This is a genomic window from Brucella daejeonensis, assembly GCF_014199265.1.
Lineage (GTDB): Bacteria > Pseudomonadota > Alphaproteobacteria > Rhizobiales > Rhizobiaceae > Brucella > Brucella daejeonensis.
In genome coordinates, this window is the sequence record NZ_JACIJG010000004.1 from 277,263 (window position 1) to 324,305 (window position 47,043).

Below are 47,043 nucleotides of genomic sequence, written 5' to 3' on the forward strand. Positions count from 1 at the left end.
GGCGAGGCGCTCGGATACATGGATTTTGAGCGTGCCGCCAAGCTCGCCGGTGCTCGTTTCACGGTCCTGAAGGGGCCGCTTGCACGGCTTGAACGTGCGCTGGGCCAGTTCATGCTCGACCTGCACACGGTAGAACACGGTTTTACCGAGACGATGCCGCCGCTGATGGTGCGCGACGAGGCGGTTTACGGGACCGGTCAGTTGCCCAAGTTTTCTGAAGACCTGTTCCGCACGACGGATGGGCGTTGGCTCATCCCGACGGCGGAAGTTCCGCTGACGAATCTGGTCGCGGACGAGATCGTCGATGCAAAGACGCTTCCGCAACGCTACACGGCCCTGACCCCGTGCTTCCGCTCGGAAGCCGGTTCGGCCGGTCGCGATACGCGCGGTATGCTGCGCCAGCACCAGTTCCTCAAGGTCGAAATGGTGTCCATCACCGATGCCGAAAGCGCAATCGAAGAGCATGAGCGCATGACGGCTTGCGCGGAAGAAGTGCTGAAGCGCCTCGGCTTGCCGTTCCGCACCGTGGTTCTGTGCGCCGGCGACATGGGCTTCGGCGCGCAGAAAACTTACGATATCGAGGTCTGGCTGCCGGGCCAGAATAGCTATCGCGAAATCTCGAGCTGCTCGGTCTGCGGCGATTTCCAGGGGCGCCGCATGAATGCCCGCTACCGGCCCGAGGGCGAAAAATCGACCCGCTTCGTGCATACGCTGAACGGTTCCGGTGTTGCGGTTGGCCGTGCGCTCATCGCTGTCATGGAGAATTATCAGGAAGAAGATGGCAGCATTCATATTCCTGAAGCATTGCAGCCATACATGGGCGGCCTCACGCGGATCGAGAAGTCCGCGTGAATCGAAACAGACAATAGCCCGATGAAGGAGTGATGACGTGCGAATTCTGCTGACGAACGATGACGGTATCCATGCTGAAGGCCTCGCAGTTCTGGAGCGGATCGCACGCAAGCTCTCCGATGACGTCTGGGTGGTGGCGCCGGAAACGGACCAGAGTGGCCTTGCGCATTCGCTGACCTTGTCCGAACCGCTTCGTCTTCGCCAGATTGACGACCGCCATTTTGCACTGCGTGGCACACCGACCGATTGCGTGATCATGGGCGTGCGCCATGTGCTGCCGGGTGCTCCCGATCTGGTTCTGTCCGGGGTCAATTCCGGTGCCAATATCGCCGACGACGTCACCTATTCGGGCACGGTCGCCGGGGCCATGGAAGGCACGCTTCTCGGCGTTCCTTCCATCGCGCTTTCGCAGGAATATGAATATGAAGGCGACCGCCGCATCGTTCCCTGGGAGACGGCGGAAACCCATGCGCCTGACCTGATCCGCAAGCTGATCGATGCCGGATGGCCGGAAGGCGTTCTCCTGAACCTCAATTTTCCCAACTGCGGAGTGGATGAAGTCAAGGGAACACGCGTCACCGCGCAGGGCAAGCTCAGCCATGATGCCCGCCTCGATGAGCGCCGCGACGGGCGCGGATTTCCTTATTTCTGGCTTCATTTCGGTCGTGGGAAGGCTCCTGTGGCGGACGACAGCGACATCGCTGCAATTCGTTCCGACTGCATTTCGGTAACGCCGCTGCATCTTGACCTGACCGCGCATAAGGTTCGCGCGGAATTGAGTGCTGCAATCGGGGTTGAAGCATGAGGCAGGCACTGTCTGAGCGCCCAAGGCTTTCGGACAAGGAAGGCTTCGCTTCCTTCGTTTTGCGGATGCGTGGATACGGGATTGACGATCCGCGCCTGTTCGCCGCCATCGAATCCACGCCGCGCCAGAACTTTCTGGCGTCGTCCTGGTCCCATCTTGCCTATAGTTCCCGTACCGTTCCGCTCGACTGCGGGGAGTATATGGAGGGGATCGACGATCAGGCCCGGGCTATCGCGGCGCTCAGACTGGAGCCGGGGCATCGCGTACTTGAGATCGGGACGGGTTCCGGCTTCACCGCTGCGGTAATGTCGTCGCTTGCCGGACGCATCACCACAGTCGAACGTTATCGCAAGCTCTGCGACCGTGCATTGCAGCAGTTCGTCTCGCTGAAACGCGAAAACATCGTGCTCAAACATACGGACGGTCGTCACGGTATGCCGGGAGGCCCTTTCGATCGTATCCTGGTCTGGCTTGCCTTTGAGGAGGTACCGCGCCAATTTGTCGAGTTGCTGGCGACCAACGGGGTACTGATCGCGCCGATAGGGCCGGGTGACGGGCCGCAGGTCATGACCCGGATTGGCAAGATCGGCAGCCGCTTCGAACAGGAGGACCTCATGACGGTCCGCTACCAGCCTTTTATCGAAGGCGTCTCGTCCGTTCTGTGAAATCCCCGCCAGTCATACGGGCGAAATCATGGGTTTCCGGCAGAACCGGGGTCGCAATCATTCGCTTATGGTATTTAATTGGTGAATCTTTTTTCGCGAATCGACCGTTCTTAACCAGAGAGTAACATTAACGCGTTTTAATCAGTCCTACTGAGTTTTTCGAGTATGGGCGAGTTGAACATGCGTTTACAGATTTTGCAGCACACGTCTGAACGTCTCCTGCGGAATGTCGCGATCGTTCTGATCGCCGGTTTTGGCGCCGGGTGCAGTGCCGATACGATGCGCTTCACGGACGGTATCAGCACGGGCTCTACGTCCAGTCAGCGTGTTATGCAGCAACCGGCAGGCGATCTTTATGCTTCAGCAGCACCTGTTGCTTCAGCGCCTCCGGTTTCCAGCGGTTCCGTTCAGCGCAATTCTTTGCCGCCGGTGTCTTCCGCGCCGATGGCCGCGCCGGTAGCAGCGGCCTCCAATCAGGTGCAGAACCAGGTAGGGCAGGCGCAGGATATGGCTGCGGCGCGTGTAAACAGCACAGTCAATACTGCCCAGACCAAGGTAGCGAGCGCGGCGACCGTTACGCGCAACACCGTCAACGGCGCACAGGAAAAGGTTCTCGGACAGATTCCGGCGCCGACGACGCCGCGCGCGGCTGGCAACAATGTTGCCGTCGTCCCGCAGGCTCCCGCCGTCAACGGACAGAAATCTTCGCCAACCGTTGCGGCGTCAGCGGGAACGAGCGCGGCAATGCCGCCTGCATCCAGCGGCGCCTACACGGTGAAGAGCGGCGATTCGCTGTATTCCATCGCGCAGAAGCACAGCATCCCGGTCGAACAGTTGAAAAAGGCCAATGGCCTGAGCAATGGCGTTATCCGCGTCGGACAGTCGCTCGTCATTCCTTCCGCGTCAGCTCCGGTCGCGACGAAAGTTGCCGCCGTCTCGCAGACACCTGAAAATCCGGCCAAGACGGCGACCGCGCCGGCCGCAAACGCCAATGTAAAGCCTTACACGCCGCCGCAGGCGAGCAACAAGGTGATTGAGGAAGCCGAGAAGGATCAGGCAGCAGCACCTTCTTCCACCGGTATTTCCCAGATGCGCTGGCCGGTCAGGGGTCGCATTCTGGCAAGCTTTGGTCAGCGTGAAGGTACATCTGTAAGTGATGGTATCGACATCATGGTCCCGGAAGGGACTTCGGTGAAAGCGGCTGAAAATGGCGTTGTCATCTATGCGGGCGACGGCCTGAAGGAATTCGGACAAACGGTTCTGATCCGTCACGACAACGGCCTTGTCACCGTCTATGGCCATAACAGCAAGATCATGGTTCAGCGTGGACAGAAGGTTCGCCGTGGCGAGGAAATCGCAAAGTCGGGCATGAGCGGCAATGCGAAGTCTCCCAAGCTGCACTTCGAGGTGCGCAAGAACTCCGCGCCGGTCAATCCTTCCAAATATCTGGAAGCCTGATCGAGAACAGGACGAATGAGTTAAAGGCGGGCCTGGTGCCCGCCTTTTTAAGCTGGTGTTACATGGCGACGCCGAGGCGACCCGCCAAATCCTGAATGTATTGCCAGGCGACACGACCGGAGCGATTGCCGCGCGTGGTCGACCACTCCAGTGCCTCGGCGTGCATTTTTTCAGGATCGTAAGCCAATTTGAAATGCGCCGCATAGCCGTCGACCATGGCGAGATAATCGTCCTGACTGCACTTGTGGAAACCGAGCCAAAGCCCGAAACGGTCGGAAAGCGAGACTTTTTCCTCGATGGCCTCGGACGGATTGATCGCGGTCGAGCGTTCATTGTCGATCATGTCGCGTGGCATGAGATGCCTGCGGTTGGACGTGGCATAGAAGATCACGTTACCCGGTCGGCCTTCGACGCCACCTTCAAGTGCTGCCTTCAGCGACTTGTAGGACGTGTCGTCATGATCGAATGAAAGGTCGTCGCAGAAGAGGATGAAGCGATAGGACGCTTCCTTTATCAGATTCATGAGCGTCGGGAGACTGTCGATATCTTCGCGGTGAATCTCGACCAGCTTGATCGGATTGCGATCCGCCAGTTCCGCATTCACGCTGGCCTGAACCGCCTTCACGAGCGAGGACTTGCCCATGCCGCGCGCGCCCCAGAGCAGCACATTGTTCGCCGGAAAGCCCTTTGCGAAACGCCGGGTGTTGTCCACAAGCTGGTCGCGCACCAGATCCACGCCGCGGATCAGCGTGATGTCCACTCGGTTTACACGCCTGACCGGATCAAGCGTCAGGCGCTCGGGAGCCCAGACAAAGCAGTCTGCGGCATCGAGGTCGGGTGTTTTGGCTTCCGGCGGCGCGATGCGCTCCAGTGCGGCGATCAAACGGTCCAGTTTCTGGCTGAGTATGTCTTCGGTCGTCATTTCATGCCCTTGATGATGGGGTAACACGCTTAACATGTCACAGCGGAAGCGAAAAGTGTGCGAGCTTGGCGCAGGCGGGGTCATCGCGGTTGCAATTGGCGCGCCAACCATTGTAATGCCGTTAATAATTTGTCTTTGAGACTTCAGAGGAGTTCCTAATGTTCGCAACACCGGCTTTCGCTCAAGCACCTGGCGGCGCTGTAGGACCAGATATGCTCATGAGCATTCTGCCGTTCATCCTGATCTTCGTGATCATGTATTTCCTGATCATCCGCCCGCAGCGGACCCAGATGAAGAAGCGTCAGGAAATGCTGGGCCAGGTACGTCGCGGCGACACGGTCGTCACCGGCGGCGGTATCGTCGGCAAGGTCCAGAAAGTGGTTGATGACAACGAACTCGAAGTCGAAATCGCCGATGGTGTCCGTATTCGCGTTCTGCGCAGCAGCCTCATGGATGTGCGCGTGAAAGGCGAACCTGTCGCCGACAACAAGAACAAGTAGGTCTCTTCAGGACCGAACAGGCCCCGGTAAGCTTTTCATAACCGGGGCCTGCACATTATTCGGCAGGCGCTGAAAGCGGGCGCCCGACCATGGGCCGGAGAGCGGTTCACGACAGGTGAGCTCCGGCGTGCTCTATCCAAGCTGATACGGAATTGCTGCTCTATGCTCTATTTTTCACGCTGGAAATCTGCCCTGATCTGGCTCGCGGTTCTCGTCAGCTTCGTCATCGCATCCCCCAATTTTTTCTCGCGTGAAACGCTGGCAAACCTGCCTGGCTTTTTGCCGAAGCAGCAGATCGCCCTCGGGCTGGATCTTTCCGGCGGTTCGCGTCTCATCCTGCAAGTGCAGAATCCGGGGGCGGACGGCCTCAAACGCACGGCCGATATCATGCGGCAGCGCCTTGAAGAGCTTGGCTATGGCAAGCCTCTCGTGGAAGAGGAACATCGCAACCAGATTCGCGTTGAGGTTCCCGGCGTCTATGATGCTCAGCTTCTGAAGGACATTCTCAGCGTCCGAGGTGATTTCTCGTTCCGAACGGTCGATAGCTCCATGTCGCCGGACGATGCCATTCGCGGCGCTCCGCCGGCCGATAGCGAGGTCATCTATTCCTATGACGATCCGCCGGTTGGCTACCTCGTCAAGAAGACCCCGATTCTGGTCGGCGCCAATGTCACCGATGCCAAGGCGACGCTTTCGGCGGATGATAACGAACCTGTCATCACCCTCACGCTTGACGATGCCGGTCGCCGGAAACTTGCCGAGGCGACTTCGAATCTCATCGGCGGCAGTTTCGCAATCGTCGTGGACAATCAGATCGTTTCGGCTCCCGCCGTGGACGAAAAGCTCGATACGAACGAATTGGAGATTTCCGGCGCATTCGACCTGCAAGCCGCCAACAATATGGCTGTCGTGCTGCGTTCAGGTGCGTTGCCGCAAGGCGTATCGGTTCTCGAAGAGCGAACCATTGCTTCGGCCCTTGGCGAGGATTACGCCAGCGCGGCGGCAATGGCTGCCTTGCTGGCAGCGCTGCTGGTCGGTCTCTTCATGATTCTGTCCTACGGTCTCCTCGGCGTGATCGCCATGGTTGCGCTTGCGGTCGACGTCATCGTTCTGATGGCTGTGCTGTCGTTGGTCGGTGGTTCCATAAGTCTCGCCAGCATTGCGGGTCTGGTCCTGACCATCGGTCTGGTCGTCGACGCTCATATCCTCATCTACGAACGTGTGCGCGAAGATCGCCGCAAAGGCTATTCGGTCGTGCAGGCGATGGAGTCCGGCTTCTATCGTGCGCTGTCGACCATCGTCGATGCGAACCTGACGACGCTTATCGCGGCGCTCGTTCTGTTCCTGCTCGGGTCGGGGACTGTGCACGGTTTTGCGCTGACGGTGGCGGTCGGCATCGGCACGACACTCTTCACCACGCTCACGTTTACACGATTGCTGATCGCGCAATGGGTGCGAACCGCCCGGCCGAAAGAGATTCCGAAGCGCCGCCTGAAGCTTGTGCCGACGGTGACGCATATCCCGTTCATGCGTCTGCAATTCGTGACGCTCGGCATTTCGGTGCTGGCATGTGCCATCGTGGTCGCGCTTTTTGTCAATATAGGCTTGAATTACGGCATTGATTTCCGCGGCGGGTCGATGGTCGAATTGCAGGCCCGCAGCGGCGACGCCAATCTGGAGGACATCAATGAGCGGCTTTCGGAGTTGAATATCGACAGCGCGCATGTCCTGCCTGCGAAATCGCCCCGCTCCGCCCTTGTCATCATCGGCAGCCAGGAAGTCGGCGACGACGCGGAGCAGACTGTTGCGGTGAAGCTTCGCGGAGAATTCGAACAGGATTATTCCTTCCAGCGGGTGGAAGTCGTCGGCCCCACGGTTTCCGAGCAGCTTTCACGCGCAGGCATTCTGGCCGTCATATTGTCGCTGATCGGCATCTTCATCTATGTCTGGGTCCGTTTCCGCTGGCAGCTCGCGCTCGGCGCAGTGCTTTCGACCCTGCACGACGTCATCATCCTCGCGGGCATGTTCATCATCTTCCGCATGGAATTCAATCTCTGGAGCGTTGCGGCCATTTTGACGATCATCGGCTATTCGCTGAACGATACGGTGGTCATTTACGACCGCGTGCGCGAAAATCTGCGCCGCTACAAGAGCGCACCGCTACCGGCGATCATCGATGCTTCGATCAATCAGACGCTGTCCCGCACCTTGCCGACATCTTTTGTGACTTTTCTGGCGCATATCCCGCTTTATGCTTTCGGGGGCACGGAAATTCGCATGTTTGCGCTGGCGCTCAGTGTCGGTATCGTCGTCGCGACCTATTCGTCGATTTTCATCGCCGCGCCGTTGCTGGTGCTGTTCGGGCTGAAGCCTCGCGATGCCGGGCATGACGATGCCATGGGTGACGAACTCGCTCAGTCGCTCAATCTGGAGAACTGAGAATGGCCAAGGGAATAGAAATACGCGATGCCCATTTTCCGGGGCGCGCACCCATCGACGCCTATGGTGACGGCGGGTTTCGTTTCGCCGAAATGTCGCATCGCGGCTCAATCTTGTGTCTGCCATCCGGCATTCACGGCTGGCAGCCTTCGACGCCGCCCATTCTGTCGCGCGCCGATCTCGGGCTTATCCTTGAACAGGCTTCCGATATCGAGATACTCCTGGTCGGAACGGGTATGGATCTGCGCCGCATCCCCGACGATGTCCGCGCAATTTTGCGCGAGCACCGGATTTTGTCCGACCCGATGAGCACGGGAGCGGCCGTGCGCACCTATAATGTGCTTCTGGCTGAGGATCGCGCGGTTGCGGCGGCGCTGATTGCTGTAGACTGACATCATGAATGAGAATGATGCACACTGCCTGGCGTTGCTTCGCGAAGCCGACCGGGATCGTTATCTGACGGTGCTCTATGCGCCGCAGGACAAGCGCGGCGCTCTTGCCGCGCTCTATGCTTTCAACGCCGAGGTCTCGCGTATCCGGGAACTGGTTCACGAACCGCTTCCGGGCGAGGTGAGGCTGCAATGGTGGCGTGACCTCCTCAACGGGGACGCGCGGGGCAGCGCTGAAGCTCATCCGGTAGCCGCGGCATTGATCGGAGCGATCGAGAAGTATGAACTTCCGCGCACTGCCTTCGATAATTATTGCGAAGCCCGCATTTTCGACCTCTATGACGATCCGATGCCGAGCCGTAACGATTTCGAAGGCTATTGCGGAGAAACCGCATCGGCAATCATTCAACTGGCGGGCTTGATACTGGACCGCGATGCTGCGCAGAACTTTGCGGAACTGGCCGGTCACGCCGGTGTGGCGCAAGCGGTTACGGGTCTGTTGCGTCTCTTGCCGATCCATCGCAGGCGAGGGCAGCTTTATGTTCCGGCCGATATGTTGCAGGCCGTCGGCGTTAGCCGCGACGTGTTTTTGAAAGGCGAAGACAAGGCGGCTGTCGAGCGTGTTATCAGCATCATGCTTGCCCTTGCGCGCGAACATCTGGCGGCTTTTGAACGAAGCAGGACGGAACTGCCCAAAAGCCTGACCCCGGCCTTCCTGCCGCTGGCGCTTGTACCTGCCTATCTCAAGGCAATAGAGCGTCTGGGTGCGCAGGCTGTGGACAGGGTGGCCGATATTTCGGCCATCCGTAAACAATGGCTCATGTTGAGAGCGAATTTCTGAAACAGTTTGACTGGCTCCAGTTCATCTATTGAAGCCAGTCAGAATATTATTCCGGCAGGCCGAGCCATGTCCGGCAATCGGCAAGCGCGCGTGCGGAAAGTGCACGTTTCTTGGCGACGGTCTTTTCCTTGCCGCGCAGGCGCTTGCCCTCGGGTTTCGGGACTTCGACCGGCGGGAACAGCCCGAAATTGACATTCATCGGCTGGAACGAACGCTTGCCCGGCTCATCGTCCGCCACAATATGTCCGCCCGTGATGTGACCGAGCAACGCCCCGAAAGCCGTTGTCGGTGGCGGGGGAACGGCGGTATTGCCCAGCATTTCCGCAGCGGTGAAGCGACCGGCAAGTAGGCCGATAGCCGATGATTCGACATAACCTTCGCAGCCTGTCACCTGTCCGGCGAAGCGCAGGGTTTGACGCGATTTCAGGCGCAGCACATCGTCGAGAAGCACCGGAGAATTGAGATAGGTGTTGCGGTGCAAGCCGCCGAGGCGGGCAAATTCCGCATTCTCAAGGCCCGGAATCATCTTGAAAATGCCGGTCTGCGAACCGTATTTCAGCTTCGTCTGGAAGCCGACCATATTGTAGAGCGTGCCGAGCGCATTGTCCTGACGCAACTGCACGACCGCATAGGGCTTGACGGTCGGGTTATGCGCGTTGGTCAGTCCCATCGGCTTCATGGGGCCGTGCCGCAGCGTTTCCGGTCCGCGTTCGGCCATGACTTCGATCGGCAGGCAGCCGTCGAAATAGGGCGTGCCTTCCCATTCCTTGAAATCGGTCTTGTCGCCTTCGACAAGTGCGGCGACGAAGGCCTCATACTGCTCCTTCGACATCGGGCAGTTGATGTAATCCTTGCCGGTGCCGCCGGGGCCGACCTTGTCGTAGCGCGACTGGAACCAGCAGACATCCATATTGATCGAATCGAAATGAACAATGGGAGCGATTGCATCGAAAAAGGCGAGCGCATCGGCATCCGTTTCCGTTGCGATGGCCTCGGCCAACGACGGTGCGGTCAATGGGCCGGTAGCGACGATCGTGGTTCCCCACTCCGCAGGCGGCAGGCCGGTGATTTCCCCGCGCTCGATGGTGATAAGCGGATGTGCTTCAAGTTTCGCTGTCACGGCCTGCGAAAAACCTTCGCGGTCCACGGCAAGCGCACCGCCAGCCGGAACCTGATGTGCATCGGCGCAGGCCATGATCAGCGAACCGGCAAGGCGCATCTCGGCATGAAGGACGCCAACGGCGTTGGTTTCGGCATCGTCTGAACGGAACGAATTGGAGCACACGAGTTCGGCGAGCTGTTCGGTCTTGTGCGCGTCGGTGCCGCGCACCGGGCGCATTTCGTGGAGAACGACAGCTACGCCAGCCTGTGCGATCTGCCAGGCGGCTTCCGAGCCGGCGAGACCGCCGCCGACGACGTGTACGGGAGAAATATCGGGTGTGTTTGACATGGCATTCCCTTACCGCCTTTGCCGGGCGCCTTCAATGGAGAAGCGGAGCGAAGAGAAGGAATGAACCCATAAAAAATGGCATCCGTCGCGGGAGGAGGAGCGACGGATGCCATTATGAAAAGACCGGTATTTGGGAGGAGGAGAACCGGTCTTGTTGCCGCAAAGCCTGGGAGGAGGAGAGCTTTGCGACGATCCAGGTCTGATGGGAGGATGAGCCAGACCTGAAAAACTGTCAGACGCGCTGATTAGCGAGCCTTGGCCTGGCGAGCAACGTACGGGATGTCCGCGCGGGAGATGCCAAGATCGTTCAGCTCACGGGTGGAGAGCTGGCTGAGTTCGTTGACGGTGTCGCGATAACGGCGCCAGTTGTTGTAAGAGCGAAAGAGGTTCATCGTGCTATTCCTTCATCGTTGAGGAACTGAGGTTCTGTTCAATTCATCTCGTTTGTTGCCCATGATATAAGCTATTGTTTTCGCAGGTTGCAGACCCGAGTTTGCATAGCTGCCTTGCGGATGCTGCACGACGATATAAATCGATTGAACTGGCAGGGCACAAATTTGCCGTAAAGCGATTTGGTATCTATCTTTGCCGGCAGCGCGGTTTCCTATATGTTCTCAGCCGCTTACGAATGCGTTGGCGACAACGGACAAAATGAGCAGGAGCAAATTTGTCATTTTCCATATCTGTTGAACGCCTGATCGAGAGATGGCGGCGGGACGGCTTGATCGATGCTGAAACAGCGTCGAAACTGAATGCCGACCTTGAAAAGCGCGCTTCGGCCTTCAGTCTCGGTTCTGTCCTGGCCACGCTCGGCGGACTGCTGCTTGGCGCGGCGGTTATCATGCTGGTTGCCGCAAACTGGCAGGAAATGCCGCGCCTCGTGCGTATCGGCCTCATATTCGTCCTGATATGGGCGAGCTATCTCGGCGGGGCCTGGCGACAGGCGCGCGGCGATACGGTGTTCCCGGCCGCACTTTACGTCGTCGGAGCCGCTTCGTTCGGCGCGGGGCTGGCGCTTGTAGGGCAAATGTATCACCTGTCAGGCGATGTTCATTCGGCGGCGATCTACTGGTCACTCGGCGTCCTTGCATCCGCTTTTCTGGTTCGGGCACCGGTGCTGGCCGCGTTCGGGGCCGGTGTCGCCTGCTTTTACCTGTCGACCTACGTGTTTGCCGATGGATTATATGACGACGCGACATATCGCTGGGTCGGGCCGATCCTGTTCCTTGTCGGTGTCGGTGCGGCGCTTTTCACTCGCTCGCGTCACGCTGCCCATCTGTGGGCCTTTTTCTCTATCGGCTGGACCATACTCATCTATGCGGAGCAGGAGAACAATGCGGTGCTGATCGCCATGATCGCGGTCGGCGTCGGTCTGGTGGCGGCCGATGGCTTCGGCCATGTCGCACTGCAAAGGCTGACCCGCTTCGCTCATCCGTTGGCCGCTTATGGGCTACTGATGGCTTTGCTGGCGCTCGCCATCCTGCAACTCAACCAGATGTTCTCCTATTCCGGTCTGGCCATGAGCATCGAGCGGGAGGCCTTTTACGGAATTCTGATACTGGCGCTCTCCATCGGAGCGATAGCCATATGCGGCCGCAACAATGGCGGATTGCGCTCCATCGCTTATGCGGCGTTTTCTATAGAGGTCCTTTATCTGGCGTTCCAGACGGTGGGCTCAATGATCGGTACGTCAGGCTTCTTTCTCACGGCAGGTATTCTCGTTCTGTTGCTTGCCGCCTTCGTGCGGCGCATGGAGAACCGTTTCGGACGCAAGCGCAATCTGGTGGAGGCGGGATCATGAACCGCAAGTGGCTTTATGCCGGGGCCGTCGTCGCCGCTCTGCTGCAAACCGGTATCCTTTATGCCGGAATAGAAAAGCGGGCGTCGATATTGCGTTCGGGCTCGGAAGTGGTGCTTCAGACCGAACCCTTTGATCCGCGTGATTTGATGCGCGGCGATTACGTCGTCCTCCGTTACGAGATATCCAGTCTGGCAAGAAAGGATATCGCGGGTACCCACCCGGACGGTTCGCGCATCGTATATGTGGCGGTCAAGCCGGATGCGGAAGGTGTCGCGCGGTTCTCGCGAGCGTCTTTTGTTCCGTTCAAGGACTTGGCGCCGGAAGAGGTGCAGATTCGGGGCGAGGCCTACTATTCGATAACCGACGACCGGGAGGCGAACATACGCCTTAATTTCGGCATCGAACGCTATTATGTTCCTGAAGGGCAGGGGCGTGCCATCGAGGACAGTCAGCGGGAACGACGGATTACCGCCGTTGTCGCGGTCGATGTGAGCGGATCGCCGGTCATCAAGGCATTGCGCGATGACGGGCGGCAACTCTACAAGGAGCCACTTTATTGAGAGCGGTTCGGCCTCGATCCTGGCATTATGGACAGGGGCTGTATATGGAGGCGCGAAGGGCAGGAAGCGCTGGCCTTGCAAAACTGGGCAAAACCGGGCAAATCATTGCCGGGAAGGCGGCTTTTTTCCTTTGAACCGGAAAAATTGGATGATATAGAGACGCGCGCTTTTGAGGGCGGTTCAATATCTGAGGCGAATTTGGTGCGTTCTGCGGAATGCGCTTCGCTTCAGAAGCGGATGTGGCGAAATTGGTAGACGCACCAGATTTAGGTTCTGGCGGGAGACCGTGGGGGTTCGAGTCCCTCCATCCGCACCAATGACCGTCATAAGGCAACGGAATTTCTCTCCCGCGACTTGAGGCAAAATGCCGGAAACGGCGGGATAATGACAAGAAGTGAAGGTTTGAACATGCAGGTTACCGAAACGCTCAATGAAGGGCTGAAGCGCGAGATTAAAGTCGTGGTTCCGGCCGGAGATCTCGAAGCCAAGCTCGCAGAGCGGCTCGAAACCGCGCGTGGCCGCGCTCGCATCAACGGTTTCCGTCCGGGTAAGGTGCCTGCCGGTCATCTACGCAAGATGTACGGCAAGTCCTTCATGGCCGAGATCGTCAACGAAATCCTCAATGATTCGTCGCGTTCGATCCTCGCCGACCGCAACGAAAAGTCGGCGACCCAGCCTGAAGTCATCATGTCGGAAGACGAAAAAGAGGCCGAAAAGGTTCTCGACGGCAAGGCTGATTTCGTTTTCTCGCTGAACTACGAAGTTCTGCCGGCCATCGAAGTCAAGGATTTCTCCAAGATCGCAGTGACCCGTGAAGTCGTCGATATTTCCGATGAGGAAGTCGATGAGCAGGTCAAGCGTGTCGCCGCGTCCACTCGCACCTTCGAAACCAAGAAGGGTAAGGCCGAAAACGAAGATCGCGTCACGATCGACTATCTGGGCAAGCTCGACGGCGAACCGTTCGAAGGCGGCGCGGACAACGACGCGCAGCTCGTTCTCGGTTCCGGCCAGTTCATTCCGGGCTTTGAAGAGCAGCTCGTCGGCGCCAAGGCTGGCGACGAAAAGGTCATCAACGTGACCTTCCCGGAAGAATATGGCGCAGCGCATCTCGCGGGCAAGGAAGCAACCTTCGACATCAAGGTCAAGGAAGTCGCCAAGCCGAACGAACTTGAATTGAACGACGAAACCGCCAAGAAGCTTGGTATCGAAACGCTGGAACGCCTGCGTCAGGTCGTTCGCGAGCAGATCGAAAGCCAGTATGGCCAGATCACCCGTCAGAAGGTGAAGCGTCAGATTCTCGACGCTCTGGACGGCGACTATCAGTTCGAAACCCCGCAGAAGCTGGTTGACGCCGAGTTCAACAACATCTGGCAGCAGATCAATTTCGATCTCCAGCAGGCTGGCCGCACCTTCGAAGACGAAGAAACCACGGAAGAAGCTGCTCGCGAAGAATATCGCAAGCTTGCTGAGCGTCGCGTGCGCCTCGGCCTGGTTCTCTCCGAAATCGGTGAAAAGGCCGGCGTTGAGGTTTCTGAGGAAGAACTCCAGCGCGCCGTTTACGATCAGGTTCGCCGCTATCCGGGTCAGGAAAAGGAAATCTACGAATTCCTGCGCAAGACGCCGGATGCCGTGGCTAACCTCCGTGCTCCGATCTTTGAAGAAAAGGTCGTTGACCACCTGCTCGCCAATATCAGCGTGACCGACAAGAAGGTCTCCAAGGAAGAACTGACGGCAGAAGAAGACGACGCAGCGGAAGCAAAGCCTGCAAAGAAGGCCGCGCCGAAGAAGAAGGCTGCACCGAAGAAGAAGGCCGATGAGGGTAAGTCTGAAGAGGCTTGATCTTCCCTTCTCCGCGAATGAGGATTGGCCGCGCTTGCGAAGCGCGGCCTTTTCCGTTCCAGAACCTTCTATGTGGCTGAAAAGCTTGCATCGAGGGGGGCTTTGCTCTAGCCAGTAATCAATCCGTTTTTCAGCTTAATCCAGATAATTCGCGAGCCAGCATGTCCATTATTGATACGCGCACGCCAGAACCGAAACGCTTCATTTCCGGCGCCACGGGCGACTGGGAAGTCGTCATCGGCATGGAAGTTCACGCACAGGTCACATCCGAATCGAAGCTGTTTTCAGGCGCTTCCACCTCCTTCGGTGCGGAGCCGAACGCCAATGTGTCTCTGGTCGATGCGGCCATGCCCGGTATGCTGCCGGTCATCAATCTGGAATGCGTGAAGCAGGCGGTCCGCACCGGCATTGGCCTCAAGGCGCAGATCAATTTGAAGTCGGTTTTCGACCGCAAGAATTATTTCTATCCCGATCTGCCGCAGGGCTACCAGATTTCGCAGTTCAAGCAGCCGATCGTCGGCGAAGGCCAGATCACCATTTCTGTCGGCCCCGACAATAAGGGCCAGTTCGAAGATGTCGAGATCGGCATCGAGCGACTGCATCTGGAGCAGGATGCGGGCAAATCGATGCACGACCAGCATCCGACCATGTCCTATGTCGATCTGAACCGTTCCGGCGTGGCGTTGATGGAAATCGTTTCCAAGCCGGATATGCGCTCGTCGGATGAGGCGCGCGCCTATCTGACCAAGCTGCGCACGATCGTCCGTTATCTGGGTACTTGCGACGGCAATATGGATGAAGGCTCCATGCGCGCTGACGTGAACGTTTCCGTGCGCCGTCCGGGCGGCGCGTTCGGTACACGCTGCGAAATCAAGAATGTGAACTCGATCCGCTTCGTCGGTCAGGCGATTGAATATGAGGCCCGCCGCCAGATCGCCATTCTGGAGGATGGCGGTGAAATCGATCAGGAAACGCGCCTGTTCGATCCGGTGAAAGGCGAAACGCGTTCGATGCGTTCCAAGGAAGAAGCGCATGATTATCGCTATTTCCCTGATCCTGATTTGCTGCCGCTTGAATTTGATCAGGCATTTGTGGATGCGCTGGCCGTCGATCTGCCGGAGCTACCGGATGAAAAGAAGCAGCGTCTGGTTGAGAAGCAGGGCATTTCGATCTATGACGCCTCGATTCTGGTCACCGAAAAGGCCATTGCGGACTATTACGAATCCGTGGCTGCAAACCGCGACGGCAAGGCTGCCGCAAACTGGGTCATCAACGATTTGCTCGGCGCGCTGAACAAGGCTGGCAAGACCATCGAGGAATCGCCCGTCAGCCCGGAGCAGCTTGGCGCGGTGATCGACCTGATCCGGGACGGCACCATTTCCGGCAAGATCGCCAAGGATCTGTTCGATATCGTCTGGAATGAGGGCGGCAACCCGAAAAAGCTCGTTGAAGAACGCGGCATGAAGCAGGTCACCGACACCGGTGCCATCGAAAAGGCCGTGGACGACATCATTTCCGCCAACCCGGACAAGGTCGAACAGGCCAAGGCCAAGCCCACGCTGGCAGGCTGGTTCGTCGGTCAGGTGATGAAAGCCACCGGTGGCAAGGCCAATCCGCAAGCTGTCAACGGACTGGTCAAGGCCAAGCTCGGGATCGAAGAATAATGTGGGTTCGCAGTGCGACAGAGGCCGATCTTAAAGCAGTTCATGAACTGCTCGTTTCGACCTGGCACGCGACGTTCGACGATATTCTGGGTCGGGAGACGGTGAATGCCGTCACCGACCGCTGGCATAGTGTTGCCGCGCTGAAAGCCAATCTGAAAAAGCCTTATTCGGAATTCGTTGTTGCCGATAATGGCGAGGGCGGCATTGACGGCATGGCTTTCGCAAGCCAGTCCGAAGAAGGCAAGGCATCGCTGCATCAGCTTTACGTGCGACCCGATGCGCAGGTTCAGGGCATCGGCACGATGCTTCTGGCCGAAATAGAGATGGCATTCCCCGATGTGCGGGCGATCAAACTTGAAGTGATCGAAAAGAACGCGAAAGCCGTGAAATTCTATGAGCGCAAGGGTTATGCGATTGTCGGGCGCAGTGAGGACTGGGGCGATCCGAACTGCAAGGAGCCGGTTCTGGTTATGGAAAAATCGCTCGAAGGCTGGAGCATGTAAGGCTCTTCATACTGTTGTGAGAGCGGCAACTTGGCTCTTGCCTTGGATGGGCGATAGGGCCATAAGCTTTCAATAAAGCGGCGGTTTTAATCGTCTGCAACGATGATGGATCTGGAAAAGGCCATGATGAAATTTCTTACGCAAGTCTTCACCTGGTGGAACGGCCAGACACTCGGCACGCGTTTCCATACCTGGCGCAAGGGCGAGCGGGTTGGCGAAGACGAATTCGGCAATGTCTATTATCAGGGCGGCAAGGATTCTGAAGGGCGTACGCGCCGTTGGGTCATTTTCAATGGCTATGCGGAAGCAAGCGCCATTCCTGCCGGCTGGCATGGCTGGATGCATCATCGTGTCGACACGCCTCCGAGCAAGGAAGACTATCGCCCGCGCGATTGGCAGAAGCCGCATCTTCAGAACCTGACCGGTACGTCATTGGCCTATCGCCCGAAGGGTTCGATCGCCCGTCCGGGTACGGAACCTGCGGAACGTCCGCGCGTTACCGGCGAGTATGACGCCTGGACACCGGGTAACTGAGATCGGGGTTATCCGGCGTGAAACACGCCGGATTTTGATGCTTTTGGCTCGCTTCGAGCCGAAATTGAATGAAAAACCGGGATAGTCGCGTGACAATCGGGTCCGTGCTTTATTGCAACTTGCAGTCGGGCAACGAATCGTCACATTTCGTTACTAGGAATAGTCCCAGTTTTTTTAACATTATGGTGCGGATTTCGTTTTGACGAAGCATTTCCCCGGCGTAACCGATAGCAGAAGAAACAGCATCAAAAGGGCGGCTATGGTCGCCTTGATTTCGGTCTTTGCGAGCGCAAGCGGCTTTCATGGCGCCAAGGCGGAACGCATTACCAACCCGGTTGCAGAGTTTTCCGGGCTGGACAAGGTGACGGGACGCATCACCACATTCGATGTCTACATCAACGAGACCGTCCAGTTTGGCGCCCTGCAGGTAACGCCAAAAGTCTGTTATTCCCGCACCGAAAATGAAGCGCCTCGCACGGATGGTTTCGTCGAAGTCGATGAGATCACCCTGGACCGTAAGATACGACGCATTTTCACTGGCTGGATGTTTGCTGACAGTCCGGGTCTGAATGCCGTCGAGCATCCAATTTACGATGTCTGGCTGAAGGATTGCAAGCAGACCTCAGACGTTCCACCGCCGGATCAGCGCAAGTAGTTTTTACAGAGCGTGTCGTCAGAACCGCGCAATACCTTCGAGCGCGCCTTCCAGCAGCTTCTCGTATTTCTTTCGCGGCACTTCTATTGCGCCAAATCTCTCAAGATGCGGGGTGGTGAACTGGGTGTCGAGCAGGACGAATCCCTGTTTGATCAGATGCTGCACCAGATAGGCCAGACACACTTTTGAAGCGTCGCGCTTGCGCGTGAACATGCTCTCACCGAAAAAGGCGCGCCCGAGAGTGACGCCGTAAAGCCCACCGACGAGATGATTGTCATGCCAGGCTTCGACGGTGTGGCAATGTCCTATTTCGAACAGTTTCTTGTAGGCTTCCCGGATCGGTTCATTGATCCATGTGCGCGCGCGCTCGCCTGTTCCGCTGGCACAGCCGTCTATGACACCATCGAAATCGCTATCGAGCCTTATATCAAATATGCCCTGTCGAATGGTTTTTCGCAGGCTCTTCGGCATATGAAAACTGTCGAGGGGGATTACGCCGCGGCGTTCAGGACGAACCCAGAAAACTTCGGGATCGTCCGCTTCTTCCGCCATGGGAAATACGCCCGTGGCGTAGGCCCGCAGGAGCAGTTCCGGCTCGATTCTGTAGTCGTCCGGGGTCACTCCTGCGGTCACTTTTTTCAGGCGCTTTCGCTGTTCATCTTCGTGGCGAGATATTTTTCCAGCCAATGAATGTCGTAATCGCCGTTGGCGATGTCCTGATTGCCGATCAGGTCCTGGAACAGGGGCAAGGTCGTCTTGACACCATCCACCACGAATTCGTCCAGTGCGCGACGCAGACGCATCATGCACTCGACGCGATTGCGGCCATGCACGATGAGCTTGCCGATCAGGCTGTCGTAATATGGCGGAATGCGATAGCCGGAATAGACGCCCGAATCTACACGCACACCGAGGCCGCCCGGCGTATGGTAATGCGTGATGAGACCCGGCGAAGGCGCGAAGGTCAGCGGGTCTTCCGCATTGATGCGGCACTCGATAGCGTGACCGGAGAAGCGGATATCCTGCTGCTTAACCGACAGGCCAAGGCCAGCTGCCACGCGAATCTGTTCATGTACCAGATCGATCCCCGTGATCGCTTCCGTCACCGGATGTTCGACCTGAAGTCGCGTGTTCATTTCAATGAAGTAGAATTCACCGTCTTCATAGAGGAACTCGATCGTCCCGGCGCCACGATAACCAAGCTCGGCGCAGGCATTGGCGCAGATCATGCCGATCTTTTCGCGCGCTTCCGCGTTGAGCGCCGGGGAATTGGCTTCTTCCCACACCTTCTGGTGGCGACGTTGCAGCGAGCAGTCACGTTCGCCAAGATGGATGGCGTTGCCCGCACCGTCGCCCATGATCTGCACTTCGATATGACGCGGCTTTTCGAGGTATTTCTCGATATAGACCGCATCGTCGCCGAAAGCTGCGCCAGCTTCGGAACGTGCCGTCGCCAGAGCGATCGAAAGGTCTTCCTCGGAGCGTGCAACCTTCATGCCGCGGCCGCCGCCGCCGGCAGAAGCTTTGATGATGACCGGATAGCCGATTTCCTTGGCTACGCGCGCGGCTTCCTTGTCGTCCGTCACACCGCCATCGGAACCCGGGACCACGGGAATACCGAGGCGCTTCGCCGTGCGCTTGGCTTCGATCTTGTCGCCCATGATGCGAATATGGGAGGCGGTGGGGCCTATGAAGGTGATGTCGTGCGCTTCAAGGATTTCAGCGAACTTGGCATTCTCCGACAAAAAGCCGTAGCCCGGATGAATCGCGTCAGCGCCCGTAATCTCGCAGGCTGCAACGATCTGATGGATGTTCAGATAGCTGTCGCGCGACGGCGGCGGACCGATGCAGACGCTTTCGTCCGCCAGGCGCACATGCATCGCGTCGGCGTCCGCGGTTGAGTGCACGGCGACTGTCTTGATGCCCAGTTCCTTGCAAGCCCTGAGCACGCGAAGAGCGATTTCGCCACGATTGGCTATGAGTATCTTTTGAAACATTGCGCTTTGCTGCCCGTCCATTGAATAAGCCGTGATCCGTTATCTTATTCGATCACGACGAGCGGTTCGCCGTATTCGACCGGCTGAGCGTCTTCGATCAGGATCGCCTTGACCGTACCGGCACGCGGCGCCGGAATCTGGTTCATGGTCTTCATGGCCTCGATGATAAGAAGCGTCTGGCCTTCCTTCACCTGCGTGCCGACTTCGATGAAGTTGCGGGCGCCGGGGGCCGGAGCGAGATAGGCGGTGCCGACCATCGGGGAAGGAACGGCGTTCTTGGCAAGCTCGGCCTTGGTCGTTTCTGCTGCGGCCGCAGGCGCAGCGGCAGGTGCAACCGTCGCGGCCGGTGCAGCTGCGGGAACGACGGTAGCCGCAGCTTGAACCGTAACCTTGCGCGAAACGCGGATACGCAGATCGCCGTGTTCCACTTCGATATCGGTGAGATCGGTTTCGTTCAGAATATCCGCGAGATCGCGGATCGTTTCCTTGTCGATGACGGAGTTTTTGCTGGACATATCAGGCCCCTTTTACGCTTTGCCCGTTGTTTTCTTGTTCTTTGGCAATTGCCGCAAGCGCGCGCAGGCCGAGCAGGTATCCTTCCGCGCCAAAGCCGCAGATGACGCCCTTGGCGACTGCGGACACGTAAGAATGATGCCGGAAAGCCTCACGCGCATGAATGTTGGACAGATGCACTTCCACCACCGTAACCTTGGCCGAGCGGATGGCATCGTGAATAGCTATTGAAGTGTGGCTATAGGCGGCCGGATTGATGAGGACGAAGGCGTCCTTGTCGCCCGCTTCCTGAATCCAGGTCACCAGATCGCCTTCATGGTTCGACTGGCGGAATACGACGTCAAGATTCAGTTGTCCGGCCTCGCGTTTACAGGCCGCCTCGATGTCATCCAGCGTTGCAACACCATAAATCCCCGGTTCCCGTTTTCCGAGAAGGTTGAGGTTGGGGCCGTTCAAAACAAAAACCGTTTTTGCCATATCCGTCCGTGACGATAGCGCGTTTACCACGAAATTTCGGTACACTTCGCATTCCATATAGAGGGCTTGGACGCAAGTCGAAACCCTCTAATTCATTGCAGATGGCATACCGCAGCGGTTTTTCCCGCTATTCTTTGCGGAATGAACAAGCAATACGGCATTTTTGCTCCATTCACCGTATTTTGATGGCGCCGGGCCACAACTGTCTCACGAAAGCGACCAGCAAGAGCCCGGCAAATTTTTTAGTTCTTTGTAGCAGCGCGTGCAGCGGCGATTCTTTCGACCAGTCCTTCGACGCCGATGGCGCCCGGCACCAGCTCGTCGCCGATGATGTAGGACGGGGTGCCCGTAATATTGAGCTGCTGCGCCAACTGGTAGGTCTTCTGGAAGGCGTCTGTAATTGCCGGATCTTTCATCTTGTCGCGCAACTGCGTCTCATCGGCTCCGAGTTCGACCGCATCGGCAATGGCAGAATCTTCGGTTGCGCGTTCCTGTGCGCCGAGCAGTACCTGATGGAACTGGTCATACTTTTCCGGCATGAGGGACTTGAACGCCTGCGCCACGATATGGGCCTTTACCGAGTCCGGCCCCAGGATCGGGAATTCCTTCATCACGAAACGAACCTTCGTGTCGCTCTTGAGAATGGCTTCCATGTCGGGCAGGGCACGCTTGCAGTAGCCGCAATTATAGTCGAAGAATTCGTAGACGGTGACGTCGCCTTCGGGATTGCCGAAGACAGAATCGTGCTGTTGATCGTAAAGAGCGTCACGATTGGCGGTCAGAACCGCCTTCGTCTGCTCCTGGGCGACACGTGCCTGCTTGGTTTCGAGCGCAGTTTGCACTTCCAGCAACACTTCCGGGTTCTGGATGAGATAGTTGCGCACGACATTCTCGATGGCTTGCTGGTCGGGAGCCTGGGCAGCCGCCGTTTCGACAGGAGCTGGCGCGGAAACCTGTCGTGCCGTGCCGGCATAATATCCGACCGCAAGAGCTGCGAGACCGACAACGCCGCTCGCCATTGTGATGGAAAATGCATTCTTCATCCGAGAATTCCGATCTTTCTTGAAAATCCGTATCGGGCTTGCCCGATGTACTATTTTGACTTCTTGGCGTTGATGATGTCTTGCGCGCGCAGCCAGTTCGGCGAGCCGGGCTTCATCTGTTTTTGTGCGCGGATGGCGAATATCTGCGCCTGCCGGAGCTTGCCCGAATAATAGTTCATGTCGGCGGTGGCAAGATCGGCAAGCGCCATATTTCCTTGCTGTCCGTAGGCTTGCGCGAGATAGCCGTAGCCGCCGGGAAACTCGGGATCGGAAGCTATGCCCGCCCTGATCTCTTTGATGGCTGTCGGCATATTCGCCTTGGAGCCGGTCAGCATCAGCGCTCGACCATAGCTCATGCGCAGAAGCGGCGACTTGCGCGGATCGAGCGAAACCGCCTTCTGAAAGGCTTTTGCCGCGCCCGATGCGTTGTTTGCCTTGATCAGAACCTCGCCTCGCATTTCCTGAAAATAGGGGTTCTTCGGCTGTTCCTTGATGAGAGCATCGAACTTCGGCAGGGCTGTCCGCGCCGATCCGTTCAGATAGGTCGTGATGGCATTGCCATAGCGGGCCGGAAGGCCTCCGGGATTATTGCGGAACATACGCTGCAATGCGCCCATATTGCCGGAATAGGCCGCGATCTTTGCGCGGGCCATGTCGTGGCGAAGCTGCAATGCCGGGGAATCTGTCTTGTTGAAATAAGGACTCTTCCTGGCGAGTTCTTCGAGATTGGCGATGCGTTCGCGCGGGAGAGGGTGGCTGATGCGATACTGATCGATCTGCGTGCCCGATAGAGACAAGGCCGATGCGAAGCGCTCGAACGTGTCCAGCATACCCTTTGTCGATTGGCCGGTTGCATTGAGGTAATTCACCGCAAGGCGGTCCGCCGTCATTTCTTCGGTGCGCTGATAGCTCATAAGGCTGCGCATCGCCATTTCATTGGTGCCGAGCGCAACGCCCGCTCCAGCCCCGGCTGCGCCGCCACTGCCGCTCGCAGCGCCAGCGACGCCAGCCCCGACACCCAGAAGCATACCGATGATCGCCATGGTGCGGGCACGGCTCAGCTGTTCACGCAGCCGATCTTGATGGCCGCCCGCGAGATGCCCTGATTCGTGTGCAATGACGCCGATGATCTCATTTGGCGTCTCCGCCTGCATGATGGCGCCGGTATTAATGAATATGCGCCGCCCGTCGACGAAGGCGTTAAAGCTGGGGGAATTGACCAGAATGACCCGCACACCGCGACCGCCGAGGCGGGCTGCCTTGAGGATTGGTGCAGCATAATCGGCCACGAGCGCCTCAATCTCCGCGTCCCGAACAATGGGGACGCCGCGACCGCGCGTCTGCGCGGAGGCGGGCAGGGCGCTCGTAACGGCTATGGTCAGCGCAGCCACCGTCGCGACCGAACGGCGAACCAAAGCACGGAAAGAAAGTCTTCTGCCTGGGAAAGGTGCAGTCATCGTCCCCATAGTATTGTTCTTCCTTCTCGAAATCGGCGCGAATCTTATAGCCTGTGTGTTAAATCATGGACAGGTTACGGCAGCATTGTCTCGTAATTTGGTCGCATTTTCTCAAAACAGTCTGTTGCTTTAGCAATCCGGCGATTATACGGCGGATAAAGAAAGCGCCATTCGCAATTTTCTGGAGGTAAAGTTGGTCACTCTTTCGAGCCGCAGCGCGGTTGAGCCCTTTCACGCCATGGATGTACTGGCTGAGGCCAACCGGCGTCGTGCCGCGGGACACCCGATCATCTCGATGGCCGTGGGGCAACCGGCCGACCCGGCACCGATGATCGTCCGTCAGGCGGCGGAGCGCGCCCTCAAGGATGGTCGCATCGGTTATACCGACGCTTTGGGCTTGATCGAATTGAGGGAGGCCATTGCCGCTCATTATGCCGATCATTACGGCGTTTCGGTTTCTCCCGAACGAATTGCTGTGACCACCGGTTCTTCCGCCGCCTTCAATCTGGCTTTCGTGGTCTATTTCGATCCCGGTGACCGGGTCGCGATCACGCGCCCCGGCTATCCTGCCTATCGCAACATTCTGACGGCTCTTGGCCTGGAAGTCGTGGAAATTCCTACGGGTAACGGAACTACGGCATCCCTGACTGCCGAGGCGCTTGCCGCCGCACATGCCGAAAAGCCGCTCAAGGGTGTGCTGTTTGCGAGCCCCGCTAACCCTACCGGTGCGGTCATTGACAGAACGGAATTGAAAGCGATCGTCGAAACGGCCCGCAAACTGGATATCCGGGTGATTTCCGATGAAATCTATCACAGGCTTTCCTATGAGGCCGAGGATGTGACTGCGCTGGAAATCGCTGACGACGTGACGATCATCAATTCGTTCTCCAAATATTATTGCATGACCGGCTGGCGTATCGGATGGATGGTCTTGCCGGAAAGCGATATTCGCGCAGTCGAACGGTTGGGCCAGAGCCTCTATATCTCGGCGCCGGAACTATCGCAGCGGGCTGCTATCGAGGCATTCCACGCAACCGACGAACTGGAGCGCGTGAAAGATCGCTATCGTCGGAACCGTCGTATTCTGCTGGACCATCTGCCGCGCATGGGGTTGAGTCTGGCCGCGCCCATGGATGGCGCATTCTATGCCTATTGCGATGTCTCACGATTTACCAATGACAGTATGGAATTTGCCCGCCGGATGATCGCGGAAATCAACATTGCGGCGACGCCCGGCCGCGATTTCGATCCGCTGGACGGACATCGCACGATGCGCTTTTCCTATGCCGGAAAGATCGAAGAGATGCAGGAAGCCGTTCGCAGGCTCGAAAGCTGGCTCCCTCAGCAGAAAGCCTGACTCCCACATTCATGTGTTAGAGCGCGTTTCGATCTGACTGAACCAGATCGGCGCTCTAATAGGTCCTGACCCTGATCTTGAAAGATAAAGAAAAACCGGCGTTTCCGCCGGTTTTTCATTTCATCCATCAACCCGCTCAGAAGAAGCCCTTCTTCTGCCACCAACCGGCGCGCTTGGGTTTCTGCTCCTCACCTTCGCTCTCGCTCGAAGTCACGACCGGCTCAGCACTCTTCTGAGGTTCGGTTACGGTCGCCACTTCGGCTTCGACCGCTACGGTCTCCTCGACCTCCACCACCGGCTTTGCGGCAGCTTTGCGGGTACGCCGCTTCGGCTTTGCCGGTTCGGCTTCCTCTGGGGACGCAACCGGTTCGGCAGGTGCTTCATCTGCGGCTTTCTTGCGCGCGCGGGTCTTGCGTGCCGGCTTGGCAGGCTTCTCTTCGGCCTCGACCGCCACAACCTCTTCGGCTGCTTCTTCCGATTTCACGGCCTTGCGGGCACGCGGCTTGCGCACAGGCTTGGCGTTTTTTTCTTCGGAAGCGGCTTCTTCGGCGGCAGGCGCAACGGCCTCCACGACCTCAACCGTCTCAGTCACCGCAGGCGCAGAAACCTCTTCGGCTACCGTTTGCTCGGCCTCGACCGCTACCAGCACAGGCGTATAGCCGACGAACTCAGGATCTGGAACCTTGCGGCCGCGCGGTTCGTCGTCACGACGGTTCTTTCGTCCGCCCCGGCGACCGCGACGACGCTTCTTGCGGCGTTCCTCTTCGCTCGATGCGGCCAGGGAATCGTCGCGGGCTTCCTCGACCGTATCGTCATCCTCATCGGATTCCTCGTCCGAAGCACCATCGGCCTGTACGGTCTGCTCGCGGTTTTCACGATCGCGGCCACCACGACGGCGACGGCGGCGACGGCGCTTGCGGTCGCCTTCCTCTCCCTGATCTTCGCGAGCCTGAATATCAGCCTTTGCTTCTTCTTCGGCTTCATCCTCATCGACCGGAATTTCCGGATCTTCGATGTCGTCCTCGATGTAAGCCATAGGCTGCACCGGAGGCTGGGTCACAGGGCGGGTCGACGGTGCGCCCTTGTCGATAACGAAATGCTGATGACCGACGCTATCGTCGGCATCGATGCTGATCGCGACGCCGAAGCGGCCTTCCAGATCGGCCAGGAGCTGGCGCTTGTGATTAAGCACGTAAAGTGCCGAAGCAGCCGGTGTACGAACATGAATGTCGAAGCCGGAATGACGCAGCAGGTAGTCCTCAATGCCGCGAATGATATGCAGCGCCATCGATGAATCCGAGCGGATATGGCCGGTGCCGCCGCAATGCTGGCAGACCTGCATCGTGCTTTCGAGCACAGATGCGCGGATGCGCTGGCGTGACATTTCCAGAAGACCGAAGTGCGAAATCCGCCCCACCTGAATGCGGGCGCGGTCGTCCTTCAGGCATTCCTTCATTTTCTTTTCGACAGCGCGATTGTTGCGCTTTTCTTCCATGTCGATGAAATCGACGACGATCAAACCCGCGAGGTCGCGCAGGCGCAACTGGCGCGCGACTTCCTCGGCCGCTTCGAGATTGGTCTGGAGCGCGGTGTCCTCGATGGAGTGCTCACGCGTCGAGCGGCCCGAATTGACGTCGATGGCGACAAGGGCTTCCGTCTGATTGATGATCAGATAACCGCCCGATTTCAGCGTGACCTGCGGCAGAAGCATACGGTCGAGCTGGGATTCAACGCCGTTGCGCGTGAAGATCGGAATCTGGTCGCGATAGGGCTGGACCACCTTGGCGTGGCTCGGCATGAGCATACGCATGAAATCCTTGGCCTCGCGATAGCCGTTCTCGCCGGAAACGAGAATTTCCGCGATGTCCTTGTTGTAAAGGTCGCGGATGGAACGCTTGATGAGGCTTCCTTCCTCATAGACGAGGGCGGGCGCCGTCGATTGCAGCGTCAGCGTGCGCACATTTTCCCAAAGGCGCATCAGATATTCGTAATCGCGCTTGACTTCCGCCTTGGTGCGGTTCGCGCCGGCGGTACGCAGGATCACGCCCATGCCCTGCGGCACTTCGAGATCCTTGACGATGTCCTTCAGGCGCTTGCGGTCCTGCGGATTGGTAATCTTGCGCGAAATTCCGCCGCCGCGCGCCGTATTGGGCATCAGCACCGAATAACGTCCGGCAAGCGAGAGATAGGTGGTGAGAGCTGCACCCTTGTTGCCGCGCTCTTCCTTGACGACCTGCACCAGAAGAATCTGGCGACGCTTGATCACTTCCTGAATGTTGTACTGGCGGCGATTGGTGCGGCTATGGGTCGGAAGTTCTTCCAGAGCGTCTTCCGAGCCGACCGATTCAACCATGTCCTCTTCGTGTTCGACATCGTCTTCATCGCCGCTGTCGACTGCTTCGGAGATCACGTCGCCTTTCTGCGAGAGCGCGATAGCCGGTGTTCCCGGTACGTAATTCTCAAAAGCGGGACCGACGGGCTCGGCAGCAGGCAGGTTCTTCTCGGCGCTGTTGGCAGTCGTATCGCCATTCTGGCCGTCACGACGGCCGCGGCGGCGATTGCGGCGCGAACGGTCGCTGCGATCACTCTTGGAGCGCGGCTCGTCTTCGTCATCTTCCGCCCGCGCAGCCTTTGCCTCGGCTTCGAGCAGAGCCAGACGATCCGCTACCGGAATCTGATAGTAATCGGGATGGATTTCCGAAAATGCGAGGAAGCCATGACGATTGCCGCCATATTCCACGAATGCAGCCTGCAGCGAAGGTTCGACGCGGGTCACGCGCGCCAGATATATATTGCCTTTCAGCTGTTTCTTATGTTCCGACTCGAAGTCGAATTCTTCAATCTTGTTGCCCCGTGTGACGATAACGCGGGTCTCCTCCGGGTGGGAGGCATCGATAAGCATTTTGTTGGACATTATTGTCTTTCCTGCCGGCGCAAAGACGCAAGACGCGTGCGCCGGACAATACCCTAGGGGCTGCCATGCTCACTGCGATGCATCTGCCGGATGGTTCTGGGTTCGTTGGAATAAAAGCTGATGCCTCCGCGCGCGACGGCCTCGTGGCGATCACGGTCTTCAGGCTCGCAATGGTCAGTCTTGCTTGACCCATAGCTGTTCCGAACGAAACGACCTCATATATGACCCGGAAAAGCCGGGTCGACCTCTTTGCTCTTTTCGAGCGATGGCGACAGCGCGTGAAGATGCGCAGTCGGCCGATAGAAACGGAGGGCGGGGGAGCCACATCTCCGCTGAATTCTGTGCCGGTCACCGGGGCGGCGGATGAATATGCCGCTGTTTTCGCTATCATTCCTTGCGGTTCTTTTAGAGAACCGGCAAACGATTCTGATAGTTCGCCGTAACCTGTCTTAGCTTTTATGATCTCGTTTGAAGGATGACAAGTACGAATATCAGTTGACATTCGTATCGCAATTTTGCCGAAAGCCGAGTATAGGCCTCATTCAAGGTGGAAATACGGCTGGAAATCCTTCATTAACTGTAGTTCTGTACGAGTGTTTGAAGCGCATCCCGAAAAGTCTGAAGCGATTTTCGGAACAAGATGCGTATCAAAAAGACAGATGTTCGGGCGAGCGGGTGCAGGGGCAAAAGTACCGGTATCGCGATTATTGATGCCGGTTATTCGATAACGTTTTTGATTGTGGCGGCCAATGCATTTTCGAAGCGCTGAAAACGCTGTGACAAGATTGCCGGGTGCCAGATGCCTGTTGGTAATGCTGGTTCTGTTCTCAGCTTTGCTGGTTCAAGCCCTGCCTGCTTTTACGGCGGACCGGGTGAGTTCGCCGCTTTCCGCGCTCACTTTTCGTATGGCTGGCGATGATTTGCGGATGCGGGTCGTCGTCATGTTTGACCGCGAGCCGAAGCTTTCCACCTTGCTGCTGGATAATCCGCATCGTCTTGTCGTCGACTTGCCCGAAACGCGTTTCGGTTTCGATGAGGACAGCCTCGCGGCGAGAGGGTTGGTGTCGCGGGTGCGCTACGGCCTCGTCGGCAAGGGGCGTTCCCGACTGATCCTTACCTTGCGCGGTCCCTTCAAGGTCGAAGATCTCCGCGTTCTCAAAAATGAAAGCGCATCGGGGTACCGGCTCGTGGCTGACATCGTTGCTTCGTCGGACCGGGAATTTGCCGAGCAACTGAAAAGTCGCCAGGAAATCACAAGTTCCACCGAAGCCGGTGAAAAGCCGGTTCGGGCGGTGAGCGAAGATCGGGCGACCCGTCCCTTTACGGTTATGATCGATCCGGGGCATGGCGGCATTGACAGCGGAGCGGAGAGCCTGAGCGGAATCAAGGAGAAAGAGCTGACGCTCGCCTTCGGTCGCGAATTGCGGGATCGCCTTGCCAGGGAAAAGAATATTCGGGTTCTGATGACGCGCGACGACGATACGTTTCTGAGGCTTTCGGAACGGGTTCGGATTGCGCGTCAGCACGAGGCCGACCTTTTTATTTCCATTCATGCAGACACGATCAACCAGAACGCTATTCGCGGCGCGACGGTCTATACGATTTCGGACAAGGCGTCGGATTCCGTCGCGCGCGCCATGGCGGAGCGCGAAAACAGGTCAGACAGCCTCGGTGGCGCATTGCCGGAGGAGCAGCCTGAAGTGACCGATATTCTCCTCGATCTGACGCGGCGTGAGACCCATACTTTCTCGCTGAGTTTCGCCGAAAAAGTCATCGGCAAGTTGCAGGGGCAGGTGAATCTCATCAATAATCCGCACCGTTTCGCGGGGTTTCAGGTGTTGAAGGCTCCGGACGTACCGTCCGTTCTCATCGAGATCGGCTATCTGTCGAACGCCGAGGACGAAAAATTGATCAGCGATCCGGAATGGCGAAAGAAGCTGGCGGATCGCCTCGCACTGGCCGTGAAAGCGTTCAAAGTGCTGAAGCATCCGGCACGCCTGACCAAGGGCTAGTGTGGCGAAACCGAAATTCGTATCACTTTGGAGCAGTGTTGAGAACGAATTTCGGTTTCAAAGCCACGCTAGCAAGATATTGAATCTAGTGTGGTTTACGGATTTGAAGTTCCTAAACATGGATGCCATGCAAATGAGAGGAACTTCAAATCCACCACACTAGGACCATCGCTGTTTTCCTCGTCCGCTGGCAGATTATATGATGAAAAGCTTATAAGATGCATGTGTGCAACAGTTTGGGGTATTTTTGCTGCGTTTATGAAACCGACCGCGTTAAATTGGTAAAAACACGTAAACGATCTTGCCTTTGACTCATTTGCTGGTCACTAAGCCAACAGAGGCCATACGGCAAAATTGGGTGAAGGGTTGGCGGTTTCTGTTGCGCGCCCTATGATATAAATAGTCTGAAGGCAGGATTCCGGATTCATGGTAAGGCTTATCGGATATTTCTTCGGGATCGGTACGGTGCTGATGCTCCTCGTTGCAGGTGGCGTCGCTCTTTACGTCGGAAGTCTCACGAAAGATTTGCCAGACTATGAGGTGCTCGCGAAATACGAGCCCCCGGTAATGACGCGCGTTCACGCTTCGGACGGTAGCCTGATGGCGGAATTCGCGCGTGAGCGTCGCCTTTATCTGCCGATCCAGGCTGTCCCAAACCGCGTCAAGGCCGCTTTCGTTTCGGCTGAAGACAAGACCTTCTACGAACATCATGGTCTCGACTTTGTCGGCTTGGCCCGCGCAATGATGACCAATATCAAGAATATGGGTTCCGGTCGGCGCCCCGTCGGCGCTTCCACGATCACGCAGCAGGTGGCTAAGAATTTCCTTCTGACGTCGAAGCAGACCTATGATCGCAAGATCAAGGAAGCCATCCTGGCCATGCGTATCGAGCAGGCTTATTCCAAGGATCGCATCCTCGAACTTTATCTCAACGAAATTTTCTTTGGCCTGGGGTCTTACGGCATTGCCAGCGCTGCGCTGACCTATTTCGACAAGTCCGTGGGCGAACTCTCCATCGCCGAAAGCGCATATCTCGCCGCGCTGCCGAAGGGGCCGAACAACTATCATCCCTTCCGCCAGCCGGAACGTGCAATCGAACGCCGTAACTGGGTGATCGATCGCATGAATGAAAACGGCTACATCACTGTGGAAGAAGCGGAAACCGCCAAGAAAGAACCGTTGGGCGTCAAGCAGCGTTCGGATGCGCATTATGTTTTCGCATCGGAATATTTCACTGAGGAAGTGCGCCGCCAGATCATTCAGAAATATGGCGTCGACGCCCTTTACGAGGGGGGGCTTTCGGTCCGCACGACACTCAATCCGACCTTGCAGATCGAGGCTCGCAAATCCTTGCAGTCCGCCTTGCTCCGTTATGACGAAGTGCGCGGCTGGCGTGGCCCGATGAAAAATGTCGAACTGGGCAACGACTGGGGCACCGCATTCGGCGATATGGACTCCTATTCCGACGTACCGGAATGGCAGCTTGCAATCGTTCTCAACGTTTCGGCAGCTGGCGCGGATATCGGTCTGCAGCCTCCGCTCGAAGCGTCCGGTTCCCGCAGCAAGGAACGCAAGCGGGCATTCATCTCCGCCGAAGATATGAAATGGGCGATGCGCGTCATTCATATCGGCGACAAGCGGACGAGTGCAAAATCGCCGGAAGGCGTCTTGAAGCCGGGCGATATAGTCTATGTCTCCAGGCAGGGGGACTCCCGCTATCGCCTCCAGCAACCGCCGAAGCTCGAGGGCGCACTGGTGGCCATGGATCCGCATACGGGCCGTGTTCTGGCCATGGTCGGTGGTTTCTCCTATGCCGAGTCGGAATTCAATCGTGCGACGCAGGCCTATCGTCAGCCGGGTTCTTCGTTCAAACCGTTCGTCTATTCTGCCGCTCTCGATAACGGCTACACACCCGCGTCGGTCGTTCTCGACGGTCCGCTGGAAGTCGATCAGGGCGGTACACTCGGCGTGTGGGCGCCGAAGAATTATTCCGGCAAGTTCTCCGGCCCCTCGACGCTGCGCTATGGTATCGAACAGTCGCGTAACGTCATGACCGTGCGCCTGGCGCAGGATATGGGGATGAAGCTCGTTGCAGAATATGCAGAGCGTTTCGGAATCTACGACAAGATGCTGCCGGTTCTTTCCATGTCGCTCGGCGCTGGCGAAACCACGGTTTTGCGCATGGTGACGGCCTATTCGATCATTGCGAATGGCGGACAGAGCATAACGCCGTCGATGATCGACCGTATTCAGGACCGTTACGGCAAGACCGTATTCAAACACGACGGCCGGCAGTGCGAAGGTTGCAACACACAGGAATGGGCTAATCAGGAAGAGCCGGTGCTGATCGATAACCGCGATCAGGTGCTCGATCCGATGACTGCCTATCAGATCACCTCGATGATGGAAGGTGTGGTTCAGCGCGGCACGGCGCGAATCCTGCAAAGTCTCGACCGTCCGCTGGCTGGAAAGACCGGCACGACGAACGATGAAAAGGATGCCTGGTTCGTGGGGTTCACGCCCGATCTCGTGGTCGGCGTTTTCATGGGCTACGATACGCCGGCATCGCTCGGTCGGGGTGGTACGGGCGGCGGTCTGGCTGCACCGGTGTTCAAGTCCTTCATGGAACAGGCTCTGGCAGGAGCGCCGAAGGTCGACTTCCGTGTCCCGGAAGGGATGACCGTTCTCGCGATCAACCGCAAGACCGGTATGCGCGCCAATCAGGGTGATCCGAACGTTATCATGGAAGCTTTCAAGCCGGGCACGGGGCCGTCTGACAGTTATTCGGTCATCGGTATGGGATCGTTCCGCGAAGGCTCGCCGGTTGCACCTCAATCGCCGCAGGCAACACGCGCGATCAACTCCGGTTCTGGCGGACTTTACTGACCGCGAAAGCAGGCTTTACCCTTTACACCGCGCCGCGCGCTCACTATGGTCCGCGGCGCCCGGACCCCTTGTCCGGCGCGAGAGTCCGAGCCTCGTTAACGGATGGCTCGACTTCCTGGAATGAATAATCGATATTGAAGGAACGATCTGCCCATGCGCGCGGAAATCGAGACGCTGGTTGACGAAATCCAGCAGGCCATAAGCCTGCTGAGGAGGCATCTTTGACTGGGATCAGGCGATAAAACGTCTTGGCTATCTCAATCAGAGAGCCGAAGATCCCACACTGTGGAACGATGCCCAGGAAGCACAGAAGCTGATGCGTGAGCGTCAGCAGCTGGAAGACAGCATCAATGGTATCAATCACCTCACGCAAACGCTGAACGATAGCATCGAACTCATCGCCATGGGCGAGGAGGAGGATGACAAGTCGATTATTGAGGACGCGGAAAACGCCATTCGCGAACTGAAGGAAGAAATCGACCGTCGCCAGATCGACATGCTTCTGTCCGGCGAAGCCGACGCCAACGACACCTATCTGGAAGTTCATGCGGGCGCGGGCGGTACCGAGAGCCAGGATTGGGCCTCGATGCTTCTGCGCATGTATACGCGGTGGGCCGAGCGCAACGGGCGCAAGGTTGAGGTTATGGAAGTGCACGAAGGCGAAGAAGCGGGCATCAAGTCCGCGACCATTCTCGTCAAGGGGCACAATTCCTACGGTATGCTGAAGACCGAATCCGGCGTACATCGCCTGGTGCGGATTTCGCCATACGATTCCAACGCTCGCCGCCACACTTCCTTTGCCAGCATCTGGGTTTATCCTGTCATCGATGACAATATCGATGTGCAGGTTACGGAAGCCGATGTTCGTATCGATACCTATCGCGCTTCTGGTGCAGGCGGTCAGCACGTCAACACGACCGACTCGGCGGTGCGTATCACGCATATCGCAAGCGGTATCGTCGTGCAGTGTCAGGCGGAACGCTCACAGCACAAGAACCGCGAAAAAGCGTGGTCCATGCTGCGCGCTCGCCTCTATGAAGAGGAACTGAAGAAGCGCGAAGAAGCGACAGATGCGGTGAACGCCACCAAGACCGACATCGGTTGGGGGCATCAGATTCGCTCCTACGTGCTTCAGCCATATCAGCTCGTCAAGGATCTGCGCACGGGCGTCGAAAGCACCAATCCGCAGGAAGTGCTGGATGGTTCGGTCACGCCGTTCATGGAAGCCGCGCTTGCGCATCGCATCCATGGCAGCGGCGAATTGATCGATGATATCGACTGATTTTCGCGAACTTTAGACGATTGAAAAACCCGGCATCCAGCCGGGTTTTTCATGCGGATCATAGTAACGGTTCTATCTGTTTGCCCGCCTTCAGGAAATTGACCGGATTGACCGCGCGGTCATTCTCCCGGACTTCATAGTGCAGATGACTACCGGTTGATCGACCGGAGCTTCCGGCTTGGCCGACAACTGTTCCCCTCGCGACGCGTTGCCCGTCACGCACCAGAACGCGGCTCAAATGAGCGAAGCGCGTCGAAAATCCGTTGCCGTGATCGATCTCCACCATATTGCCATAGCCGCCGAACCGACCTGCTTTCAGAACCGTGCCCGCAGCGGTGGCTTTCACGGCTTGCCCGTAAGTGGCGCGAAAATCGACGCCCGAATGAAAAGCCGCCGTACCTAGAAACGGATCGCGACGTGTGCCGAAAAGGCTCGTTACCGGATTGCCGGGCGCGGGATTGGCAAGCGGCAGGGTGCTGACACGGCGGCGCAGCTGTTCGAGCCGATCGAGCGCACTGTCAAGATTCTGCAATTGCATATCGAACGCATTGACGATGGTGCCGGGAGACGAGACCGGAATGAGTGGACCACCCATTGCCGCACGACCGTTATCGGGCGCTTCGATGTTCAGTCCGGCGGCGTTCAGCCTGTCGATGATGTCGTCGGCTTTCTCATAGGCGGCATCGGCAAGCCTGCGCAGCTTGCCGTTCTGTTCGCTTTCGATGCGGTGCAGGTTCCCGCTGATGGCGGCCAGTATCTTGTCCGATCTTTCCAGCGTCGATTCGCCCGATACCCCGCCGGAAAGGCGCAGTCTCAAAGGAGCGGCCTCTGCCCGACGATCAGGCTTTGCTTCCGGGGTCTTTCCCGGTATGGGACCGGTGATGATGGGGTCTATACCGGGAAAGTCGCGCCCGCCCAAGGCGTCGTTGGGAATGAGCAGGCTATGCCGCTCCACCTTCAGGGCACTTTCCATGGGCATGTCGGGCATGGGCTGGAGTTGCGAAGCGCGTTCCAGCAGCGGGGCCAGTTTGCCGTCGCGAGCGCTCAACACCTGCTGCCGCTGCATGAGTTCGGCGACCTTGTTCTCCATGACATGCTGGTCAAGCATCTGCCTGCTGGTGATCCGGTCGACCTCGGTGCGGAGAGCCGAAATCCGATCTTCGTAAAGCTGTTCGTTGCGCGCCTGACGCGCGACGCCGGCGTCCATGAGATCGTCGCGAAGCACGAGATAGGCGGTTGCCCCGAGATAACTGGCCGAGAGCGCGAGGAGGGCCGCACCGCCAAACGCCACCATCCATGGGCGGAACACGAAATGGCTGATTTTATCGCCGCGAGCAAGAATCACGACCGGCGGCTCCCTGTGCTCGCCGGACACTTTATGCTTCGATATTCTTGCCTGTTTCTCCGTCATGCCAGCCGCATGGCCCCTTATGAATTCCCTGACGCGATTACAACTTATTAGGGTTAACAGACCTTTACATTCGAGGCTTGCGTGGGCCGTGTGCACCGGTTTTCCGGCTTGGAAGGAGCTATATCGATAGGGGCGACAGGGAGCGATAGAAGGAAGGCGTTAGTCCGGCTTCAGCCCGCGCCAGTTCGTTGAAGGGTGGCTTCAGATCGCCGCGGAAATTGGCGCGAACAAGTTGCTGAAAGCGCGCTGCGGGGTCGATCCGGTTACGGGCACAGAAGAACCTGAACCATTTTGCGCCAACCGCCACATGGGTTTTCTCGTCGTTGTAGATGACATCGAGAATGGCCGCGGTTTCGCGGTCGCCGGTCTCGATCATCTTTTCAAGCAGCGACGGCGTAACGTCGAGCCCGCGCGCTTCCAGAATAAGCGGAACGACCGCGAGACGGGCTTCAAGGTCGTTGCGCGTCTGGTGTGCCGATTGCCACAACCCGTCATGCGCGGGCATATCGCCGTAGTCGGCTCCAAGCGATCTGAGACGGTTGCGCAACAGTGTGAAATGTCGCGCTTCGTCGTCTGCAACTTTCATCCATCCGTCGAAGAAGCTGCGCGGTATGGACTTTGCGGCAAACCGGGCCACGATGTCGAGCGCGAGATCGATGGCATTCAGTTCTATATGCGCAAGTGCGTGCATGAGCGCGATACGCCCATGTTCCGTGTTGAGGGACCGCTTCTTCAACATGCGAGGCGGCACAAGCTCCGGCTTTTCGGGGCGTCCGGGTCGTTCGGGCAAAGGCGGGTCGAGCGGGCTGCGCACTGAAAGCGTTCGTCCGAACCAACGCAGGGCGGTCTCCCGCGTCAGCCGTACCTTGTCGTCCAGATTGCTGGCGCAAATAGCCCGGATGGCGTTGCCGCGCAGCGTCTGTTCGAATGAATGCCGGTCAGTCATCGTTCAGTTTGCGCGCGGCTTCCAGAACGGCTTCGGCGTGACCGTCGACCTTGACCTTGTTCCAGACCTGCGCCACGCGTCCGTCCGCGCCGATCAGGAATGTCGTGCGTTCCACGCCCATATATTTGCGGCCATACATGCTCTTCTCCACCCAGACTCCGTAAGCTTCGAGCGCCACGCGATCCTCGTCCGCGGCGAGATCGACGGTCAGGTCGTGCTTCTTGCGAAACTTTGCGTGTTTGGTCGCGCTGTCGGGGGAGAGGCCGATGACCCGAATACCGAGCTTGTCGAATTCCGGTTTCAATTGCGAAAATGCAATAGCCTCCCTGGTGCAGCCGGATGTGTCGTCTTTCGGGTAGAAATAGATAACGGCAGGCTTGCCCTTGAGAGACGACAGGGAGATTTCGCCATTGTCGGAAGGCAAAGTGAAATCGGGTGCCGTATCGCCAACTTGGGGATGAGCCATATCTGTGCCTTTCTTTTATGGATTAGGATGGAAACCACCTGTTAAAGTCGAGCTATCGCATTCAGGCAGGGCTTGTGCAACCATTGATGCCGGTGTCGTGGCGGCGCCAGCCGATCGCACGAGGCTGCGGTGCAAGTGTGTGTGAAAGGTGGATAACGGGTTATAAATCAGGCGATTACGATTTTCGTATGAAGTAATATCAGAGAAGTCGTTCGATAGGGCACTCACTTTCTGGCTGGGTTGTTGACAGAGAAACCGCAGAGAATCCGCTTCAGCAAGCGGGAAATGAAAAGAATCGAGCGTCTCGCTGCCGATGGCGAGAGCTGTCTTTTGACCGGCCCGATGCGTTCGAGCCGCTCCGTTGTGTCACGTTGTTCTCATGCTTTCGTATCGATTTGCATTCTTCTGGTTCTGCTGGTCGGTGCCGGTTTCGTCGTTTTGCGCAGCGGCGTGGACAGCAATCTTCTGCGCGATGAAGCGCAGAAGAGCCTGACGCATATACTGGGAGAAGGTGCTTCAGCTTCTATCGGCAGCGCGGCGCTATCACTCGATCAGGACAGCCATGTCGCGCTGGAAGCTCGCGATGTATCCATAGCCGATCCGAAACAGGGCGTGGAAATCAGCGGGATCAAATCCGTGCGGTTGGGACTTGCGCCGCTTCCGCTGTTGACCGGCAAGATGCGGGTCGCCCAGCTTGAGGTTGAAGGGGCTTCCTTCGATATGCCGGAAACGCAGGGAGCCGGTTTCTGGAAATCGCTGCCCTATGATGAGCGCGGCATTATCGATTTCGATGCTGTTTCAGGAGAGCTTTTTGCGGCCATGCGGCGCAGCCTCGAACTCCTGCGGGCTCAGGACACGCGCTCCATCGGAATTTTCAACAGTACCGTCACGTTCAAGGTGGACGACGAACAACAGGTACTGGATATCGAGCACGCGCGCCTTACCGAAAGTAATGGAAAGATCGCCATCGTTGGGAGCGCTGTCTGGCAGGGCAAGAAAATCGCGCTGGACGGAGGGATCGACCGCAAGGTCGCCGATGGTAGTCTCAGCGGTTTTCAGCTGAATATCAGCGATATTCCTGTTTCCATGGGATCGCCGCTCAAGGTTGCTCCAACTATCAATGGCAATCGGGTTAATCCGGCCCATTTCGAACTGGAAGCATCAGCGCGCCTGTCATTGACGGGCTCCACGGTTGATGGCGACAACCCTGAAAGCCTTACTGCCGAACTTGCCCTCGACAACGTGGATATGCAGATCGGCAAGGTCGATGACGTGCGCGGCGGAATCCGCCTCAGTCTCGAACATAAGGTGGGCAGCCGCAAGATCGAGATCAAACCGTCGCAGTTGCAACTGGGCGGGCTTCAGGCGCAGTTCAACGGTGCCTTCGGGCCGGCCCCGGAGGCTGAAGACAATGCAAGTCGCCCGACATACCGCTTCGAGGTGCTGACCACATCGGCGACGAGTATGCCGCTGGAATCGACCGAGCCGCCCCTGCAATTCGCGACACGTATTGCCGGGCGCTATATGGCGGATCAGCAGCGCATCCAGTTTGCCAATCTCGACGTGCAGACCGAAACCGGTCGGTTGTTCGGACAGGGAAGCATGGGCTTTGGCGATGGCTCGCCGGAAATGATCTTCATGCTGCGCATTCCCCATATGCCGGTTGCCGATGCCAAGCACCTCTGGCCCATCGATGTGGCGGACGGCGCACGCGAATGGGTGCTGAAAAACCTTTTTGGCGGAATTTTGAAGGACAGCCGTATCGACATTTCGCTGGCGGGTGGCAGGTTCAACGGACCCGGCCTGCCGCCTCCGCTGACGGGCGACGAGATCAAGGCCGACTTCAATGTGTCCGACACGCGTTTCGATGTGGTCGGAGAACTGCCGCCTGTGCGTGATGCGAATGGTGAAATATCCGTTCGCGGGGCTCATGCAACCATCAAGCTGTCGAAAGGCGTGGCCTACACACCGAATAACCGGAAGGTGGACGTATCGGACGGCACGCTCATCATTCCATGGGGACCGCAGCGCCCGGTTATCGCCGAGCTCGATCTCGGGGTTTCCGGTGAGGCATCGGCAATTGCGGAAATCGCCGGGAACAAGCCGATCGATGTGCTGAAGAATGTACCGTTCCTGCCGGAAGACGTGACGGGCGATGTGAACTCGCGCGTGAAGGTGAATTTCGCTGTTTCAAAGGGCGCGCCGCCCGGAACTTTGACCTGGAACGCGGATATCGGCTTCAACGACTTGCAGATTTCTAGGCCCATAGCCGGATCGTCCGTCAGCGATGCGACCGGAACGATCAAGGTCGATCAGTCGGCCGCTCTCATCACCGCTGATGCAAAACTGGACGGTATTCCTGCAAAAATAAGCATGACGGAGCCAGTTGAGCGTGCGGGTCCGGTGAAGCGTGAGCAGAAGATCAAACTTGAGATCGATGATAAGACCCGCGATACGGTCTTTCCCGGCCTGAACTCCGTTTTCTCGGGTCCGATATCCGTGGATCTTGGCATGGAGAACGGCGGCAAGCGTCGCGTTTCCGCCGATCTTGGCAAGACGCAGATCGATCTGCCTTGGCTCGGCTGGCGCAAAGGCTCGGGTGTGCCTGCGAAAGCGACCTTCGATCTTGTTCAGGGCAAGGAAGACAAGAGCAAGATCGACATCGATAACCTTGTCTTTTCGGGCGATGCGTTCGGTGTCAAGGGCGGTCTGTCGATTGCCAAAGGCGATCTTCAATCCGCCAACTTCAGCGAGTTCAGGCTCAGCCGGAACGACAGCATCGCGGTCAAGGCGACCAAAGGCTCGGGCGGCTACCGGGTCAATGTCCGCGGTTCCAGATTAGACGCCCGCGCCCTGATCAAGCAAGTGTCCGATCTTGGTGAAAAGACCGGTGGCGGGAAGAAGACAAACAATCCGCGCGTGGTTGTCAGCGCGCAGATCGATGAAGTGGCCGGTTTCAACAGCGAGACCCTGCGCAATGTCGCTGTCTCCTATGAAAGCGCGGGCAGCAGTATTTCTGGTGTGTCGGTCAATGCAGCCACGTCGTCGGGCGAATCCTTTGTTGCCACGAATAACGATCAGGGCGATGCGCGCTCCATTTCGTTGCAATCCAACGATGCGGGCGCAGTGCTCCGCTTCTTCGATTTTTATGACAAGATGCGCGGCGGCAAGATCACGGTAGGACTTGCGGCGCAGGGCGATGGGCCTCTTCGCGGACAGATCGACGCGCGCAACTTCTCGATCATCGATGAACCGCGTCTCGCCAAGATCGTTTCCAGCCCGCCTCCCAGCGGCGGGACGAGCCTCAATCAGGCAGTCAAGCGCGACATTGACGTTTCGCGGGTAGACGTCGAGCGCGGCTTCTCCCTTATCGAAAAGGGCAACGGTTATCTGAACCTGTCGAAGGGCGTGATTCGAAGCCCAACGATCGGTACGACCTTTCAGGGAACGCTCTATGACAAACAGGGTGATATGTCGATCACCGGCACATTCATGCCTGCATATGGCGTCAACAGGCTGTTTGGCGAATTGCCTATCTTCGGCGCATTGCTGGGCAACGGCCGGGATCGTGGTCTTATCGGTATCACCTACAAGCTGACAGGCAATGCCAAGCAGCCTCAGGTTATCGTCAATCCGATCTCCGTTATCGCGCCGGGTATCTTCCGGTCTATCTTCGAATTTTAGTTTTAAAACAATATATTACGTATGTTTCCGCGATTTCGCTTTAACAAGGAACGTACAAATGAAAAAAGCCGGACTCGCGCCCGGCTTTCATTCGATAGAGGCTTTGCTTATGCCGGGCGGATCAACACGTGACGCTTCTTGCCCAGTGAAAGCTTTATCACGCCCTGATCGTTCAGCGCGCTCCCGTCGACGGTCATGCGGGGATCGCTGACCGGCTCATCGTTGATGCGCACGGCGCCACCTTCGACATGACGGCGGGCTTCGCCGTTGGTGGTGCAAAGCTCGGCCAGAACCATGAGGGCCAGAACACCGATACCGCTGTTCAGCGTTGCCTTGTGAACGCCGATTGTCGGAAGGTTTTCCGACAATACGCCGTCCTCGAAAGTCTTGCGAGCGGTTTCCGCCGCCTCTTCGGCAGCATCGCGACCATGCAGCATGGCCGTCACTTCGGTTGCCAGAACCTTCTTGGCCTCATTGATTTCCACGCCCTCGAGGGCTGCCAGCTTTGCGACCTCATCCAGCGGCAGCGTCGTGTAAAGCTTCAGGAAGCGTTCCACATCGGCATCTTCGGTGTTGCGCCAGTACTGCCAGAAGTCATAAACGCTCAGCATCTCGGCATTGAGCCAGATGGCGCCGCCGAGCGACTTGCCCATTTTCTGGCCCGACGCGGTGGTCAGAAGCGGAGAGGTGACCGCATAAAGCTGCGGCGTGCCCATGCGGTGACCAAGATCGATGCCATTGATGATGTTGCCCCACTGATCGGAGCCGCCCAACTGAATGCGCACATCGTGACGCTTGCTCAGTTCCACGAAGTCGTAGGCTTGCAGGATCATATAGTTGAATTCGAGGAAGGACAGCGACTGCTCACGGTCGAGGCGCAGCTTCACGGAATCGAAGGAGAGCATACGATTGACCGAGAAATGACGGCCCACATCGCGCAGGAATTCGAGATAGTTGATGTTGCGCAGCCAGTCGGCATTATTGACCATCAGCGCATCGGTCGGGCCGTCGCCGAAGGTAAGGTAATTCGCAAAGACGCGCTTGATGCCGGCGATGTTCTCGGCAATCGTGTCTTCGCTCATCAACTGGCGCGCTTCATCCTTGAAAGACGGATCGCCAACCATGCCGGTGCCGCCGCCCATCAGCGCGATGGGCTTGTGGCCGGTTTGCTGGAGCCAGTGCAGCATCATGATCTGGATCAGACTGCCGACATGCAGGCTGGGGGCCGTTGGATCGAAGCCGATATAGGCTGTCACGGTTTCCTTGGCCAACAATTCGTCGAGGCCCGTTTCATCGGAAATCTGATGAATGAAGCCACGCTCGGAAAGCGTGCGAAGAAAATCGGATTTGAAACCGGACATTCCTTTTTCCTGACTGATAAGGCGAAGTTGATACTTGTTAAAAGCGGCTGCTTAAACCAATGGGATATGTCCGCCTTTAGCACCAATCAACCGCAAATAACAAGGAAACTGCGGATATGACGGGTTTCGAACCGGTAATTTCGATTCACTGGCGGGCAACGGCGATATGAAGCTGTCGTCGCCTGTGATGAAATTCAATGTTGGGCGGTATTCGAAAACAGGTTGAGCACGATCACGCCGGCGATGATAAGTCCCATGCCAAATACAGCCGCCACATCGAGTTTCTGCCCGAAGATCAGCCAGCCGATCAGGGCTACGAGTGTGACGCCGATCCCCGACCAGACGGCATAGGCCACACCGACGGGAATGCTCCTCAGCGTCAGTGAGAGGAAGTAGAAGGCGAGACCATAAGCGACGATAACGACCAGGGACGGTCCTGGTCGCGTAAACCCCTCCGATGCCTTGAGGCTCAATGTCCCGACGACTTCGGAGAAGATGGCGATTGCAAGAATGGCATAAACCGGCATGGCACGCTCATGGAATGCGCTTGAGGGGGGAATCGGTCGTTCGCGAGGCTGTAGCGTACATAAAAAATCCGGCGGGAAACCCACCGGATGAGACGCCGTAAATCTGGAAAGCGACCTGTGGTCTAGAACCATTCCCTCCAGGCAAGGCAATGAGCGTGTCGTTCGAACCCAGTCGTTAAGAAATGGGCTGTTATCCAGGAGATTCAGGTCAGGTTGTTTGCCCTCGCGTAAAACCTTGAGATCGTTGACCAATTTTTCGAGCGTATTGATCGTTTCAGCTAAATAATTCAGATTGCTCATGGCAAGCCTCCTCGTTATCGGACATCGAATGCCGATTTGCATCATTCAGGAACTTGTAGGTGAATTATGTTCGGGAAACGCGTGTTTCCGGAGATATCCTCTCAGTGAGATCGAAGCTGATCTCGCCGGAAAAATACAGAGTCGCAATGGCCGACATCGGGTCGGCGGTCCCGCGTACCAATTGGATGCAGTGTTTGAGCGCAAGAGGGCCGTCATCATCAAGAGCAGCCAGCAATCTTACGCGATCTGAAAGTGAAATCGTTGAATTCTGCGCGTATGGCAACAGGTCTGCTGCGTTCGCAATGAATGCATGATTATCGTCGGGCTTGTAACTGACACAGTCATAACTCCAGCCCTCAGATTCCGCCGCTTTGATTGCCCACTCAGGCGGTGGTGTCGTGTCCACGAGATAATCGCCGTCCGACCTTCGAACTGCGAAATCAGGAACATGATAACCGTCGCCAAATCGCAGCAATACAGGCAAACAGGTCCAGGCATGCACATTGGGATCTAGGTCAAATAGGCAAGCTAAATTTCTCGTTCGCTGGGAACGAAAGAGGGCCTCCCCACGACATTTCAAGACTTGTGATGGCGGAAATGTACGAGTTGAGGCATTCAATCTGGCATCCGCCAGACGCTGATCAGCAATGGAATGGAACATCAGTGTTCCCTCTGATTGCGGTGGCCGAAATAGCCGCCAGTGAATAATTGAAATTCAGCAATCAGATGAAACGCATTCGAAGCACGCGGCTAACATCGCGCTCTGCGGAGCGCGATGTTAGCTTCGGGGAATGGGTGAGCGCGTGTTTCATGAAAAGAACATAACAAGAACATTTTGCGAGAGTCAAGCCTTTATGCTTGGATTAAAATCGCCCACATGCCACGTATCCGTTATCGGATTGCATAGGCCCGGCAGTTCGAACCACTCGTGGATTTGCAAGAAATCGCTAATATTCGCCGTCGCGATGGGAATGCCATATCGAATTGAAGCCGCTGCAATCTGAAGGTCTTGTCCGAGCTTGGGCTTTTTTGAGTTGGGATCCGGAATCCAGAGGGATTTTAAGGCGGGAATAGAAATCATTCGACCAATTATCCGGGCAGTCTTGACATCGTGGTTCAAACACAGAAGGTCACTAGCGATCAGTTGGTCCAGCCATTCCTCCAGCGCATCTGCGCGAGCGGAACCGCAAGAGCGAAGATTTTCAATGCCTTTCTGAATTTCTATGACCGTTGAAATCGAAATGGCAAAATAAATATCCGGAAATGTCTTCACCCATGTGATAAGTTCGGTTGGCGGATTCTTGTAAGCAAATTGGCTTACGATACATGTGTCTAGAAGCAGGCGCTCATGCGTGTTCATACTGCACTCGCAAGCTTGGTTAATGGAAACTAGTGTCGGCGCAATTGACAGGAATTTCGTAAAATAAAAATTAGTATTCTCGGACGGTGGCATTGGAAATGCCATCGCTATAAACCGTTGGATGTACTCCTTATGAAGACTGGAAAGCTTTGGACGATTGATGAGTTCATTTCAGATGCGAGTAACGTTCTGTCTTCTGTCGCTTTAAGTGGTCCGCAGTTTTTAGTGGCGAATGGGAAAACTTATAGAATAGAAGCCGTCGAAGACGCTGAGGCTGATAAGGTCAGAGATATACTGATCGGCGGTGGGCCATTGGAGAGCGGTGAAAAACTGGATTAACACCCTCGATTTGCAACTTCGGGTGATGACCGGCGACCTCTATAGTTTTCCGCGCATGTCGAATACAATATCAGCATCGATCACGAGAATACACCTATTGGCTGTGCATCCGCGACGTGTATAGTATGCGCTCATGCGGGTATGGGGTAGTCGTTTGTGCGGGCTTTTTTTTGCTTATTAGTAATAGTCGGATTTCTTTGCGGCTCTGGGTTTTCGGCCAGTGCACAGTCAAAAACGCCTAAAGAGATTCAGGCGGCGCTTACCGAGCAGGGCTATAGCTTAGGAAGCATTGATGGGATTTGGGGTAAAAAATCCATCGAGGCATTGAAAGCATTTCAATCACAGAAGGGACTTTCTGTTACTGGCGTCATTAACTCAGTAACTTTGGAAGCATTGTTTCCTGCAAAGGAAGTGCAAACAGTCACAGGGACGTCTGCGCCCCCGACTGTTTCAGGGGACCAAGTTGCAACGAAGAAAGACAGACTGCAAGTAATTGAACCGAAACCCACGCTTAATTCACAGCCGTTGCAGTCATCAGTAGACTGGAAGGAGCCTGGGCGCAATGTTGTACGCTTACCTGAAAACACAGCCGAGACGAACGGAGGATTTAAAGTATTCCTCGCTTTGTGTGCGATTGCTGCTTTTTGGGCATGGGCGCGCAAGCGTAGACAAAAAATGGCGGGGTTGAATGACGTTGATCCGCAATTTTCGGCTGCGGCATCTCTTAGAACTGAACCGATGATGAAAAAAGCTAAGGTGAATGCCAATTATAATGATGAATTGGTTATGTTCATTGAACCGTCAGAGCGACAAAACTCGTCTCCGGTAATTCCATCACCTTCGCCTATTGATCTGCACAATCGCCGTGTTCACGAGTGGGTTAATAAGAATGTACTGAACGGCACTTCTTCGAAAGTGGATGACAGGCGTCTCCGGACTGCCGAAACTACCGTGCCTCGCGTCGCCAATTGGGTGCGGCCTGGTACAGAGGTGCAGGTAGGCCCGTTCAAAATAACTAATGGCATGTTCTACTTTGGAAAATACCTGCCAAAGAACGGTCAAAGATACGAACAGGAAAACTGTCTGGTAGATCCGTCTCATCAGATAGCGAATATTGGTGACGCATTCGGCGAAACTATGGGATATTGGCCGTCTTACGAATATATGTCACCTTCGGCGCGCCATTCATACTTGGCTTGGCTCGCAAGTGGTCGCTCGGACCCCGATACATATATTGGCTATGTTTTCCTCTACTTCTACGGGCTTGAACGCCGATTGATGTTGGATGATGACCACGCTGATTTTGATGTCGTGGCCGACGAAGTTCACCGTCTTTTGAATATTTTCGGTTCCAATCATTCCTTCCGCCGATATGCGTCTGATTTGTTATCCGTCGCCGAAATAAAGTCGGGGCGAAACTTTGCTGACGTGCCGTCGGGGTTGCAGACAAATGGCTATGAAGTTCCAACCGCGATTAAGATTAGCCTTGGACTACGAGTAAGAGACGGCCTACCTTTTGAACCAGATTTGCTACTGCGTTTTGCGATAAGTCATCCTGAAACGCGGGTTCGCACACCAGCGAAGAGGGCGTTCCAGGAACTTGCACTCCCTTACGCGCAAGAAATCAATCGGCTGTTTCCGAACGGATATGTTCTTAAGCCGGGCCGCACAAAGAGCTTGAAAAAGAGATATCAGGCGTGCAGTGGCACATTCTCCTGTGATATTGACATAGGAGGCGGCAAGATTCCTGATGTGTCTGATCGGGCGGAACCCCTTACGACAGCACGCGACGTTTTGGAAAAGTGTACCGAAGCACTCGACGATTACAGCAGGGCTCTCGGACGGATTGCAGATCAAAAGCCAAATCTTTTAGCGGCGTCCAAGCTTCCGGACGCGATCCGACGGCAAATGGCGCTCACGATTGAAGGTCGACCGCTCGATTTAATTGAAGCACTTGTTCTGAAGCAGGAACCAACAACAATCAAGGCGCTCGCGGAGACCGTTGGTGTAGATGTCGGGTCCACAGTGTCGAAGGCGAAATTGCGCGAATTGTCGGCAGTATGCGCTTCGTTTGGTTTTGGGATAAGTTGCGATCCTGGTTTCACGTCTAAAACCGGTACGTTGACGGATGAAGTTTTAGTTTTCTCGCAAATCAACGACAGGCTATCAGAGGCAAGCACTGCATATCGTGCCAGACAACTCAGTGTAATGCTTGGTATGATTGTTGCGTTTTCAGATGGACATTTTCATCAAAGAGAACATGCATTGCTCATAGAGCAGATCGAAAAGGACGTTAATATCCAAGAGGATGAATGTAGCCGATTGGCGGCTGAAATCCGTCTGGCCGAACGAAACCGTTCTCGTCTGGATGATTGGTTGAAGCGCCTTAAAGATATTCCTGAGGCCTCAAAGAACGCTGTTGCTGAAGAACTTATTGCTACTGCCTCTGCTGACGGAAGCTTGCATAAAGAAGAAGTACGAAAGCTTGAACTTATCTTCAAGCGCATGGGCATTTCATCCAACGAACTGGCCTGCCCCCTGAAAAGTGGTCCTCCCTGAAGTAGGCTATTGAGCCGTTGGAGAGGACGTTGGAATGCCCCAGAAGAAGCATAAGCCCGAAGAGATCGTCGCGAAGCTGCGTCAGGTCGATGTTCTGCTGTCGCAAGGAAAATCGGTTGGCGAGGCGGTTCGCACGATCGGCGTGACGCAGTTCACGTATTACCGGTGGCGCAAGGAGTTTGAACCGCACCGAGTTTGCCGGAGACCCCAACTCGTGAGAAGTAGGGTCTATGACAAGCAAGACGACGAACAAGTTTTCTCCTGAAGTGCGCGCC

At 56.8% G+C, this 47,043-nt stretch carries 40 protein-coding genes, 1 tRNA gene and 1 pseudogene (1 of these 42 cut by a window edge); 25 read left to right on the forward strand and 17 right to left on the reverse strand.

Going from position 1 to position 47,043, the window contains the following annotated elements; genetic code table 11:
- From serS to dipM, 4 genes are all read left to right on the forward strand, one after another.
- A protein-coding gene (serS, locus tag FHS76_RS07155) for a serine--tRNA ligase (RefSeq protein ID WP_183650028.1) crosses the window boundary here: on the forward strand, positions 1–852 show its 3' portion. The gene continues 432 nt to the left of window position 1, outside the view; the window shows 852 of its 1,284 coding nt (coding positions 433–1,284); the start codon falls outside the window, past its left edge; its stop codon occupies positions 850–852.
- 37 nt (positions 853–889) lie between these two features.
- Positions 890–1,657, forward strand: a complete 768-nt coding sequence (surE, locus tag FHS76_RS07160; protein WP_183650031.1) for a 5'/3'-nucleotidase SurE — start codon at positions 890–892, stop codon at positions 1,655–1,657.
- Positions 1,654–2,322 (forward strand): protein-L-isoaspartate(D-aspartate) O-methyltransferase, encoded by a 669-nt coding sequence (locus FHS76_RS07165; protein ID WP_183650034.1) that lies wholly within the window; start codon positions 1,654–1,656, stop codon positions 2,320–2,322. Before surE ends, FHS76_RS07165 begins: the two co-directional genes overlap by 4 nt.
- A gap of 165 nt (positions 2,323–2,487) precedes the next feature.
- Complete coding sequence (dipM, locus tag FHS76_RS07170; RefSeq protein ID WP_183650037.1) at positions 2,488–3,780, forward strand: cell division endopeptidase DipM; 1,293 nt, start codon at positions 2,488–2,490, stop codon at positions 3,778–3,780.
- 58 nt (positions 3,781–3,838) lie between these two features.
- Here the strand turns inward: dipM and FHS76_RS07175 are convergent, their stop codons facing one another.
- A complete protein-coding gene (locus tag FHS76_RS07175) occupies positions 3,839–4,702 on the reverse strand; it encodes an ATP-binding protein (protein ID WP_183650040.1) in 864 nt (287 codons plus the stop codon).
- 158 nt (positions 4,703–4,860) lie between these two features.
- Between FHS76_RS07175 and yajC the strand changes: the two genes are divergently transcribed.
- From yajC to FHS76_RS07195, 4 genes are all read left to right on the forward strand, one after another.
- On the forward strand, positions 4,861–5,202 hold the full coding sequence (gene yajC / locus FHS76_RS07180) for a preprotein translocase subunit YajC (RefSeq protein WP_183650044.1): 342 nt from the start codon (positions 4,861–4,863) through the stop codon (positions 5,200–5,202).
- A gap of 69 nt (positions 5,203–5,271) precedes the next feature.
- Positions 5,272–7,641 carry a protein translocase subunit SecDF gene (secDF, locus tag FHS76_RS07185; RefSeq protein WP_268902623.1) on the forward strand — a complete coding sequence of 790 codons (2,370 nt, stop codon included), beginning with the start codon at positions 5,272–5,274 and terminating at the stop codon, positions 7,639–7,641.
- A 2-nt stretch (positions 7,642–7,643) separates the two neighbouring features.
- A complete protein-coding gene (locus FHS76_RS07190) occupies positions 7,644–8,033 on the forward strand; it encodes an Mth938-like domain-containing protein (RefSeq protein ID WP_183650047.1) in 390 nt (129 codons plus the stop codon).
- Positions 8,034–8,037: 4 nt separating this feature from the next.
- A complete protein-coding gene (locus tag FHS76_RS07195; protein WP_183650050.1) occupies positions 8,038–8,871 on the forward strand; it encodes a phytoene/squalene synthase family protein in 834 nt (277 codons plus the stop codon).
- A 46-nt stretch (positions 8,872–8,917) separates the two neighbouring features.
- Here the strand turns inward: FHS76_RS07195 and trmFO are convergent, their stop codons facing one another.
- Positions 8,918–10,321 (reverse strand): methylenetetrahydrofolate--tRNA-(uracil(54)-C(5))-methyltransferase (FADH(2)-oxidizing) TrmFO, encoded by a 1,404-nt coding sequence (gene trmFO, locus FHS76_RS07200; protein ID WP_183650053.1) that lies wholly within the window; start codon positions 10,319–10,321, stop codon positions 8,918–8,920.
- A 245-nt stretch (positions 10,322–10,566) separates the two neighbouring features.
- A complete protein-coding gene (locus FHS76_RS07205; RefSeq protein ID WP_183650055.1) occupies positions 10,567–10,713 on the reverse strand; it encodes a DUF1127 domain-containing protein in 147 nt (48 codons plus the stop codon).
- A 275-nt stretch (positions 10,714–10,988) separates the two neighbouring features.
- Between FHS76_RS07205 and FHS76_RS07210 the strand changes: the two genes are divergently transcribed.
- From FHS76_RS07210 to FHS76_RS07245, 8 genes are all read left to right on the forward strand, one after another.
- A complete protein-coding gene (locus tag FHS76_RS07210) occupies positions 10,989–12,122 on the forward strand; it encodes a DUF2157 domain-containing protein (RefSeq protein ID WP_183650058.1) in 1,134 nt (377 codons plus the stop codon).
- A complete protein-coding gene (locus tag FHS76_RS07215; RefSeq protein WP_183650061.1) occupies positions 12,119–12,682 on the forward strand; it encodes a GDYXXLXY domain-containing protein in 564 nt (187 codons plus the stop codon). Before FHS76_RS07210 ends, FHS76_RS07215 begins: the two co-directional genes overlap by 4 nt.
- Positions 12,683–12,915: 233 nt before the next feature.
- Positions 12,916–12,998 (forward strand) — tRNA-Leu (locus tag FHS76_RS07220).
- Between the two features lie 92 nt (positions 12,999–13,090).
- Positions 13,091–14,521 carry a trigger factor gene (gene tig, locus FHS76_RS07225; protein ID WP_268902624.1) on the forward strand — a complete coding sequence of 477 codons (1,431 nt, stop codon included), beginning with the start codon at positions 13,091–13,093 and terminating at the stop codon, positions 14,519–14,521.
- 161 nt (positions 14,522–14,682) lie between these two features.
- Entirely contained in the window at positions 14,683–16,185 is a 1,503-nt protein-coding gene (gatB, locus tag FHS76_RS07230) for an Asp-tRNA(Asn)/Glu-tRNA(Gln) amidotransferase subunit GatB (protein ID WP_183650067.1), read from the forward strand.
- Positions 16,185–16,688, forward strand: a complete 504-nt coding sequence (locus tag FHS76_RS07235; protein WP_183650070.1) for a GNAT family N-acetyltransferase — start codon at positions 16,185–16,187, stop codon at positions 16,686–16,688. Before gatB ends, FHS76_RS07235 begins: the two co-directional genes overlap by 1 nt.
- Positions 16,689–16,811: 123 nt before the next feature.
- Positions 16,812–17,222: an NADH:ubiquinone oxidoreductase subunit NDUFA12 gene (locus tag FHS76_RS07240; RefSeq protein WP_183650073.1), complete on the forward strand. Its 411-nt coding sequence runs from the start codon at positions 16,812–16,814 to the stop codon at positions 17,220–17,222.
- Between the two features lie 199 nt (positions 17,223–17,421).
- Positions 17,422–17,877, forward strand: coding sequence for a DUF2155 domain-containing protein (locus FHS76_RS07245; RefSeq protein WP_183650076.1), 456 nt, complete (start codon positions 17,422–17,424; stop codon positions 17,875–17,877).
- Positions 17,878–17,895: 18 nt separating this feature from the next.
- Here FHS76_RS07245 and aat read toward each other — a convergent pair whose 3' ends face one another.
- The 6 genes from aat to FHS76_RS07275 form a co-directional block, all read right to left on the reverse strand.
- On the reverse strand, positions 17,896–18,465 hold the full coding sequence (aat, locus tag FHS76_RS07250; RefSeq protein WP_183650177.1) for a leucyl/phenylalanyl-tRNA--protein transferase: 570 nt from the start codon (positions 18,463–18,465) through the stop codon (positions 17,896–17,898).
- A gap of 50 nt (positions 18,466–18,515) precedes the next feature.
- Complete coding sequence (gene accC, locus FHS76_RS07255; RefSeq protein ID WP_183650079.1) at positions 18,516–19,874, reverse strand: acetyl-CoA carboxylase biotin carboxylase subunit; 1,359 nt, start codon at positions 19,872–19,874, stop codon at positions 18,516–18,518.
- A gap of 44 nt (positions 19,875–19,918) precedes the next feature.
- Positions 19,919–20,389, reverse strand: coding sequence for an acetyl-CoA carboxylase biotin carboxyl carrier protein (gene accB / locus FHS76_RS07260; protein ID WP_183650082.1), 471 nt, complete (start codon positions 20,387–20,389; stop codon positions 19,919–19,921).
- A 1-nt stretch (position 20,390) separates the two neighbouring features.
- Positions 20,391–20,864 (reverse strand): type II 3-dehydroquinate dehydratase, encoded by a 474-nt coding sequence (aroQ, locus tag FHS76_RS07265; protein ID WP_183650084.1) that lies wholly within the window; start codon positions 20,862–20,864, stop codon positions 20,391–20,393.
- Between the two features lie 242 nt (positions 20,865–21,106).
- Positions 21,107–21,907, reverse strand: a complete 801-nt coding sequence (locus tag FHS76_RS07270; RefSeq protein WP_183650087.1) for a DsbA family protein — start codon at positions 21,905–21,907, stop codon at positions 21,107–21,109.
- Positions 21,908–21,957: 50 nt separating this feature from the next.
- Entirely contained in the window at positions 21,958–23,373 is a 1,416-nt protein-coding gene (locus FHS76_RS07275; protein ID WP_183650090.1) for a M48 family metalloprotease, read from the reverse strand.
- A gap of 184 nt (positions 23,374–23,557) precedes the next feature.
- Between FHS76_RS07275 and FHS76_RS07280 the strand changes: the two genes are divergently transcribed.
- Positions 23,558–24,721: a pyridoxal phosphate-dependent aminotransferase gene (locus FHS76_RS07280; protein WP_183650092.1), complete on the forward strand. Its 1,164-nt coding sequence runs from the start codon at positions 23,558–23,560 to the stop codon at positions 24,719–24,721.
- A 136-nt stretch (positions 24,722–24,857) separates the two neighbouring features.
- Here the strand turns inward: FHS76_RS07280 and FHS76_RS07285 are convergent, their stop codons facing one another.
- The gene (locus FHS76_RS07285) at positions 24,858–27,635 is read right to left on the reverse strand and encodes an Rne/Rng family ribonuclease (protein WP_183650095.1); all 2,778 of its coding nucleotides are present in this window, start codon (positions 27,633–27,635) and stop codon (positions 24,858–24,860) included.
- 2 nt (positions 27,636–27,637) lie between these two features.
- On the opposite strand from FHS76_RS07285, the gene FHS76_RS07290 reads away from it, so the two are divergent.
- From FHS76_RS07290 to prfB, 4 genes are all read left to right on the forward strand, one after another.
- Complete coding sequence (locus FHS76_RS07290; protein ID WP_183650098.1) at positions 27,638–27,823, forward strand: hypothetical protein; 186 nt, start codon at positions 27,638–27,640, stop codon at positions 27,821–27,823.
- A 561-nt stretch (positions 27,824–28,384) separates the two neighbouring features.
- The gene (locus FHS76_RS07295) at positions 28,385–29,647 is read left to right on the forward strand and encodes an N-acetylmuramoyl-L-alanine amidase (protein ID WP_183650101.1); all 1,263 of its coding nucleotides are present in this window, start codon (positions 28,385–28,387) and stop codon (positions 29,645–29,647) included.
- A gap of 426 nt (positions 29,648–30,073) precedes the next feature.
- A complete protein-coding gene (locus FHS76_RS07300) occupies positions 30,074–32,533 on the forward strand; it encodes a penicillin-binding protein 1A (RefSeq protein ID WP_183650104.1) in 2,460 nt (819 codons plus the stop codon).
- A gap of 153 nt (positions 32,534–32,686) precedes the next feature.
- Positions 32,687–33,815 (forward strand): peptide chain release factor 2 gene (prfB, locus tag FHS76_RS07305; RefSeq protein WP_183650107.1). Its coding sequence is split into 2 segments (ribosomal slippage): positions 32,687–32,755 and positions 32,757–33,815, totalling 1,128 coding nucleotides; the frame shifts between segments, so codons are not numbered across the junction.
- A 58-nt stretch (positions 33,816–33,873) separates the two neighbouring features.
- Here prfB and FHS76_RS07310 read toward each other — a convergent pair.
- The 3 genes from FHS76_RS07310 to FHS76_RS07320 form a co-directional block, all read right to left on the reverse strand.
- Positions 33,874–35,226 (reverse strand): M23 family metallopeptidase, encoded by a 1,353-nt coding sequence (locus FHS76_RS07310; RefSeq protein WP_183650110.1) that lies wholly within the window; start codon positions 35,224–35,226, stop codon positions 33,874–33,876.
- A gap of 118 nt (positions 35,227–35,344) precedes the next feature.
- A complete protein-coding gene (locus tag FHS76_RS07315) occupies positions 35,345–36,172 on the reverse strand; it encodes a ferritin-like domain-containing protein (RefSeq protein ID WP_183650113.1) in 828 nt (275 codons plus the stop codon).
- Positions 36,165–36,638: a peroxiredoxin gene (locus tag FHS76_RS07320; protein WP_183650116.1), complete on the reverse strand. Its 474-nt coding sequence runs from the start codon at positions 36,636–36,638 to the stop codon at positions 36,165–36,167. Before FHS76_RS07320 ends, FHS76_RS07315 begins: the two co-directional genes overlap by 8 nt.
- Before the next feature lie 285 nt (positions 36,639–36,923).
- On the opposite strand from FHS76_RS07320, the gene FHS76_RS07325 reads away from it, so the two are divergent.
- Entirely contained in the window at positions 36,924–40,322 is a 3,399-nt protein-coding gene (locus tag FHS76_RS07325) for a DUF3971 domain-containing protein (protein WP_183650119.1), read from the forward strand.
- Positions 40,323–40,429: 107 nt separating this feature from the next.
- Here FHS76_RS07325 and tyrS read toward each other — a convergent pair whose 3' ends face one another.
- The 4 genes from tyrS to FHS76_RS07345 all read right to left on the reverse strand — a co-directional run bounded on the left by tyrS (position 40,430) and on the right by FHS76_RS07345 (position 43,870).
- Complete coding sequence (tyrS, locus tag FHS76_RS07330; RefSeq protein WP_183650122.1) at positions 40,430–41,683, reverse strand: tyrosine--tRNA ligase; 1,254 nt, start codon at positions 41,681–41,683, stop codon at positions 40,430–40,432.
- Between the two features lie 194 nt (positions 41,684–41,877).
- Positions 41,878–42,210 (reverse strand): DMT family transporter, encoded by a 333-nt coding sequence (locus FHS76_RS07335; protein WP_183650180.1) that lies wholly within the window; start codon positions 42,208–42,210, stop codon positions 41,878–41,880.
- A 364-nt stretch (positions 42,211–42,574) separates the two neighbouring features.
- Positions 42,575–43,171, reverse strand: a complete 597-nt coding sequence (locus FHS76_RS07340) for a hypothetical protein (RefSeq protein ID WP_183650125.1) — start codon at positions 43,169–43,171, stop codon at positions 42,575–42,577.
- 183 nt (positions 43,172–43,354) lie between these two features.
- Positions 43,355–43,870 carry a PIN domain-containing protein gene (locus FHS76_RS07345; RefSeq protein ID WP_183650127.1) on the reverse strand — a complete coding sequence of 172 codons (516 nt, stop codon included), beginning with the start codon at positions 43,868–43,870 and terminating at the stop codon, positions 43,355–43,357.
- A gap of 132 nt (positions 43,871–44,002) precedes the next feature.
- Between FHS76_RS07345 and FHS76_RS07350 the strand changes: the two genes are divergently transcribed.
- The 3 genes and pseudogenes from FHS76_RS07350 to FHS76_RS07360 all read left to right on the forward strand — a co-directional run.
- Positions 44,003–44,209, forward strand: a complete 207-nt coding sequence (locus tag FHS76_RS07350; protein WP_183650129.1) for a hypothetical protein — start codon at positions 44,003–44,005, stop codon at positions 44,207–44,209.
- Between the two features lie 156 nt (positions 44,210–44,365).
- A complete protein-coding gene (locus FHS76_RS22780) occupies positions 44,366–46,768 on the forward strand; it encodes a TerB N-terminal domain-containing protein (RefSeq protein ID WP_183650132.1) in 2,403 nt (800 codons plus the stop codon).
- A 34-nt stretch (positions 46,769–46,802) separates the two neighbouring features.
- A pseudogene (locus tag FHS76_RS07360) lies at positions 46,803–46,949 on the forward strand (transposase); the annotation flags it as partial.
- Positions 46,950–47,043: the final 94 nt, after the last annotated feature.

What these genes read in the sequence shown, in the direction of transcription:
- FHS76_RS07165 (WP_183650034.1), top strand. Translation starts at nt 1,654, where the DNA reads ATGAGGCAGGCACTGTCTGAGCGCCCAAGGCTTTCGGACAAGGAAGGC.
- dipM (WP_183650037.1), top strand. Translation starts at nt 2,488, where the DNA reads ATGGGCGAGTTGAACATGCGTTTACAGATTTTGCAGCACACGTCTGAA.
- FHS76_RS07175 (WP_183650040.1), bottom strand. Translation starts at nt 4,702, where the DNA reads ATGACGACCGAAGACATACTCAGCCAGAAACTGGACCGTTTGATCGCC.
- yajC (WP_183650044.1), top strand. Translation starts at nt 4,861, where the DNA reads ATGTTCGCAACACCGGCTTTCGCTCAAGCACCTGGCGGCGCTGTAGGA.
- FHS76_RS07190 (WP_183650047.1), top strand. Translation starts at nt 7,644, where the DNA reads ATGGCCAAGGGAATAGAAATACGCGATGCCCATTTTCCGGGGCGCGCA.
- FHS76_RS07195 (WP_183650050.1), top strand. Translation starts at nt 8,038, where the DNA reads ATGAATGAGAATGATGCACACTGCCTGGCGTTGCTTCGCGAAGCCGAC.
- trmFO (WP_183650053.1), bottom strand. Translation starts at nt 10,321, where the DNA reads ATGTCAAACACACCCGATATTTCTCCCGTACACGTCGTCGGCGGCGGT.
- FHS76_RS07205 (WP_183650055.1), bottom strand. Translation starts at nt 10,713, where the DNA reads ATGAACCTCTTTCGCTCTTACAACAACTGGCGCCGTTATCGCGACACC.
- FHS76_RS07215 (WP_183650061.1), top strand. Translation starts at nt 12,119, where the DNA reads ATGAACCGCAAGTGGCTTTATGCCGGGGCCGTCGTCGCCGCTCTGCTG.
- tig (WP_268902624.1), top strand. Translation starts at nt 13,091, where the DNA reads ATGCAGGTTACCGAAACGCTCAATGAAGGGCTGAAGCGCGAGATTAAA.
- gatB (WP_183650067.1), top strand. Translation starts at nt 14,683, where the DNA reads ATGTCCATTATTGATACGCGCACGCCAGAACCGAAACGCTTCATTTCC.
- FHS76_RS07235 (WP_183650070.1), top strand. Translation starts at nt 16,185, where the DNA reads ATGTGGGTTCGCAGTGCGACAGAGGCCGATCTTAAAGCAGTTCATGAA.
- FHS76_RS07240 (WP_183650073.1), top strand. Translation starts at nt 16,812, where the DNA reads ATGATGAAATTTCTTACGCAAGTCTTCACCTGGTGGAACGGCCAGACA.
- accC (WP_183650079.1), bottom strand. Translation starts at nt 19,874, where the DNA reads ATGTTTCAAAAGATACTCATAGCCAATCGTGGCGAAATCGCTCTTCGC.
- accB (WP_183650082.1), bottom strand. Translation starts at nt 20,389, where the DNA reads ATGTCCAGCAAAAACTCCGTCATCGACAAGGAAACGATCCGCGATCTC.
- aroQ (WP_183650084.1), bottom strand. Translation starts at nt 20,864, where the DNA reads ATGGCAAAAACGGTTTTTGTTTTGAACGGCCCCAACCTCAACCTTCTC.
- FHS76_RS07270 (WP_183650087.1), bottom strand. Translation starts at nt 21,907, where the DNA reads ATGAAGAATGCATTTTCCATCACAATGGCGAGCGGCGTTGTCGGTCTC.
- FHS76_RS07275 (WP_183650090.1), bottom strand. Translation starts at nt 23,373, where the DNA reads ATGGGGACGATGACTGCACCTTTCCCAGGCAGAAGACTTTCTTTCCGT.
- FHS76_RS07285 (WP_183650095.1), bottom strand. Translation starts at nt 27,635, where the DNA reads ATGTCCAACAAAATGCTTATCGATGCCTCCCACCCGGAGGAGACCCGC.
- FHS76_RS07295 (WP_183650101.1), top strand. Translation starts at nt 28,385, where the DNA reads ATGCATTTTCGAAGCGCTGAAAACGCTGTGACAAGATTGCCGGGTGCC.
- FHS76_RS07300 (WP_183650104.1), top strand. Translation starts at nt 30,074, where the DNA reads ATGGTAAGGCTTATCGGATATTTCTTCGGGATCGGTACGGTGCTGATG.
- FHS76_RS07310 (WP_183650110.1), bottom strand. Translation starts at nt 35,226, where the DNA reads ATGACGGAGAAACAGGCAAGAATATCGAAGCATAAAGTGTCCGGCGAG.
- FHS76_RS07315 (WP_183650113.1), bottom strand. Translation starts at nt 36,172, where the DNA reads ATGACTGACCGGCATTCATTCGAACAGACGCTGCGCGGCAACGCCATC.
- FHS76_RS07320 (WP_183650116.1), bottom strand. Translation starts at nt 36,638, where the DNA reads ATGGCTCATCCCCAAGTTGGCGATACGGCACCCGATTTCACTTTGCCT.
- FHS76_RS07325 (WP_183650119.1), top strand. Translation starts at nt 36,924, where the DNA reads ATGAAAAGAATCGAGCGTCTCGCTGCCGATGGCGAGAGCTGTCTTTTG.
- tyrS (WP_183650122.1), bottom strand. Translation starts at nt 41,683, where the DNA reads ATGTCCGGTTTCAAATCCGATTTTCTTCGCACGCTTTCCGAGCGTGGC.
- FHS76_RS07335 (WP_183650180.1), bottom strand. Translation starts at nt 42,210, where the DNA reads ATGCCGGTTTATGCCATTCTTGCAATCGCCATCTTCTCCGAAGTCGTC.
- FHS76_RS07340 (WP_183650125.1), bottom strand. Translation starts at nt 43,171, where the DNA reads ATGTTCCATTCCATTGCTGATCAGCGTCTGGCGGATGCCAGATTGAAT.
- FHS76_RS07345 (WP_183650127.1), bottom strand. Translation starts at nt 43,870, where the DNA reads ATGAACACGCATGAGCGCCTGCTTCTAGACACATGTATCGTAAGCCAA.
- FHS76_RS07350 (WP_183650129.1), top strand. Translation starts at nt 44,003, where the DNA reads ATGAAGACTGGAAAGCTTTGGACGATTGATGAGTTCATTTCAGATGCG.